Below are 57,159 nucleotides of genomic sequence, written 5' to 3'. Positions count from 1 at the left end.
AGCATTGAACTTGTCACCATCCGCGAGGGCCTGGACCGGATACTGACCCTTGGATGCCGTACAAACCCAAAGGGTTTCTTCGCCTCCTCCGGGCACTGATGATTGCGCTTGATACGTGAGAACAATTCCCTTACCAAGGGCCTCAGCTAGTGCGTCAAGATCCGCGAGGAACGTCGCGCTGACATCACTTCTTGCTTGCTGCTCGGAGACGTCGGAATGAGAGGACAGAGCTAACGCATATGCTCCGTATTCAGCAAACTGGCCACGGATCGCGGCGACGACTTCGGCGGGAAGCGGTACCTTCGGGTCGATGCTCACAACGGTGCCGTCTGGAAGCGCATAATCGCGTGGTGCATTTTGAGCTGCGACTTGTTTTTCGAATTCGGAAAGAGTGCCGTCGCCGTCAGTATCGCCAGGAATAGCGGTCGGAGTTGGTGTTGGTACCGCTGAGGCGCTGCGGGCCGATGGGGCGAGCACGTTGGTCGAGCTCGCCGAAGCGCTGCATCCAGTGAGCGTGAGAGCCAGCAGCATCGCTGCGGCGTAGGTATATCGGCTGGTGATCGTCAAATTTCCCCCTGAGAACGCTTCTCCGGTCAGAGTATCGGCTGGGTGCTACTACTGAGTCCGTTAGGCGGCGCTTGACCACCAGAGCGAGCCCGGGGCGAGCATTCCGTTGACAGCCCAGTAACGCGCCATACGGTGATCGCCCCGGCCGTCGCGGTCGCGGGGGTAGAGCGGCCAGTTGCGCTCACCTGGTCGGCTGTCGGTGAATTCGAGAGTTCGGCTGGTGACGTGGAGTCGACGTGTGCGGGCTCTCGGTGCTGTGGTCATCCGGTCAATTTCGGCGTGCCACCATGCCCACACTTCGCGTTCGGCTCGATATCGTTCGGCTCGATCGGCCAGGGTGCCGGCTACGCCTTCGGTGCGAGCTGCGTGGTCCCGGAGGTCCCTCTTGGAGCTTGCCCAGCCATCAGCATGTTTGACGATGAGCTTGTGGCGGCGCAGTCGACTGAAGATGGTGGCGGTGTGCCTGGTCGAGACCCCTAGTAGGCGTGCAGCGCTTTCAACGGTGAGTGCGGGGATCTGACGTAGGAGCGCGTAGATCTTCCCGGCGAGGTGTCCGAGGCCGGCGCGGGTGAACAGGTCGTGGCGCTGGTCTGTGAGTTGGTTCTCGAGGGTGGTCACCAACGCGGCTCTGAGGTTAAAGAGTTCGAGAGCCAGACGAATGCCCTGACCTCGACTGCCCGATGTGGTCACTTCTCCCTGAGCGTCGGGGAATGGAGAATCCGTGCAGGCGACGAGCTGATTCCCGCAGTCGGCTCCACGGTCGTGGGGTCAAGCATCCACCACGGGGTGTCGTTTGCGTCTGCACGTGGCCGCCGCCGCATCGGTGGGGCGCGGATGCTGGTTGGAGTGGGGCCGTTTGTGTTCTGCGGGGTAGGCGCCGCTATGCCCCGGGCGCGCCACCCGCATAGCGGCGCCTTGCCCGCGTAGCTCAAAACGGCCCTGGCGCGTGGCCCGCATAACGGCGTTTGACCCGCGTAGCTCGGGCGGATGGCTGGGGGCGCGTCCCTGAGGGCGGGTCACCAGGTCTGACAAGCTCGACCAGCGGAAGGGGTTCGACCAGCGGAAGGGGTTCGACCAGCGGAGGGGGTTCGACCAGCGGAGGGGGATCGACCGGCTCGAGCGGATGGCTGGGGGTGCGTCCGAGAGGGCGGGTCACCGGGTCTCGACGGGCTCGACCAGCGGAGGGGGATCGACCGGCTCGGGCGGATGGCCGTGGTGCGTCCCTGAGGGCGGGTCACCGGGTCTCGACGGGCTCGACCAGCGGGACAAGCTCGACCAGCGGGACAGGCTCAACCGGCGGGAGGGACTCGACCAGCGGGAGGGGTGCGACCGGCGGAGGACCAGCGTCGGGGGCTCAACCGGACGAGACCTTAGACCGGCACCCGCACGTTGTGCCGCCCGATCGGGAGCATCATCGGGCGGCCGGACGTGGGATCGAGGAGCACCCGGCTGGAGAGCCCGAAGACCGCCTGCACCGTGTCCTCGGTGAGCACCTCGTGCGGGTCGCCGACGGCGCGCACCCGGCCATCCGCGAGGGCGATCAGGTGGTCGGCGTAGCGGGCGGCGAGGTTGAGGTCGTGCAGGACCATCACGATGGTGGTGCCGCGGGAGCGGTTGAGGTCGGTGAGCAGGTCGAGCACCTCCACCTGGTGGCTCACGTCGAGGAACGTCGTCGGCTCGTCGAGCAGCAGCAGGTCGGTCTGCTGGGCCAGGGCCATCGCGATCCAGACCCGTTGCCGCTGCCCGCCCGAGAGCTCATCCACCGACCGGTCAGCCAACGAGGCGGTGTCGGTGGCGTCCAGCGCCGCTGCGACGGCTTCGTCGTCGGTAGCGCTCCAGCGGGAGAACATCCGCTGGTGCGGGTTGCGGCCGCGGCCGACCAGGTCGGCCACCGTGATGCCCTCGGGCGCGATCGGTGACTGGGGGAGCAGGCCCAGCGTGCGGGCCAGCTCCTTGGCGGGCATCCGGTGCACCTGCTTGCCGTCGAGCAGCACCTGGCCGGCCCGCGGCACGAGCAGCCGCGACATCGAGCGCAACAGGGTGGACTTGCCGCAGGCGTTCGCGCCCACGATCGCGGTGATGCGGCCGGCCGGCAGCACCAGGTCGAGGCCGTCGATCACGGTGCGGTCGCCGTAGCCGAGGGTGAGGTTCTGCACTGCGAGGGTATGGGCGTGGGTCACAGTGAGCCTCCGGCGCGGTTGGTGCGGATGATGAGGTAGATCAGGTACGGCGCGCCGAGCACGCCGGTGATGACGCCCACCGGCAGACGGGTGCCGAGCGCGTACTGGCCGGCGAAATCGCCCACCAGCACGAGCAGCGCGCCCACCAGCGCGGCGGGCACGAGCAGCGAGACGCCGGGCCCCACGATGCGCGCCGCGATCGGTCCGGCCAAAAAGGCCACGAACGCGATCGGCCCGGCCGCCGCGGTGGCGAACGCGATCAGGCCCACCGCGGCGATGATCATGATCACCCGGGAGCGTTCCACCCGCACACCCAGGGCGGATGCGGTGTCGTCGCCGAGCTGGCTCATCGACAGGTTGCGGCCCTGCCCGAGCAGCACCGGCGCGAGCAGCACCAGCGCCACCAGCACCGGCACGGTTTGCGCCCAGGTGCTGCCGTTCAGGCTGCCGGTGAGCCAGCGCATGGCCACCTGCAGGTCCCACTCGGCGGCCTGGGAGAGCACGTACGCGGTCATACTGTCGAGCATCGCGGCCACGCCGATGCCGATCAGGATCAGCCGCGTGCCGGCCACGCCGCCCTTGTACGCGAGGGCGTAAACGGCCAGCGCCACCGCCAGGCCGGAGACGATGGCGACCACCGACACTGCGGTGGTGCCCAGGCCCAGCACGATGATCGCAAATGCGGCGGCGGCGCTGGCGCCGGAGCTGATGCCGATGATGTCGGGGCTGGCCAGGGGGTTGCGCAGCATGGTCTGGAAAGTCACCCCGCCAAGCCCGAAGCACAGCCCGGCCAGCACGGCCAACGTCGCCCGCGGCAGCCGCAGTCGGCCCACGGTGAAGCCGGCGCCCGGCACGTCCTGGCCGAGCACCACGCCGAGCACCTCGGCGGGGGAGTAGAAGGTCTGGCCGACCATGAGGCTCACGAGATACCCCGCCACGATGAGCAGCGCGAGCACGGTGATCACGGTGCGGCGGCGGCTGACGCGGCGCGCGCGGCTGCGGGCCACGGCAGCCGCGGTCGAAGACGGCCGCACACCAATGGTGGCGCTCACAGTTCACGCACCTTGCGGCGGCGCACGATGTAGATGAAGAACGGGGCGCCGATCAGGGCGGTGATGATGCCCACGTCGATCTCGCTGGGGCGGGCGATGATGCGGCCGAGCACGTCGGCGCCGGTGAGCAGGGCCGCGCCGAGCACCGCGGCGAACGGCAGCAGCCAGCGGTGGTCGACGCCCACGAGCAGCCGGCAGGCATGCGGCACAACGAGGCCGACGAAGCCGATCGGTCCGGCCACGGCGGTGATCGCGCCGCACAACACGACGGCGCCGATCGCAGCGGCGGCGCGGGCCACGGCCACCCGTTCGCCCAGGCCCGCAGCCAGGTCGTCGCCGAGGGCGAGGGAATTCAGGGAGCGGGCGGAGAGGAAGCAGACGAGGAAACCCAGCACGAGAAACGGCACCACCACCCAGATGTTCTCCATGGTGGCGCCGCCCACGCCGCCGATCTGCCAGGACCGCACCCCGCCGGCGATGTCATTGCGCGGCAGTACCACGGCGGTGACGAACGAGGCCAGTGCCGCCGAGGTGGCCGCGCCGGCCAGGGCGAGTTTGAGCGGGGTGGAGCCGCCGCGGCCGAGTGAGCCGATCGTGTAGACGAATAGGGCGGTGACGCCGGCGCCGAGGATGGCGACCCAGATCATCGACGACGCCGAGGTGAGCCCGAAGTAGGCCATGCCGCTCACCACGGCGAGAGCCGCGCCCACGTTCACGCCGAGGACGCCCGGGTCGGCCAGCGGGTTGCGCGTGACGCCCTGCATCACGGCGCCCGACATGCCCAGAGCAGCCCCGGCCACCACGGCCAGCAGGGTGCGCGGGATGCGGGTGGCCACGGCGGCCTCACCGAACCCGTCAACCGAGCCGCCCAGGGCGGCGACGATCTCGGCCCAGCTCACCTCGCGGGAGCCGATCATCACCGACGCCAGCATCAGAGCGGCCAGCACGCCGAATGCGGCCAGCAACCACAACGACCGCAGCCGCTTCGGGCGTCGCACAACGGCGACGCTCGAAGCGGCTGATGAAGCAGTGGTGGTAAGAGTCACTGAGCGTTGTCGGCCGCCGCGGCGAGCAGGGCGGCGTAGTCGTCGAGGATGTAGGAGATCGACAGCGGGGTGGGGTTCGCAGCGGTGCCCATGGGGCCGTCGCCGGAGAGGTTCACGATGGACTTGTTGGCCACCGCGGGGATCTGCGAGAGCAACGGGTCGCCCTCGAGGGTGGCGACCAGGTCGGCGCCGCCGTAGGTGACGATGATGTCCACGTCGCTGAACGCATCCGACTGCTCGGCGCTGACCGTGAGGGAGTACAGGTCGGTGGCGTCGGAGGCTTCGATGATGCTCGGTGCGCTCAGCAGCCCCAAGTCGTCGAAGAACATGGTGCGGGTGTCGTGCGTAGTGTAGAAGCTGACCTCGCTGAGGTCGGCCTCGTCCACGTGGGTGAGGAACATCGCGGTCTTGCCCTCGAGCGACGGGTACTTCGCGGCGGTGGCGGCGATCTCGGTTTCGAGCTCGGCGATGAGGTCGTCGCCCTCGGCGGCCATGCCCATGCCGGCGGCGTTCTGCGAGATCATGTCGCGCCAGGAGGTGCCCCAGGCTGTTTCCGGGTAGGCCACGACCGGCGCGATGGCGCTGAGGGTGTCGTAGTCCTCCTCGGTGAGGCCGGAATAGGCGGCGAGGATCACGTCGGGCTTGGTGTCGGCGACGGCTTCGAAGTCGATGCCGTCGGTCTCGTCGAACAGCACCGGGGCCTCGCCGCCGAGCTCGTCGAGCGTCTCCTTCACCCAGGGCAGCATGCCGTCGGTGTTGTCGTCGCCCCAGGTGGCGGCGGCCATGCCCACCGGCACCACGCCAAGGGCCAGCGGCACCTCTTGGTTGGCCCAGTTGACGGTGGCGACGCGCTCGGGCTTGGCCTCGATCACGGTCTCGCCGAAGGCGTGCTCAATGGTGACCGGCGTGAAGTCACCGGATGCGGCCGCGGCGGTGTCAGCGGCGGGGGAGGTGGTGCAGCCGGCCAGGCCGAGGGTGAGCACGGCGGCGGCCGAGAAAGCAATGAGAGTGGATGCGCGGGGCATGGTTTTCCTCGTGATTGTGATGCAGGGGTCGGGGACGGACCGGCGGCCGCTGTGATGCCGCAGCCCTCGTCCGCGCGCAGAGGTCCAGGCCGGCGTGGTCGTAAGGGTTGCCTAACCTTACCAGTGTGGTTGCGCCCGAATGCAAGTCCCGATTCCACCGGCGTCACCTGCCCGAACGTGCGGTACCACCGAGAAGAAGCTGCGTCCCCGGCTGGTCGATACGGTAGCCCGATGACCAGCGACGGTGGTGCCCCGAGAGATCGACGGCCCACGGATGCCCGATTCTCGTTGCGCGAGCTGGGCGCCGCTTTCGCGGGTTGCGCGGGTCAGGGCGGGTTACGCGGGTCAGGCGCCGCTATGCGCCTGGCGCGCCACCCGCATGGCGGCGCCTGGCCCGCATAGCTCCGGAATAACGCCGGCACCGAGTGCCGGGCTCTAGACGAAGAGTGCGACGACGCCGCTAACCATCACCAATGCCAGCAGAATCGCGCCGATGAGACCACGCGCGGGCGGCGGCGGCGGGCGGTACCACCGCGGGCTGCCACCAGATTCGCGACGCATCCACTAGACGTAGCTCACGGAGCCGAATCGACAGGTCTCTGCTCGCGGTGGGGGCGGGACTTGACCAGCAGCACCACGCCGAGTCCAATCCACCAGAGCATTGATAGCGGGATCAGTGCCATCGAGCCAAGCCAGAAAACCTCGGGCACGTCGATGCTTGCTGCCATCAGGATTGGACCAGCGATCACCACCCCGAGCCGGAGGCCGGTGACGACTCCCAGAACGCAAATCCAGATCGGCAGGGCGCGGGAACGTGCCCCAGCGATACTGATGCCCACGGTCCAGACACAGAGCGTGAGGAGGCCGGCTTGGGCGAAACCGTGGATTCCCACCGTCTGAATGGTGAGGTAGGCGGACTCACCCCAGCTGCTATTCATATCGTCGATATAGAGCAACGGCCCCACCGACATGCGCAAGACCCCGTGCATGAAGAGGAACGCGGCCGACATGATTCCGAGTGCGCTCAGGCTTCGGCGGGTGAGACTGCTTGTGCGTGGTGCCAGCGCATCTGAGACGGCGAAACTCGCCACAACGCATGCGATTGCCATAGCGAAAAGTACGACCCCGGCAAGGGCATAAAACTGCGGGTACTGGCGCAGATAGTCGAGGCTCACTGCGGGGTTGTCGGTGTCATCGAACCCGAGAACCGGTGGCAGGAGCTCGAGCGTGAACCAGGTGATGCCGCCGAGCCCGGCAAGAACCGCCGCCATTCCACCGGCGCGCAAGACTGCCCGATTGGTGTTCCCGGCCGCGGCCCCCGCCGACGCGGTCCCGCTGTAATCTTCGCTGGTTGCACGCATGGTGCACTCCTCTGGGCGGCTCCGCGCCGGCAGTGATGGCGAGCCGGTCACGGTGCCGCGATACCGGAATGGTACTCGCACACCGGGCGTCTCGCAGGCTCGCACACGAGCAACAAATAACAAAGAAGCTACCCGCGGTGACGATCCACCGAGGGCAGCCGCTGGACCAATCGAACTCGATCCGCGTGCAGAGGAGCTCCGCGAGTTGTAGGGCGACCTCGGCGCATCCAGCCACACGAGGTGCAGCGAAGCGGATGGTGCCCTACTTCGGCGCCGCCCCGATCGACCAGATCCGGGTGGGAGGCGTTCCGTTCACGGCGTAGTCGCCCACGATGCGCGCCTTGAACACCCACGGGTTGTGGCTGGCGGCGGTTCGGGCGTTGCGCCAGTGCCGGTCGAGGTTCTTCGTTGTGGAGACCCCGGATGCGGCCAGGGCGTCGAAGATGTCGGAAGTGGCGCGGGTTGCCAGCGACACCAGCACCACCTGAGCCTGGGCCGTTGCCAGCTCGGCGAGGTCATTGAGCCGTTCTTCCTCCGCCAGATCTCCGAGGAACGCCCCCTCGTACGCCCCCTGCAACGCCCAGGCCGCCTTCTCCACGATCGCCTCGGCGGCGAATGCCTGCGCCGACACCTCGCCCACCACCTGCAGAATCTGCGGGTCGGTGGCGAAGGACTGCGTGTTACCGTGCGAGAAGATGCGGGTGCGGGCCTTCACCTCGGCGGCGATCTCCTCTTCGGCGGCCTTGACCGTGCCGGCCAGCACCGCCAGCAGCACCGCCTGGTAGAAGGCGGTCTGGTACTTGAACCGGGTGTCGAAATCGATCACGTCTGCTTCGGCCACGACGGCATCCACGAAGGTGCTGGTGCCGCTGCCGGTGGTGCGTTGGCCGAAACCGTCCCAGTCGTCGCTGTGCGTGACCCCGGGCTGGTGGGCGTTGACGACGGCGATCACGTTCTTGCCGGTATCGCCCACCTGGGCGAACGTGTCGATCCAATCCGCGAAGATGCTGCCCGTGGAGTAGTACTTGGTGCCGTTCACGACCAGGTCCCCGGGCGCGCCGTTCGGCGCCGGACGCACCCGGGTGATGACGTCGCCCACGGTGACGCTGCCCACCTCGGTCCACGAGTTGCCCACGATCTCGCCCCGCACGAACCGGGCCAGCCACACGTCGCGCTGGTCGCCGGATGCCACGAGGCGGTCTTCGACGAAGGCGAAATGCCCGCGCAGCGCCTGCGCGATGTTCGAGTCCGCCGCGGCCAGCTCGGTGAGCAGCCGAAACAACTGCGGCAGGCTGGCGCCCAGCCCACCATCGGCGACGGGCACCCGCAGGGCGCCGAAGCCGGCGGCAGTGAGCTCGGCGATCTGCTCGTGGGGCAGCCGATGGTCCTGCTCACGCACGGATGCGCCGGCGGCGATCCGAGCGAAGATGGGCCGGAATCGCGCGGCCAGGCTGGCGTAGTCGACGGTGGTCACGGGGGAGGAAGCGAGGGTGGTCATGCACAGGACACTAGGTCAGTCGCTCCGCTTCTCGCATGGAGATGACGGTTCGTGTCTGGCATTGCCCGCCGAGTCCCGGCGAACCGGCCACCCGCCACCAGCCGGCGTCGCCAGCTCGCCTCCCGGCGACGCGGCTCACTTTTCCCAGGCGTCGACCAGCGGCAAGCCGCGCGAGGCTCGCTCCTCGTTGAGAAGCTCTTGAATGAGGTGGAGCTTGGCGGCGGTGTAGTCCATGCCGCTCATCCCGGATGCCGCCAGACTGATCTTCAGCTCTCCGTACCGACGACGAGCGGTCGCATCATGATGGAGCTTGTCTCGAAAGACCCGCTGGTGGCTGGTCGACCAAGCAGTTGCGGTGAACACATGCAGAATCTCCGTCCGACCGATGCTGTCTCCCCGGGTGTAGACGGCATGGGTTTTCGGGCCCGATCGGTGCAGCCGGTAGCCGAGACTCTCGATGAACGGTTCAAGCGAGAACGGGTCAACCCCCGCAGCTACTCGGGCGGCGAGATCGATCACCGGCTTGGCGGCGAGACCCGGGATGGCGGTGCTCCCGACGTGCTCGATCGCCGTGATGCGGAGGGTCAGAGCACGCTCGAGCAGCTCTGCCTGCTGTCGGAAACGATGCGGCCACTCGGGGCTGTACGGTTCGACGGTGACCACAATCCCAGCCTAGTCAGGCGCCCACGGACGACACCGCATGCTTGCAGTGCAGCCGATGAGGCCACCCTTTCCCCGCCCGACTACTCGGCCACCGCATACGTGTAGGTGCCGTCGGCGCCGTTCAGCTCCACCCAGACCGAGCGCTCCACTCCGCCGGCATCCGTCATGCTGCACGCGAAACTCAGCGACTCCACCTCAGCCGGGCAGGCCACTTGCACGATTCCGTACGTCGGCTCGAGCGCCGTGACCAGGTCGTCCTCAATGGCCGCGTGGAAGCCGGCCAGGTTGACTATCACCGTTCCGACGAGCCAAACCGTGGCGCCGCACACCAGTACCGTGTTCGCCACCCCGACCCAGAGCGGCGCTGAGCCCAACCCGGCGTTCCGACGCAGCACCACCGTGCGCGCGATCAGGTAGCCCAGCGAACCCAGCAGCGACCAGGCCCAGTGCGCCACTGCTTGGTGCCGCCACGACCGAAGGCGCTTCACATCCCGTTGCGCCGCCGCCAGCGTGAGCAGAAAAGGCAGGGCAAGCGCGCCCAATTGCAACCACCAACCGGATCCCCACCACGCCAACACCAGCGCAGCCACCACCGAGACTCCGGCGATCCAGGGCATGAACACGATCGTCCACACGGATGCGGTACTCCACCGATTCGGAATGTCCCGGTACAGCGTCACCTCCTCCGGCGCCATAGAGGGCACGCTCGCCGGCGGCAGCTTCTCCGACCGGTCGGACTCGCGGTCCCAGGCGTAGCTGGTGATGGGCGCGATGCGCGTCACCGGCGGCGGCAACGCCCGGGTTGCCGCGGCCTCCTCCTCCAGCGCTCGTCGATCCCGGCGTGACAGCGCCGGAGCCGGCTGGTCGGCGTCGGCGCTCGTCTCGGCCGACCCGGCCCCTGCCCCGGCACCTGCCCCGGCCCCTGCGCCGGCAGCCGGCCGGGCCCCGACGGGGTCGCCGTCCGGCCGGGCGGTCGGTTCCGGTTTGTGCTCGGTCAGGGGAGCGAGGTGTTCCGTCCACTCCAGTCCGCTCCACCAGCGCAGACGCGTGCCGCCACCTGGATCCACATACCAGCCGGCCGGTGTCACATAGCCTGGTTGATCGCCCACAGAACTCCCCCGTTTGATTGCTTTACCTGCACTTTTCGACGATGGTGCAGTGCCCCTTGTGACCCCAGACCCGACGCCCGCCCGATCAACACGTCATCGACACGATCCCGGCGTATTGCTCCGCCGCCGTTGCGGCGTGTTCCACGACCAGGAACGGCACCTCAGCCACGACTGCGGCCTGTGTCGTGGCGGTGCGCAGGTTGGCACCGTCCGCGGCGTCCGAGAAGCCGGCGTTGATGGTCGCGACCGGGCAGTCGACCCGGGCCGTCACCGACCAGATCCAGCAGCCCAGATCGCCCTGACAGTTGCCCTGATAGGTCGCGGCATCATCCACGGGCACCACGGATGCGCCGACCAACAGATCGGTCGCCGCAGATTCCAGCAGCGGCGCGGGCGCCACGCTGGGGAGGTTCGTGCCGGTAAGCAGGTTGCTCAGCAGCACCGCCAGATAGACGCCCACGCTGACAACCCCGAGCACACCGAGGAGCACGCCGAACGGCGAGCGACCGCGCCGGTACCGCGGTGCCGCGGGCTGCCAGCTGCCCGGTTGGGCCGCCCGCGCGGACGCCCTGCGGGCCCGGGCCAGTTTGCGATCCGACCGCGGCCGACCCGTCGAGGGGCTCGTCGGGCCGGCCTGCACCCACGCTGCGGCGTCGCGGGCCGCCACGAACTCGGCGAAGCTCATGGTTTTCGACGGCGTAGGAGTGGCTCGGTGTGGCGGCGACGGGGGAGCTGATCGGCGATCCTGCCCGGACGAGCGGGTCTGGCTCGGCGGTCGCGGTGGGGCCGACGAGGAGGACCGTGGAGCTGACGAGGGTGTCGGTGGGGCCGACGAGGAGGACCGGGGGGCCGACGAGGATGACCGAGGTGCCGACGACGATCCGGCCGAGGAGGCCGCCGGGTGTGGCGCGGACCTCAGCCGGGCGTGCAGCACGTCCCGGGCGTCGCACACCCGGGTGAACTGGGCATTCGCGGCCGCGAGTTCGGCGGTGGTCGCTCCGATCAGGCGGTCGGGGTGGCACAGTCGTGCTCGCTGCCGAAAGGCTCTGTCGATCTCGGTCTTGGTGGCGAAAAGTCCAACATCAAGCACGACCGAGGCTGTGGTGACGCTCATCGCTGCGGGCTTCATCAGTGGCCACCGCTCGAGCGCAGGTACCGCTCGTAATGGGCGCGGTCGGACTGCAGCTTGAGCTGCGCTGCCGTGTCCACCACTGCCGTGAGTAGGGCCGCTTCGATCCGCCGCATGTCGGCTCGGGCCTGCGCCACTTTGAACCAGACCGTGCTGAGAAGCAGCGCCCCGAGGATCATCCGAATGACATCCACACCGTCAACCAGGCCGAAGATGAGGAGTCCGACTGCGAGCAGCATCAGCACGGTGCCGGCCCGTACGTTCCGTCGCCCGGCTCGCAGGTGCGGACGGGCCATTCGGGCCCAGCCCGAGTCGTTGCGGCTCCAGAACTGCCACCGGGGCGGCGAGTGCGGGCATCCGGGGAGCGGCACCCACCCCGGCGGTGGTTGCCAGCCCAAGTGCGTGGTCACCCACTCCAAGGTGGGTGTCGGCCATCCGGGTGCCGGGTGGAACGCGAGCGGAAGGTGCTCGGCGGGGATCGGCGTGGAGGGGGTGGACACCCCCTGAGAGTAGTGGGTGTTTCGCGTCACGATCCTCGCCCCGCCCGGACTGCTGTCATTCGGCAGCGAACGCAGTGCTTTTGCAGGTCAGACAGCAAAAAATGACACCCGAACGGGGCTGCCGGTCCGCCATTTTGCGCTGCCAGTTTGTGGATGCTGCGCGCCAGCCAGCCCGCCCGCCGCGCGCCCGCCTGGATCCGACAGTGCACCCCCTCTGGCTGGATGCGCCCGCTAAAGCGGGCGCATCCAGCCACACGAGGTGCAACGAAGCCCGAGGGACGAACGAAGCCCCGACGGATGTGCGAAGCCCCGACGGATGTGCGAAGCCCCGACGGATGTGCGAAGCCCCGAGGGATGTGCGCCGCCCGGCGGGGCGGCCGGACCATACGACTTCAGTCGGTTCGTGCAGCCGCCGACTGAATGGCCTCGGCGAGGTCGCCGGGACGGCTCCACATCGGCCAGTGGCCCGTCGGGAGGTCGATGACGTCGAGGTGCTCGAGCTTCGCGACCTCGGCGAACATGGCATGGCCTGCCCGGGCCAGCTCCAGCACCTGCGCGCTCGGGAGCGAGCAGCAAATCAGGGTGGTCGGAACCGTGCGCCGGGCATCGTTCGTGAGCTCGACGCTCTGACGAAGCACGGGGCCGGGCTCAGGCACCGCCCGGGCCCGAAAACGCTCGAGGACCTCTGCGCTCAGCCCGTCGAGGCTCGCCTGCTGGGCGAGAACGTCGAAGGGTGGCAGCGGAAGCTCCTGCACCCCCTCCGGGAGGTCGGGGGCGTAGACGCTTCCCGGCGCCACCGGGCCGGAGTCGACCCACACCACCCGATGGACACGCTCGGGGTGCCGGTCCAGCACCAGGCTGACGGGGGCGTTTGCCCCACTGTGAGCGACGATGATCGAGGGCTGATCCCCGGACTCCCCGAGGCGAGCGATGACGTCCAGGATCGCTGCGGCTTGATCGTCCAGAGTCTTCGCGGCACGCTCAGGATCGTCCCCGTCGAGACCGGGCAGAGTCATCGCGATTGCCCGAGAGGGGTTCAGGTGGTCAAGGACCTCAGCCCACGCCCAGGCGCCCAGCCAGTGGCCGGCGATGAGAATGAGGGTGGGACTGCTCGGTGTAGTTGTCATGTCACTACCTTCGTAGGCGCTACGGGCAGGTGTGTGTCACTATTTGTGTCATGAATTTGCTGAGAGCTGAACGGTGAAGCGCACAGAACGACTCCATGCGTTGTCCGAGATGCTACGCCGCAACGGCTCAAGGGGTGCTCCGCCGAGCGGCTGGCGAGAGAGTTAGAAGTGTCGGTGCGCACCGTCAAGAGAGACCTCGCTGCGCTCGAGAGCAGCGGCGCGCCGCTCTGGTCCCGCCCAGGTCCGGGCGGTGGCTACGGGATGGCCGTGGGCGCGTCGCTGCCGCCAGTCAGTCTGTCCCCGGCGCAGGCCGTGGCGCTCCTGGCAGCCGTCTCCGCTGCGTCCGATGCCCCCTACGCCGATCTGGCCGCCGCCGGTGTGCAGAAGATCCTGGACGTCCTGGATCCACGAACCCGAGCACGAGCAGACGCTTTGGCCCGCCGCGTCTGGGTCAACGCGCCGCCCTCCTCGTCCAGAGCAACCAGATCTGCGTTGGAGGAGGCGATGGCCGAGCAGCGGGTCCTCCGTCTGCGCTACACATCGGGAGACGGGACCACGACCACGCGCGACGTCGAACCCGTGCTGTTCGCCTCCACGAGCGGCCAGTGGTACCTGGTCGGGTGGTGCCGACTGCGCGATGCCATGCGGTGGTTCACCGTGTCGCGCATCGAGCGCGCCAGCGTAACCAAGGCGGCCTGCACCGGCCACACCATCCAGGAGGTCGGAGAGCCCCCGGCGAACGCCAGACCGGTGCACAAGCGGGGCTGAGCGAAGGAGGAGCCGCCGGGGTGCCTCCAAGCCGTCACGCTGCCGGGCCAGCGCCTCAGGTTCGGGAGTAGTCGGAGAGCTCCGGCCCGGGGCGCAGCACGGCGTTGACGATCGCCCGGATGGCGAACTCGCTGGCCTCGGCGAGTTCGATCTCCTGCGGGTGCAGGAGCCATTGCAGCTGCAAGCCGTCCATCACCGCGAGGATGCTCGCCGAGGCGGCGGCGATCGTCGCGGGCTCGGTGACGCCCTCCTGTTTGCACAGCACGCGGAAGGCATCCGTGACCACGGCCCGCAGAGTGGAGTACCGGTTCTCGAAGAACGGGCGTGCCGGGTGGTCGTCCGTGACGGACTCGGCCGAGAGTACGGTGTAGGTCTGCACGACACCGGCGCGGCGCGAGTTCACGAGGGCCGTCCGCACCAGGTGCAGGAACAGTTCCGGCCCATCCGGGATGTGCTGCTTGTCGAGATCGGCGACGTCGGTCTCGTCGCGGTAGCTGAGCATTTCGAGCAGGAGGTTCTGCTTCGACCCGAAGTGGTGAAGCACCCCGGCGTGGGTGATGTCCACCTGCTCGGCGATGTCGGCGAGGGTGCCGTTCGCGTAGCCCTTGTTGCCGAAGATGCCGATGGCGGCGTCGAGGATCTCTCGGCGCTTGCGCTGCGTCGCGGGCCTGGTGCGGGGCGCCGGGCTCGGGGCTTCCTGTGTCACGGTGCCCCCTTCAGCGGCGACGATGAGGTCTGAATCGTTACTTGTCATATTACCAACCAATTGGTAACGTGCCATCAAGTTACTTACCAGCCAGTAAGATAACTCGTAGGGCGCACCAAAGACGGTGCTGCATCACAAAAGGAGAAGCAATGAGGCTTAGATCAACCTTTATCGGCGCTGGACTGGTGGCGGCTCTCGCACTCACCGGTTGCACCGGAGGCGCCGCACCCACCTCGCAGCCTGAGGGCGGGGCGTCCATCACCATCGCCAAGCCTGACGGAGCGATCACCACGGAGTCGAACAACCCCTGGGTCGGGGATTCGTCCGCGAACAAGCTCGGCTACAAGAACGTCGTCTTCGAACCCCTCGCCATGGTCAACGCCGTCGGCAAGAACGAGACCACCCCCTGGCTGGCCGAGAAAGTCGAATGGAACGCCGACTACACCCAGCTCACCGTCACCCCGCGCACCGGCGTGACCTGGAACGACGGTGAGGACTTCACCGCGGACGACATCGTGTTCTCCTTCAACCTGATCAAAAACACTCCCGCGCTCGACACGGGCAACCTGCAGCTGACCGACGTGGTCAAGGACGGCGAGAACGTCGTCCTCACCTTCGCCGAATCCAAGTTCGTCAAGCAGGCGCAGGTGCTGCACATCCCGATGGTCCCGGAGCACGTCTGGGCCGACATCGCCGACCCGAGCACGGAAGTCAACCCCGAGCCCGTCGGCACCGGCCCGTACACGCTGGACAGCTTCAGCAGCCAGTCGGTCACGATGCAGGCCCGTGACGACTACTGGGGCGGCGACCTCGCCGTGCCGACCCTGTACTACGTCTCGTACAACGACAACACGGCGCTGACCACGGCCCTCGCCAACGGCGACGCCGACTGGGCGCAGGCCTTCATCCCCAACGTGCAGAGCGCATTCGTGGACAAGGACCCCGACCACAACGTGTTCTGGGCGGCCAACGTGATGGCGCCGGACGTCTTGTTCGTCAACCACCAGAAGAAGCCGTTCAACAACGTCGCCTTCCGCCAGGCGGTCAACACCGTCATCGACCGTACGGCACACACCGAGATCGCCCGTGAGAAGGCCGGCCCCGAGCTGTCCTCGGTGACCGGTCTGCCGACCCCGGTGGGCGAGCAGTACATCGCTCCCCAGTACGAGGGCGAGGAGCTCTCGACCGACGTTGACGCCGCTCGCGCGATCCTCGAAGACGCCGGCTACACCTGGGCGGATGACGCCCTGGTCGACCCCGACGGCGAGCCGGTCTCGTTCACCCTCGAGGTTCCGCAGGGCTGGAACGACTACGTCACCGGCATCAGCCTCATCGCCGACCAGGTCACGAAGACCCTCGGCGCCGACGCGAAGGTGAACACGCCGGACGTCGACACCTGGTGGGCCAACAAGCGCACCGGCAACTTCGACGCCATCATGCACTGGACCGACAGCGGCACCACGCCGTACGACCTCTACTCCGACACGATGGACGGTCGCTGGTTGCTGACGGGCGAAGAGGTGGACTACAACTTCGGTCGCTACGAGAACCCGCGTGCCACCGAGCTGCTGAACACCTACGCCACCGCGGCCACCGATGAGGAGCGCACCGCGGCCCTCGAAGAAGTGCAGAGCATCTTCGTCGATGACGTTCCGGTGATCCCGGTCGGCACCCACCCGGTGCTGGGCGAGTACAACACCCGCAACTACGTGGGCTGGCCCAACGAGGACGACCAGTACGCCACGGCTGACCCCCTGCAGGTCACCGTCCCGCTGATCCTCACCAAGCTGACACCGGCCGAGTAGCTCGAATCGAAGGAGGGGCGGACGCTATCGCATCCGCCCCTCCTTCGCCGACCTTCACGAAAGCGACGAAACCCATGTCAGAGCCCCTCCTCACCGTGCACGACTTCTCCATCGTGTACGACGTCGATCCGCCCGTCGAGGCGGTCAAGAACGTCACCCTCCAACTGCAACGCGGCGAGATCCTCGGGCTCGCCGGCGAGAGCGGATGCGGCAAGACCACGCTCGCCTACGGCCTGCAGCGCCTGCTCCGTGCACCCGCGGTGATCACCGGCGGCAGTGTTACCTTCCACGATGCCTCCGGTGTCGACATCGACGTCAACGCCCTCGACATCGAAGAGATGCGACGCTTCCGCTGGGACAAGATCTCGATGGTGTTCCAGGGGGCCATGAACGCTCTCAACCCCGTCACCACGATCGGCGCCCAACTCGACGACGTGTTCCGGGTGCACCGTCCCGACCTGAGCCGGCGCGAGCGCCGCGCCGCCTGCGAGGAGCTCCTCGAGCTCGTCGCCGTCGGTAAGGACCGCATCCGCTCCTACCCGCACGAACTCTCCGGCGGCATGCGGCAGCGCGTGATGATCGCCATGGCGCTGGCGCTGCGCCCACAGCTGATGGTGATGGACGAACCGACCACGGCCCTGGACGTGCTGGTGCAGCGCGAGATCCTGCGCCAGATCTCCCAGCTGCGCCACGAATTCGGCTTCTCAGTGATCTTCATCACCCACGACCTGCCGCTGCTGCTGGAAATCAGCGACCGGATCGCGGTGATGCGTGACGGCGAAATCATCGAACTCGCCCCGGCGCGCGAGCTCTGGGAGCACCCGCAACACGAGTACACCAAGACGCTGCTGGCGTCGTTTCCCCGCCTCACCGGCGAGAGGGGAGTGCTGGTCCGATGACCACGCTCGAGTTTGTCAACGTGTCCAAACGGTACCGGGTGCGCGGCGCCTCGTCGATGCTCGCCCTCGACGACGTGAGCTTCACCCTGCACGACCGCGAGACCATCGCCCTGGTCGGCCAGTCCGGCAGCGGCAAGTCCACCATCGCCAAGATCCTCACCCAGCTGGAGACCCCCACCAGCGGGCAGGTGCTGCTGAACGGCCAGCCCATTCCACGCCACGGCAAGGGCCTGCGCCGCTACCGCCAGACTCTGCGGATGATCTTCCAGGACCCGTTCGCCTCGCTCAACCCGTACCACTCCATTCGGTACCACCTCGAGCGACCGCTGCGGCTGGACAACGTCGTGCCCCCGGCCGACACCGAGGCCGAAGTGCGGCGTCTGCTGGAGAGGGTGCGTTTGGACCCGGGCGCGGTCATCGACCGGCGACCGCACGAGCTCTCCGGCGGACAACGCCAACGCGTCGCCATCGCCCGGGCGCTGGCCTCCCGGCCGGCGCTCCTCGTCGCCGATGAGCCGGTGTCGATGCTCGACGTGTCGATTCGCCTCGGTGTGCTGAACCTGCTCGCCGATCTGCAGCGTGAGGAAGGCCTTGGCGTGCTGTACATCACCCACGACCTCGCCACCGCGCGGCACTTCAGCGACCAGATCATGGTGCTGCACCACGGCCGCGTGGTCGAACACGGCCCCGCCGACGACGTCATTCTCAACCCCCAGCATGAATACACCCGGGAACTCCGCGCGGCCTCACCCGACCCGGAGAAGCACTTCGCGGCCGCAGCGACCCGACCCGAGGGAGGTGTCGCATGAAGATCCCGGTGCGTTTCATCGCCAGCCGTTCCGCGTTCTACCTGTTCACGGCGTTCGCGGCGATCACCATCAACTTCTTCCTGCCCCGCATGATGGCCGGAGACCCCGTCACCGCCTACATGCAGCGAAACGCCGGCCAGATCACCCCCGAGGCCGAACGCTCCCTGCGCATCCTCTTCGGTCTCGACCAGGACAGCACGGTCTGGGAGCAGTACACCGATTACTGGCAGCTCCTGTTCAGCGGTGACCTCGGCCGCTCCTTCTCCAACGGGCTCGCCCCGGTGGGCGAGGTCATCTCCTCGGCGCTGCCGTGGACCCTCGGCCTGGTCGGCATCGCCACCATCGTGTCGTTCCTGCTCGGCACCGCCACCGGCGCCCTGATCGGCTGGCGTCGCGGCAGCAAGGCCGACGTGATTGTGCCGATCTCCACCTTCTTCAGCACCGTGCCGTACTTCTGGCTCGGACTGATCGCCATCGCCGTCTTCTCCTCCACCCTGGGCTGGTTCCCCGCCTCCCACGCCTACGACAAGGGCTCCTCGCCCGCGTTCACCGCCGACTTCATCGGTCAGGTGATCGCCCACGGCGCCCTCCCCGCGATCACGATCGTGATCGCCTCGCTCGGCGGCTGGATCCTCGGCATGCGCAACATGATGCTCACCGTGCTCGACGAGGACTACATCACCGTGGCGCAGGCCAAGGGCCTGCCCAACCGTCGGGTGCTCTGGAACTACGCCGCCCGCAACGCGATGCTGCCGCAGCTCTCCAGCTTCGCGCTGTCGATCGGCTTCATCGTGGGCGGCACCATCGTGATGGAGATGGTGTTCTCCTATCCCGGCATCGGCAAGCTGCTGCTGGACGCGACCACCGCGAAGGACTACCCGCTGATGCAGGGCGTGTTCCTCATCATCACGATGGCGGTGCTGTGCGCGAACATCCTCGCCGACGCCGCGTACGCCATCCTCGATCCCCGCACACGTCAGACGGAGGCCTGAGATGACAATCCCACTTAACCTCACCGGACCGGCCAGCCCCGGCAGCCCCGAGACCGCCCTCCTGATCGCTCCCGGACGGAGCGACCCGCCCAGGGAGAAGACGTTCCTGTCGCAGCTGGCGTCGTCGTTCGCGATGTTCCGCAACCCGAAGTCGCTGACCGGACTCGTCATCCTGGGCGTTTTCGTCGCGGTCGCGCTCCTCGGCGACGTCCTCGCCCCCTACGGCGCGCTCGAGAAGGACTTCACGGCGCTGCGGCAGGCGCCGTCGTGGACCCACCTGCTCGGCACGACGCACATGGGAGAGGACATCCTCAGCCAGATCATCTACGGCACCCGCGGCGTGCTCATCGTCGGATTCCTGGCCGGGATCATCGGCACGGCGATCGCCGTGCTGATGGGTGTCGTCGCCGGGTACACCCGGGGCTGGCGCAGCGAGTCGCTGTCCGCGATCACGAACGTGTTCCTCGTCATCCCGGGACTGCCGTTGATCATCATCGTCGCGTCCCAGTTCGAGAACCCGCCGCTGATCCTCGTCGCCGCCGTGCTGGCCGCGACCGGCTGGGCCTGGGGCGCACGGGTGCTGCGCGCGCAGACCATGTCACTGCGCAACCGCGACTTCATCCAGGCCGCCCGGGCCAACGGCGAGCCGCTGCACCGCATCATCCTGGTGGAGATGCTGCCGAACCTGATGGCGATCATCGCGTCCAGCTTCGTCGGCACCGTCACCGCGGCGGTGCTGGGCCTGACCACCCTGGCCTTCATCGGGGTGATCCCCATCACCAACCTCAACTGGGGCACGATCCTGTTCTGGGCTCAGCAGAACGGCGCCTTCCCGGACTTCTGGTGGTGGTACATCCCGGCCGGGCTCTGCATCGCCATCCTCGGCGTGGCGCTGTCGCTGATCAACTTCGGCATCGACGAGTACGTCAATCCGCGCCTGCGGTCGGCCGGGGAGCGCGCCCGGGCCATGAAGAAGAAGGGTCTGGACATCAACGAGACGATGACCGTCGTACGCACCAGTGAGACCACCACGCACCGCAAGGCAAAGAAAACGACATGACCCTCTCCATCAGCGTCACCGATTCCCTCCCGTACCAGGACTCCGCGCTCACGATCCCCGACCGCGTCGCCGACCTCCTCGCGCGGATGTCGCTGGAGGAGAAGGTCGGGCAGATGCTCCAGCTCGATGCTCAGGAGGACCTCGACGACCACGTCCTGCACAAGCAGGCCGGATCGATCCTGCACTCCTCCCCGGCGTCGATACTGCGGGCCAACGAACTGACCGCTTTGACGCGACTGCGGATCCCGCTCCTCGTCGCCGAGGACTGCATCCACGGCCACTCCTTCTGGGAGGGCGCGACGATCTACCCGACCCAGCTGGCGATGGCGGCGTCCTGGGACGCCGACCTGCTCGAGCGGGTCGCCCGGGCAACGGCGGTCGAGGTGGCGGCCACGGGTGTGCACTGGACCTTCTCACCCGTGCTGTGCATCTCTCGTGACCTGCGCTGGGGGCGGGTGGGCGAGACCTTCGGCGAAGACCCCTTCCTCATCGGCGAGCTCGCCGCGGCGATGGTGCGGGGCTACCAGGGCGAGGGCCTGGCCGATCCGACGGCAATCCTCGCGACCGCCAAGCACTTCGCCGGGTACTCGGAGACGCAGGGCGGGCGGGACGCCAGCGAGGCGGACCTCTCCCGGCGGAAGCTCCGCTCCTGGTTCCTGCCGCCGTTCGAGCGGGTGGCCCGCGCGGGCTGCCGGTCCTTCATGCTCGGCTACCAGAGCATGGACGGCCTGCCGATCACGATCAACGACTGGCTGCTCAGCGACGTTCTGCGCGGCGAGTGGGGCTACACCGGCACCCTGATCACCGACTGGGACAACGTGGGCCGGATGGTCTGGGAGCAGAAGGTGCAACCCGACTACACGCACGCCGCCGCCGCCGCCGTGCGGGCCGGCAACGACATGATCATGACGACCCCGAGGTTCTACCAGGGGGCGCTGGACGCCGTCGACCGGGGTCTGCTCGACGCGAGCGCGTTCGACCCGGCCGTGGCGCGCATCCTCACCCTCAAGTTCGAGCTCGGACTGTTCGAGAACCCCCGGCTGCCGTGCGCCGACCTGAGCGTGATCGTGGGGGATGCCGCGCACGCCCGGCTGAACCTGGAGGCGGCCCGTCGCTCGATCGTGCTGCTGGAGAACGACGGGGTGCTGCCGCTGAACGCAGCCCGCCCGGCCCGGGTCGCCGTGGTCGGTCCCCTGGCCGACGACGCCCAGTCCCAACTGGGCGACTGGGCCGGCGGGTCGGGTCAGGTCGCCTGGCTCGACGGGCAGCCGCGCGAGATGATCACGACCGTGCTCGACGGCATCCGCCAGATCGCGCCGGCGGGCTGGACCGTCAGCCATGCCCGCGGGGCCGACATCCTCACCCTGGAGCCCTATCCCGCCGGAGTGACCTACCCGGACGGGCAGCCCCGCCACCCGCACATGGTGCCGTGCGCGCCCGATCCGGCCCTCATCGCCGAGGCCGTCGCCCTGGCCCAGGACGCGGATGTCGTGGTCGCCGTTGTCGGCGACCGGATCGAACTCATCGGCGAGGCCCGGTCTACGGCCACGCTCGAGCTCATCGGCGGGCAGATCGCCCTGCTCGACGCGTTGATCGCGACGGGCACACCGGTGGTCGTGGTGCTGCTCGCCTCCAAACCGCTGGTGCTGCCGCCGTCGGTGCAGCGGGCCGCGGCCGTGCTGTGGACGGCGAACCCGGGAATGCAGGGTGGCCTGGCCCTGGCCGAGATCCTCCTCGGCGAGGTAGAGCCGTCCGGCCGCCTGCCGATCTCCTTCGTGCGGCACGTCGGCCAGCAGCCGGCGTACTACAACCAGATCCGCGGCCAGCACGGCGACCGCTACGCCGACCTCACCCAGTCGCCCGCCTGGGCGTTCGGGGAGGGGCGCAGCTACAGTGCGGTTCACTACGCCGACCTCGAGCTCGAGCAGACGGCGCTCACGACGGGCGGCACGATCGTCGCTCACGTGACGGTGCGGAACACCGGCGCCCGTGCGGTGCTGGAGACGGTGCAGGTGTACGTGCGCGACGTTGTCACCTCGGTGAGCTGGGCCGACAAGGAGCTCAAGGCCTACCGGCAGGTGCAGGTGGCGCCGGGGGAGTCCGTGCGGGTGCGGCTCGAACTGCCCGTGACCGACTGCAGCATCGTGGATGTCGCGGGGCGCCGGGTGGTGGAACCGGGGGAGTTCCAGCTGCTGGTCGGTCCGTCGTCACGAGAGAGTGCGCTGCTCGGGGCCTCGTTCACTGTCGGGGTGTGACGCCCGCCAGGCGTCGCCGATGAGCCGCTCGAGATCGACGTCGTCGAGCCGCTTGACGTACACACACGACGCGCCGGTGGTGTGCGGACCGCCGAGCTCGGTGTGGATCCACCCGTACCGCCACTGAGGCGGCGACTGAGGCGGCGACTCAGGCGGCGGTGCTGAAGTCCGTGAGCAGACGGAACCCCTGCCGGTCGACGGACCCGTGCCGCGCGGACAGCACGACGACGCCGACGCCGGCGGCTCGGTCCAGGCCGATCCAGCTGCTGAACCCCCCGGTGCTGCCGTTGTGCCAGGTGATCGCCCGGCCGCGGACCTGGAGGGTGATCCACCCCGCGCCGATACCGATCCGCGGACTGTACTCCGCGACCGGTTCCAGGGCGCCCAGACCCCGAGCCGTCCCGGCGAGAACCGACCGGAGGAAGTCGCGCATGGTGCCGATGGTGGCGCGGACGCCCCCGGCCGGCGCGAGACCTTCACCGACCCAGGCAGGCAGCGGGCGTCCGAATCGACTCCGTCCCGTCAGATCCATCGGTCCGAGGTCCTGTTGCCGCGCGGGTGTGGAGAACCCGTCGCCCAGAACGTTCTGGAGGAGCCGGCCGTACCCGCTGCCGGCGGCTTCCGCCACGGCGTGCCCGAGCAACTGAAACCCGAGGTTCGAGTACCGAGATCGCGCGGTGCCCAGCCGCACGGTGCGCGTCTGGTCGAGAAGCTCGGACAGCGACTCCCCGTACGGGTTCACGCCCCGAACGTAGAAATCGAGGGTTCGTCGAATCGGATGCATCCCCGGCGGCAGTCCAGGCAGGCCGGAGCGGTGAATCGCCAGGGAACCGAGACTCACCGAGCCGACCTCGCCGGGACCGTTGAGCGGAAGCACCTCGCGCAGGACCGTCGTCGGCGAGACGAGGCCGCGTTCGGTCGCGTCGCGATACAGCATGCCCGTGAGTGCCTTGGTGATCGACCCGATCTCGAAGGTGGAGTGACGGTCGGCACCCGCCGTGGCGGTCAGGTCACGCTCGGGGGTGATCACCGCCACTGCGGCCACCCCGGATGGGCGGAACGCGCGATCCACAGCGCGAACGAGGTCCGAGTCCCCGGTCCATTCCTTCTCCATGTCGGCCTTCCTCTGCTCACGAAACCAGCGCCGTTTCCCACGCTACGTCAACAGTTGTTGACGACCTCACCTGGTTCACCGTAGAGGGCTCCGCGTTAAAAGTCAACAAATGTTGACAGATTCGGCGACCGCTCGCTATTGCTTGCCGTACTTGCGGTGCACGGCCTGCTTGGTTACACCGAGGCACTGGGCAATGGCTTCCCAGGACAGCCCGGCCTGGCGGGCACTGCGAACGAGGCCGGCCTCGCTGCGCGCGACCTCCCGATGAAGCTCCGCCACGATGTGCAGAGCTTCGGCCGGTCCCTTCCCGCCTATCGATCCGACGAGTGCCTTCAACCGCTCCGCTTCCATTCGTCAATACTAGTTGACGTGCGCTGCTGATTGGCCGCGCGCCCGCCGACCAGCTAAATCGATTCAGCAGGTCTAGTGTGGAAGCCATAGCCGGCAGAGATCAGCCGCCGATCATCGCCCACGAATCACCGAAGAGGCAACCCATGGCAGAGAAGCGGGTCACGCTGGCCGACGTTGCCCGGCGCGCCGGGCTTTCGTCGGCCGCGGCATCCATGATCCTCAACGGCCGCCCGGGCACCCGGCTCTCCGAAGATGCGCACCGGCGGGTGCGAGACGCGGCGCTGCAGCTGGGGTACCGCCCGAATGTCGCCGCGAGGTCGCTCCGCACCGACCAAACGGCCACCATCGGTTTCATCTCAGATGTGGTCGCCACCACCCGCTTCGCCAGCGGGCTCATCCGCGGTGCGCTCGCCGCCGCCGAGGAGGCCGGCCAGGTGGTCTTCGTGCTGGAAACCGGCGGCGATGCCGGCCGTGAGACTCAGGCCGTGCGGGCGATGCTGGACCGGCAGGTTGAGGGACTCATTTTCGCCTCCATGCGCGCCCGGGAGGTCTCGGTGCCGGAGGTGCCGAGCGGGATCCCCGTCGTCATGCTCAACGCCACCAATGCGCTCCACGGTAACTCGGTGCTTCCCGACGAAGAGACCGGCGGCGCCGCCGCGGTTCGGCTGCTCATCGAGCAGGGTCTGGGCGACGCCATCGTGCTCCTCGGACGAAACGACGAGATCGAACAACACACCTCAGCCACGATCGCCCAGCGGATGCGCGGCATCCGCACCGGGATGAGCGCCCACGGTCACGCGTTTCTGGACGAGGTCGCCTGCCTGGACTGGGAGCCCGCCGACGGCTACGCCGCCACGACGGCCCTGCTCGAGCGCCGCGACGATGTGCGAGCGCTGCTCTGCATGAACGACCGGCTCGCGTTCGGCGCGTACCAGGCGATCGCCGAGACGTCGCTGACCATCCCGGAGAGCATCTCGATCGCCTCGTTCGATGACGACGAGATCGCCGGCTACCTCCGGCCGGCGCTGAGCACCGTGGCCCTGCCGCACGAGGCGATGGGCCGCGCCGCCGTCGACATGCTGCTCGCCGCCCAGCCGGGCGGCCCGCTGCTGGTGCCCATGCCCGTCCTGGCCCGGGGCTCGATCCGACGCCACCAGACCTCCCCGAAACCAACCCCCTCGCTACACACAACGGAGTGAAATCATGCGCAACCACGTGCAACTCATTGCCTACGCCGACCGCCTCGGCGGCTCCCTGGCCGGCCTGCAGGGCCTGCTCGACACCGACCTGAAGGGCGTCTTCAACGGTGTGCACATCCTGCCGTTCTTCACCCCGTTCGACGGCGTGGATGCCGGGTTCGATCCCGTCGACCACACCGAGGTCGACGCCCGGCTGGGCTCGTGGGACGACGTGCGCGCCCTCGCCAACACCCACGACGTCGTCGTCGACGTCATCGTCAACCACGTCTCCGCCGACTCGGCGCAATTCCGCGACGTGGTCGCCCACGGGCGGGACTCCCGCTGGTTCGAGATGTTCCTCACCATGGACAAGGTCTTCCCCGACGGCGCCCGGGAAAGCGACCTCCTCGGCGTGTACCGCCCGCGCCCGGGCCTGCCGCTGATCCAGATGACGCTCGGCGATGAACCGCACCTGGTGTGGACCACGTTCACCCCGCAGCAGATCGACGTGGATGTGCGCTCCGAGCTCACCCGGGACTACCTGCGCTCCATCCTCGACGCCCTCGCCGCCGCCGGGGTCACCATGATCCGCATGGATGCCGTCGGCTACGCCGTGAAGACCCCGGGCACCACGAGCTTCATGACGCCCGAGACCTTCGCCTTCATCGAGGAGCTGCGGGTCGAGGCCGCCGAGCGGGGGATGCAGACCCTCGTGGAGGTGCACTCCTACTACAAGCGCCAGGTGGAGATCGCGGCCCTCGTGGACTGCGTCTACGACTTCGCCCTGCCGCCCTTGGTGCTGCACGCCGCACATTCCGGCGATCACGAGCCGCTGCTGCGCTGGCTCGAGGTGCGCCCGACCAACGCCGTCACGGTGCTCGACACTCACGACGGCATCGGCATCGTGGACGTTGGCTCCGACCCCGACACCGGCGAGGCGGGCCTGCTCGACGACCAGCAGCTGGATGCGCTCGTCGAGTCGATTCACGACGCCACCGGTGGAACCAGCCGGCTCGCGACCGGGGCCGCAGCGTCGAACCTGGACCTGTACCAGGTGAACTCCACCTTCTTCGACGCCCTGGGCAGTGACGACCGCCGCTACCTGGCCGCCCGCGCCGTGCAGTACTTCACCCCCGGAGTTCCCCAGGTGTACTACGTGGGCGCCTTCGCCGGCGGCAACGACACCGACCTGCTCGAGCAGTCGGGCGTGGGGCGGGACATCAACCGCCACCGGTACACACCGGAGGATCTGCAGGCCAACCTCACGCGCCCGGTCGTGGCGGCCGGCTTCGAACTCGCCCGGTTCCGCAACACCTTCGACGTGTTCAACGGGTCCTTCACGGCAGCCCGCAACGCAGAGACCAACGGCCTCATCCTGTCTTGGACCGACGGGCCCCGGTCGGCGGCGCTGACGGTGGACCTGCAGTCGGGCGACGTCACGCTGGCTTGGTCCGACGGCGAACAGACCGGCCGGGTCGACGATCTGCTCACGGCGGGCGCCTGGTCGCTGCGCGGGGCGGGCGCCGCTGCGCGCGTGGCGCGCCACCCGCGCAGCGGCGTCTGACCCGCATGCCTCGCGCGGGCCGCACCGCGGGGGCTTTGCGCGCCTCGCGTGCCCTGGCGCGAGACCCGCGGGGCGTCGCCTCGCGCAGCCGTAGCCGTAGCCGTAGCCGCCCGAATTGGCTCCTGGTCGGTCCGTCGTCACGGGACAGCGTGTTGCTCGAAAGCGCCTTCACGGTGATCGAGGGGTAGCAGGCGGGGCGGACGCGCCGAGAGGTGCATCCGCCCCGCGCGGAGCGATGGCCCACACGTTTAGCGGGAAATAGTGACTTTGATAGGACGCAATCGCCGATCGCATCCTATTAAACTCACTATCTCCTCAGCAGCGCTCTGTCCTCGCTCGGCGTACTCCACCGCACGACGACTATCGGCGGCGCGCGGTGGGATTCTCGCCGAGCACGGTCGCCGCCGCGATGAGAATTCTGTCGCGAGTGCCGGGAGCGCTGCTATGGTCGGGTGCCATGGGTGCGTCCGCCACCACGATACTAGCACACTGTGCTAGCGTGGCATCCGTTCACACACACAGTGTGCTAGAACGGCGGGAGGGGAGCAGGATGAAGCAGGGATGGCGTCAACGTCTAGCGGAGCGGCGCATCCGGCCGGGCGACGGTCGGCCGTTGCCCCGGTTCCGCTGGTGGCAGCTGTTCAGCCGCTCGCTGTTCCTCCTCAACACCCCGGCTGCCGACTACGCCGTCGATGTGCGGCACGGGGGTGACGGTCGCGACGGTGAGGTGCGCGCCCGGTTGTACCGCGACGGGCTGCAGCAGGCCCTCTCCAAGATGCCGGCACACTTCCCGGTGGAGGGGGGAGTTATCGAGGTGGAGGCCGGCGGGTTCGGCATGAAGCGCTGCCATTTCGTCACCACCGACGGCGCGGAACGCCTGCTCACGCCGCACCCCGCCTCGGCCCAAGGCCGGAGAGCACGCCTCGAGCAGACGCGCCCTGGCCTCAGCCGGAGTATCGCGGTCGTCTCGACGGCCCTGGTGCTCATCGGTGTCACGTGTGCGCTCCTGCAGCTGATCGATCCGATCTCCCAGATCCCGCCCATCCGGGAGGCGTTCGGTTCGTTCGAGTCCCCGCTGCGGCTGCCGCTCTGGGCAAACATCTCCCTCGGCGTCGTCACCGTACTCGGCAGCACCGAACGCGCCCTCCGGCTGCGCAGCAGCTGGTTGGACAGCATCGCCAACTGACCGGGTCTCCGCTACAGCCCGTGGGACCTGGCACAGATGTCCGCGACCAGTAGCTTGGGCCGCTCGAGCAGCGCGAAGGGCTCGCCCGGGCCACTTCGCTGAACTACGCGATTAGATGACCGACGGCATTGAGACTGAGCAGGGCTGTCAGGGCATGCAGTACTTCGTGAGCATGTTCAACGCCCAGGCCCAGCTGCACCACGTCGACAACGACGGCGACGGCGACCACACTTGGACCGCGGTGCGGGACGTGCGCGCCGCGCATTCGGACAGCTGGGCCTTCGCGCATGTCAATCGATACTCGCGCGAACTCCCAAAGCACAGATGACGCCACCCACACTTACGTCAGCGGAGCCACTTTTTGGCCCGTCTTACGGAGCGCGTCTTGTAGTGCGGGTGGCAGCCGTATACAGTCGAACTTAATCTTCGGGATGTCATCCCGATAATCGGAACTTGCGCATGAGGCGCTCCCAAAAGGAATGGTGGAATGTGACTGAGAACGATGATGTTCGAGGCCGGTCGGTGGTCCTTGGTGGCCCGACCCCTGAACGGACAGCACTGGGGTCGAATGACGGCGCGGCTGATAAGAGACCCGTTCGCCGGGCGGCCTGGGCCGGCCTGATCGGCACCGCCCTGGAACAGTACGACTTCGTGATCTACGGCACTGCAACGGCGATCATCTTTAACCGGATCTTCTTTCCCAACGTGGATCCGGCCATTGGCATCATCGCCGCTTTCGGCGCCTATGCCGTCGGATTTGGCGCGCGCCCCCTGGGTGGGCTGTTTTTCTCCAAGTACGGTGACCGGCTTGGGCGTAAGTGGGTCCTGGTGGCAACCCTCTTCTTGATGGGCATCGCTACCTTCGCCATCGGACTGCTGCCTACCTTCGACCAGGTCGGCATCTGGGCCCCCGTGCTGCTGGTTGCATGCCGCTTCCTTCAAGGCTTCGGAGCCGGCGCCGAGCAGGCTGGCGGTGTGGTGCTGATTGCCGAGACGGCGCCCAAGGGTGCCCGTGGACGCTACACCTCTCTTGTCTTCGTTGGCGCGGCGGCCGGTACAGCGCTGGGAGCGATTGTCTGGATCCTTGCACAAATGATGCCCGAGGAGGCCCTTGAAGCCTACGGCTGGCGGCTGGTGTTTTTCTCGTCGATCTTTGTGACGATCGCTGCCTATGTCATCCGGCGCAAGCTCAAGGAATCGCCTGTCTTCGAGGAAAAGAAGGAGGAAATCGCAGGATCTGCCCGGACGACTCCGGTAGCCGATGTCGTCAAGAACGGACGCAAGAGCCTGTTCCGCGTCTTCTTCATGAACGTGGGTGCTAACGCCCATTCCTACATCTTCCAGGTATTCCTAGGCTCCTACCTCATCTCGCAGCTCAAAATCGACGCGACGTTCATTCCCAAGGTGCTGCTCGTGGGCGCACTGTTCGCATGCGTCTCTGCCTATGCGTTCGGCACTATGTCTGACCGCTTCGGACGCCGCCGGATGTACCTCGTAGTCACCGCGTTCCTGTTTGTCTTCCCGATCCCCGCCTTCCTGTTGCTGAATACGGGAAACCTGTTCCTGATTTCACTAGTGATAGTGCTCGGGTTCATCTTCGCGGCCCAGGGGGCCGTGGGAGTGCAGGCAGCATACTTCCCTGAGCTCTTTGGATCCCGCTACAGGTATGCAGGCGTCGCCCTGGGTCGGGAGTTCTCATCCGTCTTTGGCGGTGGCATCGCCCCGCTGATCTCCTCGGCGCTGGTCACCGCCTTCAGCGGTTCCTGGATCCCTGTGGCCATCTACATGATGGCCATGATGGGCATCAGCCTCTTCGCCACAATCAAGGCCCCCGAAACCGTTGATCGTGACCTGTTCACCGAAGAGGATGCCAAGTGATGCCAGGTACACCCACCCGTATCGTCATCACCGACTGCGACCACACCAGTGCCCTGGCTGTCAGCCGCAGTACTACAGCCCTGGTGAAAACCACCAAGCCGGCAGTACCGACGATCGAGAGCGGGGGGATGGCACGATGATCGAAATCCAGCGCCCACCCGTCTCCGCCATCCTGCAGGCCACCCCGGTTGTGGCAGTCCTCCGCGCCCGCCATGCGCGCGAGTACGCTCCTGTCATCGAAGCCCTGGTCAGGGGCGGAGTCCGCTCCATAGAACTGACCCTGAGTACTGACGGAGTGTTTGCCTTCCTGCCCGAACTGAAACAGGAATTCGGTCCCGACGTGGAAATCGGGGTTGGCACCGTCACTTCCCGCGAGGAGGCCGCACGCGCCCTCGACGACGGTGCTGACTACCTGGTGACGCCCGCCATGGTGGTGGACGTGGTGCACATGGCGGTTCAAGCCGGCGTTCCGGTGTATCCCGGCGGCCTGACGCCCACGGAACTCCTGACCGGGATGCAGGCGGGTGCAACAGCCGTGAAGCTGTTCCCGGCCTCAGCGGTCGGGCCGGGCTACCTGGGGCAGCTGCGCGGGCCCTTCCCGGACATGAGGGTCATTCCGTCCGGCGGAATCGGAATCGATGATGCCGCGGACTGGATCGCGGCCGGAGCCCTTGCAGTCAGCCTGGGCGGCCCGCTGCTCCGTGACGCATTCGCCGGTGGCAGCCTCGCCGCGCTCACCGCCCGGGCCGAACGGCTCAGTTCCCTGGTTGCAGACGCAGTCCGGTCGAGGGGCACCAGATGATCTTCACGGATGTCGTCACTATTGGCGAAACCATGGGACTGATGAAGGCGGAGACGCCAGGCCCGCTGGCCCTGGTGTCCTCACTCAGCCTTGGCATGGGCGGTTCCGAGAGCAACTTCGCGATCGCACTTCGCCGCCTTAACACAACGGTGACCTGGGTTGGCCGGGTCGGCAACGACAGCCTCGGCGAACTCGTCCTTCGTGAGCTCGCCGCCGAGGGGATCGTAGTTGACCCGCTGCACGACCCCACGGCGCCCACCGGCATCATGATTAAGGAACGGCGCACAATGGACCAGCTCAAGGTCTGGTACTACCGGGCCGGAAGCGCAGGGTCTCGGCTGTCAAAGGAGGACATCCCCATCGAACGGATTGCTCATTCACGGCTGCTGCACCTCACCGGCATCACACCCGCCCTGTCACCATCCGCGGCCCAGGCAGCACAATACGCGCTGGACGTCGCGCGCGAGGCCGGTGTAATGGTCTCGTTCGACCTCAACTATCGTTCCTCACTGTGGTCCGAGGAGGATGCCGGAAGGGCATTCCGGAACTATATCGCCCAGGCCGACATCGTCTTCGCAGGCGATGACGAAGCCGTCATAGCGGTTGGCAAGTCGGGGGATTCCCTGGAGCTTGCCCGCAGGATCACCTCCATGGGACCAAGCCAGACCATCATCAAGCGAGGGGCGGAAGGCTGTGCGGCCGTGATCGAAGGAATCGAATACGAGCAGGATGCTGTCAGAGTGAACGCAATCGACACCGTGGGTGCCGGTGACGCCTTCGTGGCCGGCTACATCGCGGACCTGCTGGCAGGCTGCACCGTGCAGGAGCGGCTGCTAACGGCAGTCCGCGTCGGAGCCTTTGCCTGCCTGGTGCCCGGCGACTGGGAAGGTATGCCGCGCAGGCACGAACTTTCCCTGCTGGACGCCACCGAACCCGTGGCACGCTGAACCCGGGCAGAATGCAAGCGGTTTTCGACCTGTCCGCAAACAGACCGCGGATGGAGCGGCCAACCGGTCACAGAAACGAGGAGCACTGTGACCCACCGGTTGCGAGAGTCAGGCCATGGCCGCCGTCGAGGCGCGCGGCACGGCAGGTTCTCGCCTCAGATCCAGGCCCTCTCGAATCCTGGCGGCAGGCACCGGCTCAGCTCAGGCTGCACATCCCGAAGCAGCGCCACGAGAGATTGGATCCGTTCCGGGTTCATGTAGACGCTGGGGGATGAGATGGACACAGCCGCCGCGACCTCACCCAGCAGATCGGGGATGGCGATGCCCACGCACGTGATGCCGAGCTCATTCTCCTGATCGTCCAATGCATAACCGGAGGCCCGCACCTGGTCCAGTGCTTCCTGGAAGGCACCAACATCTCGGATTGACCGGGGCGTCGCCACTGCGGCAGCATCGAAGGTGCTGATGGCCTCGTCATTGCTACGTTGAGCCAGCAGGACCTTGCCCATGGCCGTATTCTGTGCCCGCAGCCTCGCCCCGGGCCGGGACGCCATCTCAATGCCCCGGTGCCCGCGCGCCTTGGCCAAATAGAGTACATCGTTACCACTGAGGATGCCCAGATGCGTAGTGTCCTGAGTTGTCTTGGCAACATCGGCAAGAACAGTCTGCACGGCGTCGGGGAGGCTGATCATCGCCTCCGCCTTGGCGCCGAGCTCAAGCAGCTTGATGCCCAAATGATACCTGTGGTCAGGCCCCTGGCGGAGATACCTGGCTCCCACCAATGAGGTCAGCATCCGATGGGTTGCGGAGCGGCTCAGGCCTGACGCCTGAGTGATCTCTTCCAGACGATTTGCGCCCGCAGCGACGTGATCGAGCAGGCTGAGTCCACGTTCCAGCGTTCGGGCACCAGCAGGATTGGCTTCCATCCAACCATCATGCCACGTATCGGAACCCATCCCACGTATAGGAAGGCTAGGTGACGTTCATGACCATCCATGGGTCAAAGGGTGCCGAGGCGGACTACATCGTGATCCCGGGCATGGTTTCGGGCAAGTGGGGATTCCCGAGCACCATCCCAAACGACCCGGTGCTGCGCATGGCGATGCCCGCCGCCGAGGATTTCAGGCAGGCCGAGGAACGACGGCTCTTCTATGTGGCGATGACCCGCGCTCGCCGGGCGGTCCTGCTGTTCACTGTCAATAAGCGGGAGTCACCGTTCCTGATGGAACTGATTGGCGACCACGGCGTACCGCGGACGAACGCTATTGGCGAAGCCCTCGGGTCGTCCGTGTGCCCCAAATGCGGCCATGGATTCATGGTCAACCGCACCAGCAAGCGCGGCCCTTTCCTGGGTTGCGGACGTTGCCCGCGGTGCAAGACCACCCTGCTCGTCGTCGGGCCAACGGCGTAGAACTGTCTACAACCACTTGCGCCGCTTGAAGATCCCCCACAGCCCCAACCCCATCAGCCCCATCGCCGCCACCGCCACCGGGTAGCCGAACTCCCAGTGCAGCTCCGGCATGCTGTCGAAGTTCATCCCGTAGATCGTGCCCACCAGCGTTGGCGCGAACAGGATCGCTGCCCAGGAGGAGATCTTCTTCACCTCTTCGTTCTGCGCCAGGCCCACCTCCGACAGTCGCCGGGTTTCCTCGTTCTGCGCCAGGCCGGCCTCCGAGAGGCGGCGCATCTCGTCGTTCTGCTGCTGGGTCACCAGGGTGGCGTGCACGGTGAGCGCGTTCTCCAACAGCGCCCGGAACGAGTCGGCCTGCTCGGTGACCCGCAGCACGTGGTCGAGCACGTCCCGTCCCGGAAGGAGCGCTGCAGCTCCACGTCCACCTGGTACTTCTCCGAGCCGCGCAGCAGCGCCTCGAGCATGCCGCGCAGCGGCCCGGTGGCACGCTGGAAGTCGATCACCTCGCTGAGCAGCTCGTAGATACGCCGGGACACCGACGGGTCGCCGCCGAAGAGTTGGTTCTCGATCTCGTCGATGTCGTTCTCCAGGCCGGCGACCACCGGGGCGTACGCATCCACCACCTCGTCGAGCACGGCGTGCAGCACCGCCTCGGGCCCAAGGGCGAGCAGGGCCGGGTTCGACTCCATCCGCCGGCGCACGTTGGCCAGGTCGGGGTTCTCGGCGTGCCGCACCGTCACGACGAAGCCCGGCCCGATGAACACGTTCACCTCGCCGAACTCCACCCGCTCCTCGGCGTCCAGGTACCAGGCCGGCCGCAGCACCACGAAGAGGGTGTCGCCGAACCGCTCGAGCTTGGCCCGCTGGTGACCCTTGAGTGCGTCTTCGACGGCGAGCGGATGCAGCGAGAACTCGTCGGCGACGCTGCGGATCTCGTCCGCATCGGGCCGGTACAGCCCGATCCAGGCCATCCCCTCGCATTCGCGTAACTGCTGGTAGGTCTCGACGAGGCTCTGCGGGCTGGAGGTGCGCTGCCCAGTCACGTAGATGCCGTTGTCGATGAGTGCCATGGTCCTACTCCGTCGTTCGGTCGACGAGAGAGCGCAAGGTAACGGCCTCCCAACGACCGGGCCCGGACTGGTCGTCGGGAGTGCCCCGTTGCTGGGCAGTACGCGCATCCGCCCCCGTGCCGTGAGCCGTCGCCCTACTTGCTGTCGACCTGGCCGATCGACTCGGTGCCGTCACGGAAGGCGGCGCGGGCGGCGGGCCAGCTGTTCTCGTCGACGTGAAGAGCGGTTCGAAGGTAGGCGGTGCTCAGACGCTGGATGATGGCGACGCGCTCGGGGTTCTCGTCGGTGGTCTCGGCCACCTCGTATCCGACGATCCCGCCGAGGCCGTGCTCGGCACCGTGCAGGGTGAGGAGGTCGGTGGCTCCGGGGCTGTGGGTGTACGCGTCGGTGAACCAGTCGGGTCCGCGGCTGGACATCTTGGACTGATCGTGGTCGCCGGCGATGACGAGGGTCGATGTGGTCAGCTCCTGGAAGGAGGGGCGCATGAACGGGAAGTTCGCCTGGGCGAACGGGTGCAGGTCGTCACCGCCGAGCCCCGTTGCAGCAAAGAGAATACCCGCGCTCACGCGGCTGTCGGACCCGTCCTGACCGACATGGCCTTCCTCGTCGACGATCCGCGCGCCGAGGAGCGACTGTGCGGTTTGGCTTCCCCAGGAGTGACCGGTGGCGGCGACGCGGCTGCGGTCCAGTCGCCCCTTGAGGCCCGGGACGGCGGCTTCGATGGTGTCGAGCTGGTCCAGCGCGCGCGTGAGATCCGCGATCCGCTCGGTCCAGATCGTCGGGAACACCGGGTGGTCGAAACCGAACCCATAACGACGCGAATCCAGGTGCGTGGGCTGGATGACCACGAACCCGCGAGATGCCCAGAACGCGGTGAGAGGCGCGTATCCGTCGAGGTTCCACCCGTTGCCGTGCGAGAACAACACCACGGGCAGGTTGCTGCCGGTTACCGGGGCGGAGATGCGTACCTGCAGCGCAACCGCGCGGCCCGGAGCCGACAGGGTCACGGGAGCCACGGACGCGACCGGGGTGCCGCCGCCGACGATACGGTCGAGGGCGCTAAGGATGGATGAGGTCACAGTAATTTCCTTTCGGTGGTGCGCTCTGAAAGACTAGTTATCGGAGCGCCGCTCCGTAACAATACGGAACAACGCTCCGTAATGCAAGAGCGGGCAGAACGATGGCGAGGGGAACATGATCGACACGCAGGACTCGCCGGGGCCCCCCGCCGAACCCCGGCAGGTGGGCCGCCCGCGCCGAAGCCCTCAGGCCTTGCTCGATGCGGCCGCGGAAGTGTTCGTGGAGTCCGGCGTGGACGCGCCCGTGCGCCAAATAGCGGCGAAAGCGGGTGTCGGGATGGGCACCATCTACCGGCACTTTCCCACCCGGTCGGAGTTGGTCGTGGCGGTGTACCGGCACCAGGTCGAGGCGTGCGCGGAAGCCGGGCCGAGGCTGCTCGCCGAGCAGACCGCTGAAGTGGCCCTCCGCGAATGGGTGGCACTGTTCGTGGATTTCCTGGTGACCAAGCACGGGCTCGCCGGCGCACTTCACGGCGACAACGCCGGATCAGACGCGCTTCACGCGTACTTCGTCGATCGGCTCGTACCGGTCTGCGGCACGCTCCTCGAGGCGGCCCGTGCTGGCCGGGGCATCCCAGAGCACGAGATGGCCCTGAACGGGTACAGCCTCCTGAAGGGCATCGGGAACCTGTGCATCGGAGCGACCCACGATTCGGACTACAACGCTGACGAGCTCGTTCAGACCCTCGTGTCCGGCGCCCTCAGTGGTGGGCGCTACCCTTCAGTCGGTGTCCAGTAGTCCATCGCCTGCGGTGACGCTTCCCCGACACGGCGGAGCTGCGCCACCCCGTGCCCAGGCCGAGCGCAGCTGGATAGGTGCGCGCAGGCTGGGGTCAGCTCGACTATCGAGGGACGACGGCATCCTCTGGGGCGCAAACTCGAGCCAGGATCGCGCCGTGTGGCCGATGCCCGGGCCCGGTGCGCGTGTGGGTCTCGATGATGTCGAAGTGAGCGGCGCGCAGCTCGTCGTTCAGAGCGTCGACGGGCCAGAAATACGCGGTCGCGACGGCATGGTCAAACTGCGCGACCGCCGGGCCTTCGAAGAAGCCGAGCAGGAGCTCTCCACCCGGGCGCAGCACCCGGGCGAACTCGGCATGAGCGCCCCGGAGGGAGCCGGGCTTGTGGTGAATGAGCGAGTACCAGGCAAGAACGCCCGCCACCGTGCCGGCCGTCTCCGGTAACGCGCCGAGGTCGCCGACCGCGAAAAACCCTTTGGGATAGGCACGCCGGGCGTGGTCGATGAAGCTCGGCACCAGGTCGACGCCCCGCACGTTCACTCCTCGCTCGGCGAGATACCCCGTCCAGTGCCCCGGCCCGCAGCCGGCATCGATCACCGGGCCGTCGAGCCGTTCGGCCCACCCGGTGACCAGCTGCAGATCCGCTGGATGCACCGATGTCATCGAGCCGAGTTGCTCGGCGTACTCCACCGCACGCCGGGCATACGCAGCAGTGATGTCGAGGGCCATACGTGTGAGCCTAGGATGCTGCGCGCCCGTGACCGTCGGTCGGCCGCAGCGCGACTGCAGCGATCAGTCGAGCGTGACAGAACCCAGTGCAGGGAAATCGGGCGGCGTGTAGTCCATGACGGTGAGCGACTGGATCGCCGGCATGTCCCAGGCCCCGGGGACCTCGATCTCTTGGGTGGAGGCGCCCGGGTCGATCACCGCGATCTCGTAACCGCCCTCGGCGGAGCCCCAGAAGCCGTCCGCATCCTGAAGCAGGGCATCCTCCTTCAGATAGAGACGCAGATCTGCGGCGTCCCCGGTGTGGAAGTCCTCGAGCAGGACCCAGACTGACCCATCATTGCGGCGCTCAATGTCGACGGTGCCCTCAGTGGCTGTTGCTTGGGAGACGAACTGCCCGCTGAGCGGCAGTTGCTGTTCGAACTTACTGAGATCGGATGCCTGGGCGTCCCCGGTCGGAGGCGCGGTGGCGGCCGTGGGTGGCGGCTCCGGATCTGAGGTCGCTGTGCACCCGCCCATCAACACCGCGACCGGAATCCCGACCATGCCCATCCATCGACGTGCCCGTGTTCGCCCCATGATGCTCACCCTAGATGCTGCGAAGCCCCGCTCCCGTGTTGATGCCCGCGGAACGTGTGGCGGATGTCGCCCCGACTTTGACGCCGCGATCTTCGTCGTGTTCGCGGCCCAGACCTACGAGATCTTGGCCGGATACGAAGTGCCAGCTAATGCAGTGCGGGAGAAAGCCAGCGTTTCCGCGTCGGTCGGTGGGCAGCGACTCACGCCTTCCCTCGCGGGTCTCGCGGCGCTGCCCGGCTGCGTCGACGCGACCTCCACCCTGCAGGCTGCGCTCGAGAACTTGGATGCCCGATGATGACGGCGCGGTTGCCGCCAGGCACTCAGCGGGCGAACGACCGATAGAAAATCGCGGCCGCAACGAATGGGACCAACACTGGCACCAGCCGCTTCGCTAGGCCAACCCAGTAGGCGCGGCGGCGGATGTGCGCGTCCATCACGGCGACACCGTCATGCAGCGCTTCGAATGCGGTGTTGATCGCGACTCCGTCCTGATGCTGCTCAGGCTTCTTGTGCCAAGTCGTGAGGGTTTGGAGAAGTCGGCGCTCTGTCACGATGTGCAATTCGACGGCGCCGCCATCCGGTGGGCTCTTCGTGACGACGTTCGACACATCCACGAGCGTGATTATGGACGTCACCGGTACAGTCATTCCGCTCGCTGCCGAAAGCAGGGTAGCCGCGCGCTCGGCTTCGTGGATGGCGTTGCGGATGTATGGCACCCGGTGACCACCGACCAGCATTCCCTTTCCACCGATCCAGACAGACTTGCCCGGGTGGTGTTTCGTATTGATCGTGAATACGCCCGGCTGGCCGATCACGACATGATCGATATCGCTTGTACCGCTGCCAACCGGCACGGAGTGCAGCACAGTCCAGTCGGGCCCGAGCTCAGCCAGTAGTCTCCCCACCCGGCGTTCGCCGATCGCACCCGTGTACCAAGGCCGAGCTTCTTCGTTGAGGCGAATCATTCCAGGCCGTGGCGACGGCGCCAGATCGCCGCTGGTCTGAGAGTTGAGCACCATGGCCATGAGTCCTTGAGCGGGCACACGGCTGCGTAGATCTGTCCATGGAATTCCCCCTAGGCGGCGCACCCGCGCTCTTTCATCCTTCAGGAGCGAGTGGCTTGGCACCAACCCCCAACCGGGGCCGGCGCCGGGGAAGTCAACCCGGACGATCTACCTGTTCGTGGATCTGGGAAGAGTGATCGACCGCACGGCGCACGCTCAGCGAGAAGCCCTTCGCACCCACCACCACTGGGGAGTGGACAGAGCACCAACTCCCTGGAAAGCTGAGCCGACGCCGCCATCATCCCCGATGCCTCAGGCGCACGGGGGAACGGACGCACTATGTCGCACAGCCTTGATTCGAGCGCCAGGGGCTACGCGGTCATCGACTTCGAAACCACCGGCCTCTTCGCCAAGTCGAGCCACCGGGTTATCGAGGTGGCCGTTGTCCACGTCGATCCAAGTGGTCGCATCACCGGCAGCTGGGACACGCTGATCAATCCGGGCCGAGATCTGGGCAGGCAGGACATCCACCGCATCCGCGCCGCCGACATCATGCAGGCACCGGACTTCGCGCACGTCGCGCCGCAACTGATCGAACTTCTCTCCGGGCGCGTGCTGGTGGCGCACAACGCTCGCTTCGACACGAGCTTCCTGTTGGCAGAACTGAGTCGGCTCGCTTACGGCGGCGACCTGGAACCCCTTGGGCTGTGCACGATGCAGCTCGCCCGCGACTTCCTCCCGGGCTCTGGCCGCAAGTTGTCCGACTGTTGCGCGGCGTACGACATCCCTCTGGTCGACGCCCACCGCGCTCTCGCCGATGCCGTTGCCACCGTGCACCTGCTGGGCGCGTACATTGCCGACGACCCGGATGCGCCGGTCTGGGCGCTGCATTTGGACGCAGCGGCAGCGTCCCCATGGCCACCCTTCCCGGGCGACCCTGCGGTGTGGGTGTCCCGCGACGACGTCCTGCCGGCCGGCCCCATCACCCCTGCATCCTGGCTGGACCGCATCACCCTGAAGATGCCAGAATTCGCTGGCCCGGACGAGCAACTGGACTATCTTGCGCTCCTCGACCTGTGCCTGTTGGACAAGGGAGCTCTCGTCCCATGAAGCGCTGGCGCTCGTGCAGCTCGCTGAAGACCTTGGCATCAACCGCGGCACCTGCGTGGCTCTGCACGAGCGCTACTTCGCCGACCTCGTAGCCCTCGCCTGGGCTGACGCAGTGTTGACCGAAGGAGAAATCGCTGACCTGATCACGGTTGCGCAGCTCCTGGGACTTCCTGCCTCGGCCGTCGCCACGGCGATGCACCCGCCCCAGCTGGTCGCCGTGGTCGCGGTCTCCGACGACGCGCTGGCACGCTTCATGCTGACGGCAGGGGACATCGTGGTCTTGACGGGCGAAATGCAGCGTCCGCGCGCCGATTGGCACGCCGAGCTCACCCACCCGGGATTCGGGCCGGGCGCCGGAGTGACCAAGAAATCCCGGCTGCTCGTGGCCGCTGACCCCGACTCCCTGTCGGGTAAGGCGCGGAAGGCCCGGGACTATGGCATCCCGGTCGTGAGCGAAGCGGGACTGAGCTCCCTGCTCGAGCGCGCCTGAATCGCTGGTGATGTCGCCAGCAAGAACTCACATCGTGCCTGGCTTCGAATGGCTCCCCAGGAAGGCTTACTCCAGCGCCCGACCGTTCTTCTCGACACTGTCATCGATCGATCGCCCAGCCTTGCGGTTGGCAAACGGACGAACGCCGTAGTGCGCCACGAAGTCACCAATCAGCGCGGATTCCAGGTTCTCGGCCTCAGCATCCGGAGTCTTCTTCCAGGCGACGAGCAGGTGGTCGCTGTCCTCGAGCTGCCAGAGGTATCGGCCGCCCCAGTGGCCCACACGCTCTCCTGCTCCGTGCCGACGATATTCGTCCAGTCGCTTGCGCAGTCCGCGTCGGCCGGTCGCGCCGGCGCTCGCCTTCCCGATGTAGAGCACGACGGCATCCGGTACCCACGCTGCTTGCAGAAGTTCGACGAGAACGGATGGTTCCTTGCCCTTGAACCAGCCAGCGGTGCTTTCAACGTTGAACGCAGGCAGCGACATCGACGAGCGAATCACCACGTAGACGCCCGGGTCGGCGGGCACAGAGGTCCCGGGCAGCTCGGCGAACGGCACGAACCCGTCGAAACCCTCGGTCTCGAGCCCTGCGCGGGTCCAAATCACAAGCCGCTTACCAGCATTCCTGAGCTCGTGCGTTTGAGACGCCCGGTCTCGATTCCGGCGGCCAGCGCAAGGTCGAGGCGCGCGTTGATTCCGTCCGTCAAACGACGGCTGCCGAACAAAGAGAGCGCTTCTCTCTTCAACTCCGTTTCTTCGATACCGGCGGCAGCCTCCGCCACGATCCTCATCGCGTTCGCGATCTCGATCAGCGGCACATGGTCGAGCTGGCGTGAATCGCCCAGGGGCGCCCGACGGACGAAGTGCCACGCGGCTGGGTCGACATCCGCCGGCCACAGGAATGGTCCGCCCGCAGACGGGCGCAGCTCTGCCGGGGCCCACCGCAGAATAGCCTCCGCGCGCGTTTGATTCACCCGGTCCAGACCGAACGCGCCGGCGACGAGCTTCGCTAGCCGGGCGCTATGAATGGGGCCTTCCGCCGCCACTGCGGAGCGGATCGCGGACTGCACTTTGCCCGCCGCGTTCTGCCTGGGCAGATCGTCAAGCACACTCACGGTACCGAGGGCACGCGGCGCCCACGCACTGAACTGGTGGATGAGCGGGTTCTCGCGGGTGGGCGCACGTCGTGTCGACGGCGCTGACCGAATGCTGAGGTCCGGCTGCCGAGCTGACGCGCTGGAGACCGGGGACGCCGACGCAACTGTGGCAGCCAACTGACCGGTCCGAACAGCCGTCGGCACCTCCTCGGTGTGTTGCTGTGCTTTCTCCGATGCTGTAGCTACGGCTGCGCCGAGCCGAGATAGCGTCGCCTCACGATTGTGCAGCCACTCGGGCAACCACACGCGTTCGATTCCGGGCCAGCGCATGATTCCCTGCAGGACGTCGATGGGCAGGCCGTCCCGGTCCGCCACGGTCTGCCGCGCTCGCCAACTCGGGCCGTCAAGGAGTACCGCGACAAGAGGCCGCTCCGGCTCTGCGGGATCGGCAATGCTGATGTCGACGCGGAAGTCGGAGAGCCCGACATCCGTGCGCACCGGAAAACCGAGGGTTCGCAGCTCGGCGGCGATGTCATCACGGTGGTGGTCGACGATCGACTGGCGGCGAACGTCGTCTGTCATTACGTCAGTGCCGCTGTCGGCCATCTCGAGATATGCCTTCAAGTGTTTGATACCGACCGAACTCGTGTCCTGCGCGCGCAGCACGCTCGGGTCGAAGCTGGCGTACAGCACCACCTGTCGACGGGCGCGAGTGATGGCCACGTTGAGCCGTCGCTCACCGCCCGCGCGAGAAAGCGGCCCGAAGTTGAGTGGCACCACGCCGCTCGCGTTGGCACTGAACGCGATCGAGAACAGGATGCTGTCCCGCTCGTCACCCTGCACGTTCTCCAGGTTCTTGACGAACAGGCCATCCGGCTCATCGAGTGCGGCAGCGATACGTTGGTCGTCGCAGTCGCGCAACATGTTCTCAATGAGGTTGCGCTGCTGCATGTTGAACGTGATGACGCCCACCGACGGCGACTCGTGAGGGGACGCCCAGAATCGGCGTTGAATGTCGTCGACGATAGCGGTTGCCTCCGCGAGGTTCGTTCGCAGCGTCTTGCCGCGGCCCGACCGCTCAAACTGACCGTCAATTCGCACCAGGGAGACGCCGTGCCCGTCTGTTGCGGTGTGCGAGGCGCCCTGCAGCGGGGCGGGAAAGGAAGACAACCGGCTCTCGTAGTAGTTGTGGTTACTGAACGCGATCAGCGACTCGTCCTGGCTGCGGTAATGCCACGACAGCCACTTACTCGGCACCCGAGCCTGCACGCACTCGGTCAGAATTGATTCCTCGTCGACCACGACGTCGGGGGCGGACTCCGATTCCTCGTCGATGCTGCTGCCTGCTTCAGCGAAGCTGGTCGGTGGCATCTGCTTGCTGTCGCCCACCACTACAACGGATGCGGCGCGTCCCATCGCACCGATGGCATCCGCCACTCGAATCTGTGACGCCTCATCGAACACGACGATGTCGAACAGGTCAGATTGCGCCGGGAAGAACCGGGCCACGGACTCGGGGCTCATGAGCGTGCACGGCATCACTTGGGTGATGAGGGAGCCATAGTTCTCCAAGAGCGCCCGCACGCTCATCCCGCCGCGCTGACGGTCGAGCTGCCGGCGAAGGCCGCCGACCTGACCGGAGGCCAGATTCGTGTCGAACCGGCGCAGCGCCAGCACCTCGGCCGGTATTCCGCGGGGGAGTTCGGCGCGCACGGCCTGGGTGCTCGTGGTGAAGCGGCCAATGGTCTTGTTGTGCGCGGCGATATCGAAGTCGTTCAGCGCGGTTGCGTCTTCTCGTTCGGAGATCGACGCAATGGCCACACCCTTGTCGAAGGCGAGTGCCGCATCGTCGGCAGGGATGCTTCCGGCCAGAATGGCGGAACGGGCGTCGTCGAGGCCGTGACGGCGGAGCGGTTCGATGTGGCGCACCAGATCGAGCCAGCGCTCCAACACGACGGGCTGGCTGGTGTCGAGGTTGCGGGGCGCACGAGTCGCCCACCAGGCGGCGATGAAGCCGTCTGTGCTCGACCAACGTTGAACATCGTCCGGCCGGAGGGACGCCACCGTGGTGAGCTGGTTCCACGCGGCGGCCAGGCGAGCGAGTTGATCGGCGTCAGCTCCTGTGGCGGTCGACGAGTAGTACTCCCGCAGATCGGTCATCTGCGGGTCGCCGGCAGGGCTCAGCGTGTCGCCGAGCCAACCGAACCACGTAAGGGTGACGGAGACGTCGTCCGCCTGTTCGGCGATGAACGGATTCCACTGTGGCGACACGAGCGGGAGGGGGAGTTTGAGCGCGGCTTCACGAATGCTCACGGCTTCGGCATGAGAGGCGGCTATCGCGGCAGTGAGCGTGGAGAGCGTCTTGAGCGGCACGCTGGCCGTGTCGACGATGAGGTCGTCACCGAGCTGCGCCAGCACTGCTCGACGCTTCTTCTTGCGACCGAAGAAACCAGCCTGATCGGCCGCAAGGGCCGCTGCATGGATGGCCGGAATGTCCCGCGCGAGCACGGTTGGCTTCACGCTCTCCCGCCACTCCGGAGTCGACGCCACAATCGAGGCGAGGTGGCTCTCGAGCGCGGCCAGGTAGGCCTGCCAGGCGTCGCTGTGAAGCGTGTCAACCACGGGCAAGGGATGCCGCGGCGCACGCGCCAGATCCCGCCATCCGCTGACCGCGTCAGCAGTCGCCAACCGGCTCAGTGCCTGCAGGCTGAACCCGGCCTCCTGCGCGTCGACCAGTGCAGCGTCGAATTCGCGTGCGGCGGCATGAATCGCGACCGGGTCCAGCGTTGAGCCAGGCCGCTCGTCGAGGAACGCCCACGGGTGCGCGGCACTCGGGCGGGCCAGATCGGAGAACTCGGGGAGCTGGCGGAGGACGTTGCGGAGGGTCGTGAAGATCTCCGGTGTACTTCCGGCCACGAGAGCAGCCGGAATCGCCAGCGCGGTGATGCCCGGGTCCGCGGTGAGTTCGTGCGTGCGGGCACTGTAGAGGGAGAGCCCGGCGGCGTTGGATTCGTGCAGGCGGTCGGCGTACCGGGCGAGGCTGCGCCGACTCGACTGGGCAGCCTCGAGGTTGGCCTGCAACGCAGCTTCATCGGCCCGCACGCGCAGGTCGAGCGCCGCCTTGATCTGCGCGCGAGCGGCAGCCGGTCGGGCGCCCTTGTCGTGCAGATCCAGGGAGAAGTCACCGAGCCCGACGCTTTCCAGGCGTTTCTTCACCACATCCAGGGCGGCACGTTTTTCAGCGACGAACAGCACTCGTTTGCCGGCCGCGAGCGAGCGGGCGAGCAGATTGGTGATCGTCTGCGACTTGCCGGTGCCCGGAGGGCCCTCGAGCACGAAGGTGCGTCCGCCTACAGCTTCGGCGACGGCCTCCAGCTGGGAGGAGTCCGCCGGTACCGGTACGGACCCGCCCAGCTCATCAAGATCCACGCTCGGTGCCGTCAGCACGGGATCGGCGTAGGCCTCCAGCGGGGAGTTGATCAGGTGGGAGACGAGGCTGTTCTGCGACAGGATCTCCCAGTTTTCGTCCAGGTCTTTCCAGAGCCGGAATTTGGCGAATTGCAGAATCGACAGGTCCACGGACTCCTCAACCCGGAACGGAAGCCCAGCCTTGGCGATGGCCTCGCGCACGGCCGTGAACGCCGCCGGCAGATCGATGCCCGAGGAGTCCTGGGTCGGGTCGGAAAGGCCCGGAATCTCGAGGTTGAAGCTCAGGCGCAGCTTCTCGAGCAGACAGTAATTGGGGGTGGAGGCCCCGGTTTCGTCCACGGTAAGCCGGTAGGAGTTTCCGCGGCTCGCGGTCACCATCGTGACGGGAACCAGCACGAGGGGAGAACGGAGCTCACGGTCGTTGAAGCTCCAGTGCAGCATCCCGAACGCAAGGTACAGGTTGTTCGCGCCGGTTTCTTCCATGATCGTCTTCGCCTTGTTGGCGAGGTAGCGCAGCTTGGTCGTGTACGCGGCTTCAGTGATGTCAATGAAGGCGCTCTTCTTGTCGGCGAGCATGAGCTCCCGGGCGGTCTCGGAGAGATCCCGTCCATAGCGCACGCCGCGAGCCCGGTCGATGGTGGGCACGGCGTCGGAGGGCACCAGGGTGATCGGGGTTCCGGCGCTAATTGCGTCTTCCATCCGAGCAACAGCCGGTGCCGGTACGGCGAGCGGGTATCCGGAGCGATCGGTGTAGTTGATCAGCTTGTTGCGCAGGCTCAGGTCGAGCAGGGCGTTCTTCCACTGGGCCACGCGGGCGGGCACGGCCGTGCCCTCGGCGGTGGCGCCCGAAGGTGCCGCGTAGTACGGCGCAATGGTCGGCCCGGCACCGGGCTGGTAAACGGTGACTATGGTTTCACCGTCGGCGCCCGAGGAACGGCTGGGAAGCGGGAAGATCCCGGACTCGCGGGCCTGGCGGATGTCGGTGACCCCGAGGAACCTCTCCAGTCCGGCGTCGAGGTGCTTGGTGTGCGGGTATCGCCGAGCATCGGCGAAGGTACGCGAGTCGGTGCCGCCGGTAACAAAAGTCGTTTCAAGAAGTCCGATAGCGCCGAGGTCGACCAGATTAACGATGTCGGCCACGTCAGTCAGCGCTGGTGCACCCAGCGATGAGTCGATGCGCCAATAGCCGATGAAGATGTGGTCGTTCAGAGTCCACAGCGTCGAGTTGATGCCGGCCTGCTCCAGCGCGGCCGCAAGGGTGACCGTGGTGTCCAGGCAGGTGCCGAGTCTTCCTTCCAGTACCTCGGCGGGCGTGCGAACCTTTTGACCCTTGGAGCCCCAACTTGCAGGCGGTTCCGCATAGCGGATGTCGCGGGCTCGCATCGCGTCGTAGATTGCGGCGACGGTGTTATCGACACGTTCCTCGCTCTCCGATTGGTGGCCAGAGAGCGAGGAGTTGCCAGTGCGCTCTTTGAGCAGGTCGGAGGCTTCGGTCAGAAGCGGTGCGATCACGGCAGCATTCGGTTGTACATGCGCAGCCAGTAGTTCGAGACCGAGGTTGAGCGGATTTGCCACCCACTGGTTGAAGGCGAGTATCTCCACGTTGACCGAAGTCTCGGCGAGAAGCACGCCTGCACTGTTCCGCAACGTTGCGCGGATGAGTCCGGGGCGCTGCTCATCAACGCTGAGCATGCGGGCCGGATCGAGAACGAGATCAACGGTGCGGAGGACCGTCGTCTGCTTGTCTCCAAGGTCCACGAGGAGCACCTTCGGCCCGCCGAGTGAGCCTTCGGCACTCACGACGTCTACCTCGAGGGAGGCTCCGCGGGTTTCGCCGGCCAGATTCTCCACGACGATTTCATCAACGACTGGAATTCGGCAGTGTGCCATCGCGCAGCTCAGGAAGGGCAACGAACGGATGGTGATCGTGGCCGATGCTGGGGTTGTGGCCGAGGCCTCAGGGGGGAATTCGGTGATGAGCACTTCTGGTGCCACAACCGGAGCGGTTAGCGGACCCGATTCTTGCGGTTCAGCGGGCGCGGCCGGGCGCACGGGAAGTACTCGTTGCTTCAACGTTGCGAGTTCCGCGGCCGGGGCATCGGCATCGATCATACGGAGCAGAAGCTCGGCCGAGTCGAGGGCGCGGTATGCCGTCTGGGCGGTGAATTCCTGGTTGTGCGCCCACTGGTTGCGCACTTCTCGCAGTTCACTCGCGTAGGTCTGGCCCTGTCGGGGAAGCTCGCGGTCGAACGGAAACCCGAGCTCGCCCAGCCGCTCGGTAAGGGCGCGCAGCAGGAGCGAGAGATCCCGCTTCGAATAGACCCCGCCGCGGCGGCCGGCCAGATTGTCCTTGCGCTCGAGTATCGACGTCCACTCCACTTCGGGTGGGAGGGCCGCTGCGAATATCTTGTCTACGAACGGCGACAAACCGTCGATCAGTAGGGCAAGCCCATCTCCAACAACGGAGTGGTGTTCAGCCTGGTTCACAGAAATCCCCCTTGAAATGCGGCATAAGGCATCGCGGCGTCTTCCCCCGAAGTGTATTGGCTCGATCGGACAGTCGAGAGACATTGCTGACCGGCCCGCTGTTTAACCAGTGATCTGGAAGCTGGCCGTAAATGTTCGAACCGGGAGGTTCAGCAATTCGCGAGCGGATCCATGGGTGAATGCTTCCACTCCAGTAGCTTGGCAAGATGATCAAACGTCGTGCACCCCGAGAACCCGCGCCGCGTACCGTCGACAATATCGAGGACTGGTATGCAGAATTCCTCGAGAACAACGAAACGACCACTGAGGAGTTGGACAGCTTCGCAAGACTCGCGGACGTTGACTCCGAATTTACAGACATGCTCGCGATGGACTATCTCGCAATGACTACAATGCTCGTCGAACATGAAAACACCTCAGTGGTGACGCTCTCCTATGTCATGGAAGTGGTCAGCGAGGATTGGAAAAAAGCGGCTTACGTCCTACAGGCAATCGCCGCTAAACCAGAGATAACGGTCGAGATCCTTGCCTCACTTTTCCAGCATGGTGACAGGTATGTGCGCGAAATGGTCGTCGGCCACACCAACGTTCCCATTGACATTCTTATCGATGCTGCACGCGACAAGAAGGAATTCGTTAGAGCACGGCTCACCTACGATAACCCGAAAGTGCCGGATGAGGCTCTGCAGTACCTCGCGGATAACGACCCAGAGACCTACATCCGGTTTTCAGCAATCGAGGAATTGAATCGGAGAGGTCAGCTGCACTAGTCAAATCGCCAAGGTGCTGATCCGCGAACCGAGAATCGTTCCCGCATCAGCGGGTCCCATCACGGACGTTCGTACGAGAACCACGGGGGAGCGAGTGGGTTGCCCAATCCTTGGCGTGCTTTTTCGAAGGCAACTGGTGAGCATCCTCCAGCACGTCGCTAGCTAAGCTGACACTACGCATCGACGGCCAAGCAACGGAGTGCACTTGTGAAGAAGAGAATCAATGTCGTCGGTGCTGTTCTTACCAGGGGTCAGACAATTCTTGCGGCGCGTCGTAGCTCTACAATGTCGCTGCCCGGCATGTGGGAATTCCCGGGGGGCAAGATTGAGCAGAACGAGTCGCCCGAGCAAGCTTTGCTCCGCGAGCTGGACGAAGAGCTGCTTTGCTCGGCAGAGATCGGCGAGCACGTCGAAACCACGGAGCACGAGTATGACTTTGGGATCGTGATTCTCACGACGTACTACTGCTCGCTGGTCGGGGCTGAACCCCGCCTGACCGAGCACTCAGAAATTCGCTGGGTACAGGCCACCGAGCTAGACCAGCTTGATTGGGCTCCCGCTGACGTACCTGCTGTGGAACGGGTCATGAAGGACTTTCGGGTTTGAGTTCGACAAGCACGCAGCTAACCCGCGACAACACGTTTGGATTCCTGGATTCACAGGTCGAGGCCGATCAGTTATTCAATCCCACCCTTGTCTCGAACACCGACGGCAATACGATGCTTCGGGCCATTCGCGATGAGCTGAAGCGCTCAGAACGATTCGTGTTCTCCGTCGCATTCATCACGCCGAGCGCTATCGCCATGCTCAAACAGGCCCTCCTCGATTTTCGCGGTACCGGCACGATCATCACCTCCACCTACCTCGGATTCAACTCACCAGCCGCGTTCCATGAGCTGCTGAACCTAGAGGGCATCGACGTCTACGTGCACCCAGATTCGGCTGCAGGCTTCCACGCCAAGGGCTACATCTTCGAGCAGAAATCCAGCACCACAGCCATAGTGGGCAGTTCAAACCTGACCGAACGCGCGCTGCTTCAGAACCACGAGTGGAACCTGCGCTTCTCCGCTCTTCCCGACGGTGACATCGTGCAGCAGCTGAAGCGAGCGGCTCAAGCACATATTGACGCTTCAGCTGCTCTCACCCGGGCCTGGGTTGACGTGTATGCGTTGACCTGGGCGGCACCACCTCAGGGTTCTCGCGCCGTTCCCGGCGGGACTGAACCGTCGGGTGGTCTTCCACCGAGCGGAATGATTTTCCCGAATGCAATGCAGGTTGAAGCACTTGCTGACATTGCTGCGCTGCGGGATGCGGGCGAGCACAAAGCTGTCGTCATTTCTGCGACAGGGACTGGAAAGACGATCCTCTCCGCCCTGGATGTACGTGCTTATTCACCGGAGCGGATGTTGTTCGTTGTGCACCGTGAACAGATCCTCGACCGTGCAATCAGTGAGTTCAAGCGAGTACTAGGAGCCCCGGATAGCGACTTTGGCAAGTTCGTCGGGTCAAAGAAAGAACTTGACCGCCGCTACGTCTTTGCTTCGATCCAATCGCTGACGCGGGCAGAGAATCTCGAAGCGATCTCGCCCGAAGCCTTTGACTATGTCCTGATCGACGAAGTCCACCGTGCCGGTGCCGCCAGTTACCGACGTCTGATCGAGTACCTCAAGCCGGACTTCCTCCTCGGAATGACCGCGACGCCCGAGCGCACCGACGATTTCAACGTGTTCGAGCTTTTTGACTACAACGTGCCATATGAGATTCGTCTCCAGAAGGCCCTTGAGGCAGACATGTTGACGCCGTTCCATTACTACGGGGTGACCGACTTTGTTCAGGCGGACGGCGAGGTCATCGATGAAGTGGCAGAGCTCCGTCGGCTTGTGGCCTCCGAGAGGGTGGATCATCTCGTGTCGACGATCGAACGCTACGGCCACGCTGGCGTTCCAGTTCGAGGGCTGATTTTCTGCAGCAAGAACGCTGAGGCTGCCGAGCTCGTCATTCTTCTGAACCAACGGGACGTTCATGGACACCGGCTGCGCACCCGCGCACTAAACGGCACAGACTCGGTTGAAGAACGCGAGCTGGTTGTGCAAATGTTGGAGCGGGGTGAGCTTGACTACATCGCGACTGTAGACATCTTCAACGAGGGCATCGACATCCCGTCGGTGAATCAAGTGCTCATGCTCCGGCAGACTCTCTCCAGCATCGTGTTCACCCAGCAACTGGGACGCGGACTTCGAAAGGCTGCAGGAAAAGATCACCTCGTGGTCATCGACTTCATCGGCAATTACGACAACAACTACCTGATCCCCATTGCGCTGTTCGGCGACAGCACGCTGAACAAGGACTCAATTCGTAAGAAGATCATCGACGCCCAGGAAGCGGGCGCGATTGCAGGGCTGTCAAGCGTCAACTTCGATGAGATATCGAGGGAGAGGGTTTTTGCGTCCCTTGCGACCACGACCCTCGACAGCATGACCAATCTGAAGAAGTCCTTCCTCGAGCTGAAGAACCGACTGGGTCGTCCGCCGGCGCTACTCGACTTCGCTCGTTTCGACCTGGTTGACCCGGTTGTCATCGCGACAAAGCAGAAAAACTACTGGCGGTTCCTGTGCAAAGTTGGGGCGGCCAACGTCGAGGCCGGCGCTTACGAGAACGCTATTCTGACCTTTCTCTCGGGGGAGCTCTTGAACGGCAAGCGCCCACACGAGCTTCTGCTCCTCGATGAACTACTGTTCACCCCGAACGGAGTGATGGTTGAAGAATTCAAGGCATTGCTGGGGGAGAACGATCTGTCCAGCGAACCGGCGACGCTCGATTCAGTGCACGCTCTGCTGAGCCTGTCATTCTTCACGGAGGCGGATGTCGCAAAGTACGGTTCCTCCCCAATCGTCACCCTCCGGGACGGATTCTATCGCCTGGGCGAAGGCTTTTCCGAAGCATGGGACAAAGAATCGATGTTCCGCGATCAGGTGCGGGATGTCGTGGACACCGGGCTATATCTGGCCCGGCACCGATACCAGTGGACGGGACTGCTCGAAGTCGGCCAACGATACTCACGCAAGGACGTGTGCCGGCTCCTCAACTGGAAATCGAACCAGCAGAGCACGATCTATGGCTATAAGGTCGACACTTTCTCGAACAGTTGCCCCATTTTCGTCACCTACCACAAAGGCGATGAGGTGTCAGAGAGCACGAATTACGGAGACGCGTTCCTCAATCCATCGACCTTGACCTGGTATACGCGCAGCCGCCGCACTCTCGCGAGCTCCGAAGTGAAGTCGATTGTGGAAAATCGGCTTCCGCTTCACGTGTTCGCAAAGAAAGACGATGCAGAAGGCACCGATTTCTATTACCTCGGTAAAGCGATGTCACAGGACGCTCGACAGACGACCATGTCTAGAAGTGGCGGCCACGACCTTGACGTTGTCTCGATGACTCTTGCCCTTGCCAGCCCCATCGAGTCAAGTCTCTACGAGTACTTTGCGACTCGGGCTTCTGGGACGTAGACATACGCCAGGGAAAAGTGACAGCCGTGCCAGGCTCGGACTCGATCCTCGAGTGTTGACTACCTCGCGGAAGGCGACCGACGTATTTCGAGGTGGCACTCGAACGTGGGCTGGTGGCTCCCGCGACTCCCCATGAGACTTCAAGTATCAATCCTTGGAGCAAAACATGCAGCATTACCGTCCCTTTATCCTGGCCCGCCGTGGAGAGTTGAGTGCTATTTCCAAGCTGTCGCCGGCGGCGCGATCCGCATTTACTCCGGTCCTAGTTGTCCCGGGCCGTTCCTGGGATTTCGAGAGTGACGAGTATGCCAAATCGCTAAGTGAACATTTCGAATCGTTTCCGAAGAAATACCGTGATTCCCTAGGCTCGGCTGTGGCGTTCGTTGATGTTAGTCTTCTCGATTCCGACGAGTCGATTTTTGGTGGTGTAGACCCTCTAACTTGGATCGTTGAGGAGTCGAATGTGCTCGGGCTCGAGCTTGTGCCGCTGGTGACTCCCTTTAGCGCCTCTTCCGCACTTGGCGCTGTGCGAAAGCTGCACCAAAAATACGGGCGCGGTGTCGGCATCCGGATTGCCCCTGAGGAATGGGTGTCGCTTGACGACACTCACCTGGAACGTCTACTTGCCGCGACTGGCCTCTCGCCCCAGGACGTCGACCTTTTCATCGACTGTGGTTCGACTTTTGGCCCTCTCGTGCAGCGGAGCCTACTCACGGAACTAGCGGAGTTGGATTCTCGATATTTGTTCAGGTCCGCGCGATGTCAAGCTGTGTGGAGTCACTTGGGTTAGATTTTGACGGTTTCTTTGCGAATGTTGATGCCGACGGTGTTTGTTGGTGTCGGGGTTGTCGGTCTGGCGTGGAATCGTTCGGGGTGCTTGTGGTGGTAGCGCTGGAGGGCGCGGTCCCGGATGCGGTGCACGTGTCGCCAGGTGCCGTCGTGGACTTGCTGGGGCGAGAACAACGCGATCCCGGAGTGCCGGTGGTTCGTGTTGTACCAGGGCACGTAGTTGGCCACGTGGTCGCGTGCGGATTGGAGATCGTCGAACGTGCCGGGGTAGTTGGGTCGGTACTTCATGGTGCGGAACTCGGACTCGGAGAACGGGTTGTCGTTGGAGACGTAGGGCCGGTTGTGGGTCTTCGTGACGCCGTGCGTGACCAGGAGCACGGCCAGAGCATCTGAGCGCATTGCAGGGCCGTTGTCGGCGTGGACGAAATCTGGGGTGCCGTGTAATGCAAACGCGGCCTCGAACATCTCCACGGCGAGCTGGTCGCTCTCGCGTTCCTCGACGCGCCAGCCCATGATCTTTCGCGAGTAGATGTCGATGATCGAATAGGCCTTGAACGCTTTGCCCCGCCACGGGCAGCGCAGATCGGTAATGTCCCACGACTTATGCCGACGTCGGCATAAGTCGTGTTATGCCGACATTGTGATTATGCCGATGTTCGCCTCCGATCTCAGGTTCCCGGCGGTGAGTGGGCGAAAAAGGTCGGCATAATCACTGCCGGGTGATCGGCTTGTCTTCTCAACGATTGAGCAGGCAGGGAGAATCTGATGGCGGTTACAGGTGCGGCGGCGCGAGTGCAGGTCCAGGGCCAATTGGTAGAACATCGGGAGGGATTCGAGGTCGAGCTGCGGCGGCTGGGGTTTACGCCGGTGTCGATTGTGAACCAGTTCTATTTGCTGGCACATTTCAGCCACTGGCTCCAGGATGAGGGGATTGTCCTCGCGGATCTGAGCGTGGGGCAAGTTGATGCGTTTCTCGTCGAGCGCAAAGCGACCCACACGGCGTTATTCACCCGCAGAGCCCTACGAACTTTGCTGAGATGGCTTGCGCTGTCCGGATCGATCCCTGCGGAGGCGGCAGAAGCTGCGGCGCTGCCGGAGGATCCGGTGGTACTGGTGCGGTTCGAGCGTTACCTGTTGCGGGAGCGTCGGATCGGGGCGCGAACCACGTCGGCGTATGTCGTGCGGATCCGGCGTTTTTTGGCCGCGTATGTTCCGCCTGACGGGTTCACCGCGCTTGGTGGCGCCGAGGTGACGAGGGCGTTGCTGGACGAGGGCGTGGGGCGGGCGCCGGCGTCGGTGAAGAAGTTCGGTTACGCGCTGCGGTCGTTTTTGCGCTTCTGTTTCGTCACCGGGGAACTGGACCGTGATCTGACTGGCGCGACGCTGGTGATCCGGAACCCGTTGCCGTCCTTGCTGCCGGTGGGCGCCAGCGCGGCAGAAATCGCGATCCTCCTGAACAGTTGCGACCGGAGCACCGCAGCGGGGCGGCGAGAATACGCGATCATCATGTTGCTAAGCAGGCTGGGCCTTCGCGCCGGGGAAGTCGCCGGGATGCAACTGGACGACATTCGCTGGCACGTCGGTGAAGTCCTCATCCGCGGCAAGGGAGCCAAAGACGAATACCTTCCATTGCCGGCGGAAGTCGGCGCTGCGGTGGTCGATTATCTGATGCACGCCCGCTCGGCGGACGCGTCCGTCCGGGAAGTGTTCTGCGGCCTGCGCGCGCCGAGAAACCGGCTGGGTTCTCCGGCAATTTGGGTGATCGTGACCCGCGCATGCACCCGCGCGCATTTGGAGCCGTTTGGGCCCCACCAGTTGCGGCATGGCCTGGCCGAAGCGATGGTCGCTGCTGAAGTGCCGTTGGCCGGCATCGGACAGGTGCTGCGCCATGAGGATCCGGCGACGACAGCAAACTACGCCCGGGTCGATGTGGTGCGGTTGCGACAACTAGCCCAGCCCTGGCCGGCCGGCGGTGAACTCGCATGACCTGGGCGGAGAACGTCGACGACTACATCCGCCTGCGCCGCCAGTTCGGAGCCCGCCTGCACTGGCCCGAGCACCTGCTCCACCAGTTCGCCGCTCACCTTGTGAACGACGACATCACGGTGATCACGATCGTCGACGCGATCGCCTTCTCCAGTGTCCTGCCTGCCGGGGTGACGACGCCGCCGGCGACGCGAGCATCCACGCGGATGACGGCGGTCCGCGGCTTCGCTGATTACATGCACGCGCTCGATTCGATCCACGAGGTCCCGCCCCGCGGGATCTTCTCCGATCCCCTCCATCGCAAAAACCCCTACATCTACTCTCCCGCGGAGATCACGGCGGTGATCCATGCCGCGACCGCTCTGGAGGGCGGCAGCCGAGCCCAGACCTACTCGGTGCTATTCGCCGCGCTGGCCGCGACTGGATTGCGCGTCGGGGAGGCGATCGATCTGGATCGCAGAAACGTGGATCTGGACGCTGGGGTGTTGCTGATCAGCCGGGGCAAGGGACGAGACCCGCGCCTGGTCCCGCTGCATCCGACCACGACCGCGGCCCTGGAACGCTACGGGCACTGGCGCAACGACCAGCAGCACGACCACACTGGGGTGCGCTCGGCCGCGTTCTTCACCGATCAGGCCGGTCAGCGGCTGAAATACGCGGCCGTTCGCGACAACTGGGTCCAGGCATCCACGGCGTCGGGGCTGCGCACCGCGGAACGACAACCACGGATGCACGACCTGAGACACACGTTCGCGGTCAACACGCTCCTGGGCTGGTATCGCAACGGCGCCGATGTCGCCGCGAAGATGCCGGCCCTGTCCATCTATTTGGGCCACTCCAGGCCCGCGGACACCTATTGGTATATCAGCGCCGTTCCCGAGCTGCTTGGCCTTGCCGCCGACCGGCTTCAGAGCGCGACCCTCCGGCTGCAGGTGCAGTCGTGACCACTCTCGCGCCACTGCTGCAGGCCTTCTTCACCGACCGGCTAATCACGCAACGCCGCTCCAGCAGCAACACCATCGCCTCCTACCGTGACACCATCACCCTGCTACTTGGCTATATCTGCGCCCAGACAGGCAAAAGGCCGTCGGACATCGACATCAGCGACCTAGACGCCGATGCCATCACCGGGTTCCTCCATTACCTGGAGGAAAGCCGCGGCAACAGCGTCCGCACCCGCAACACCCGCCTGGCCGCGATCCACTCCCTGTTCGCCTTCGCGGCGCTACGCCACCACGAGCATGCCGAGGTCATCCAACGCGTCCTCGCGATCCCCGCGGCACGGACGCACCGCACTACCGTCACCTGGCTGGAACTCGCTGAAGCCGACGCGCTACTGGGCGCCTGCAACCAGGACACCCGCACCGGCCGCCGTGACCATGCGATATTCACCCTCGCCATCCAGACGGGACTGCGCATCAGCGAGTTGCTCAACCTCACCATCGCCGACATTCACACCGGCACGGGTGCGCACGTCTATTGCCTCGGTAAAGGCCGCAAAGAACGCCGCACCCCACTGCTGACGGCAACCGTCACGGCTCTGACACGTTGGATCACCGAGAACGCAGGCCCGCCGAACGCCCCGCTGTTCACCAGCAGCACCGGACATTCCCTCAGCCGCGACGCGATCGAACACCGCATCCACCACAACATCACCATCGCGGCCTCGACATGCCCCTCGCTGGTTGGCAAACACGTCAGCATGCACACCCTTCGGCACACCGCCGCGATGCGACTGCTCAACGCCGGCGTTGACACTACCGTCATCGCCCTCTGGCTCGGCCACGAACAGATCGTCACCACGAACATCTACCTCCACGCCGACATGACTTTGAAGGAAGCCGCGATCGCGAAAGTCACCCCATCCAGCGTCACGATGTCGGGTCGTTACCAGCCCACGGACGCCGTTCTGACATTCCTCGCGGCACTGTGATTATGCCGACCTTTTTCGCCCGCTCACCGCCAGGAACCTGAGATCGGAGGCGAACATCGGCATAATCACAATGTCGGCATAACACGACCACACTTGCAAGGGCCCGGTCGCGATCAGGACCGGAGTCTCCCGCGGTGTCTTTGACCCGCGCTTGGTGGGCACCACGGGGCGGGCGCTCTGGTCTTCGATATCGGCGGCAATCCGCCACCACGACCGGCGCCCGGCAAGCATGACGCCCTCGTCCCAGGTGGTCGCGAACGTGTGATCGACCGAATGCCCGACCTTCCAGCCGGCCGTGATCTTCGCGGCGATCGTTACCCGATCGGGCGCGGGAATTCGAGACAAGTACGCGCGGTCCTGTTGCAATACCGGCTCAGGAACCCGGGCGCGGGGTTTGAGCCGGTACTGCCAGGTCGAACGGGCGACGCCGGTCATCGCCAACGCGCTGCGTTGCGAGCCTGTCGTGCGCGTCAGCTCGGCCACGAGCTCGTTCTCCCGGGTCAGGAAGTCGAGGGATCGGTCGTCGTCAGGGTAGCTGCGGGCTCTTCCTCGTTCAACGAGTGCAAGAGCCCGATAGCTTTTCCCAACGCGTTGTTGCTGCCCTCCAACTCGCGCACCCGCGCGGTCAGCTCGGCAACTTCAGCCTCGTGTCTGGCCTGCTCAGCCGCACGCGCTTTCTCCAGCGCACTGCGCTTACCCGGTGGAATAGTCATGTAACTACCCTCTCGCGGAATCAGCCCGCGTTCGAGGTCACCCTCATAGACCGCGTCACGCCACCGGGCCAGCCGGTGCCTGGATAGCTTGCGCTCCGCTAACCACGGGCTCTTTTGCCCATACGCCAACCCGTCATACTCGTGAACGAACCTGCGGATCTCTACCGCGGTGAACCCTGGGGTTATCGACATGCTCTTGCCTCCTACTGATCGTGAACTGACTCACGAACAGCCTGACGCAGAGGGGTCTCGGACTGTTGGCGGTGCCGGATTCCCGGACACGACGGGCCTGGCAAGGGGGGTAAGCGAGCACCTCAGGGAAGACTGGACGCTCTTTCAGGCAGTGTTCGCTAAGCGCAAGCTTGCAGGCCTGTCCCCAATGGACTTTTTCGACAATGCGATACAGAACCCCAGTTTCATCGATGTTGGTGTCGATCCCCGATTCTTGAGCATAAGCGCGCTCATGCGATACACCACCAGCGACCGATGGCTCATCGCCAAGGGCGAGCTCTTCAAGGGGCCGGCAGGTAAGAGCCGTGGGGGAGCCGCGCTTATTCCGGCTTTGGATCTCCTAGTCGCGCACCCAAGCTTCGGAGATCCCATTCTTACGGCTATGGACACATGGGTTGGGGACGTGCTTTCGGGCAGGGCAACTCCGGGCGGACCGGA

The 57,159-nt window shown here is 65.8% G+C and carries 52 protein-coding genes and 2 pseudogenes (2 of these 54 only partly in view); 27 read left to right on the top strand and 27 right to left on the bottom strand.

The window, feature by feature from the left end:
• The 13 genes from BJQ95_RS13925 to BJQ95_RS13865 form a co-directional block, all read right to left on the bottom strand.
• Window positions 1-567: the 5' portion of a hypothetical protein gene (locus BJQ95_RS13925; protein WP_130176901.1), read on the bottom strand. It extends 54 nt beyond the left edge of the window; the window shows 567 of its 621 coding nt (coding positions 1-567); the start codon lies at window positions 565-567; its stop codon lies beyond the left edge, outside the window.
• Between the two features lie 60 nt (window positions 568-627).
• Entirely contained in the window at window positions 628-1,185 is a 558-nt protein-coding gene (locus tag BJQ95_RS13920; protein ID WP_130176900.1) for a hypothetical protein, read from the bottom strand.
• 752 nt (window positions 1,186-1,937) lie between these two features.
• Window positions 1,938-2,747 carry an ABC transporter ATP-binding protein gene (locus BJQ95_RS13915; RefSeq protein ID WP_130178297.1) on the bottom strand — a complete coding sequence of 270 codons (810 nt, stop codon included), beginning with the start codon at window positions 2,745-2,747 and terminating at the stop codon, window positions 1,938-1,940.
• Window positions 2,744-3,799, bottom strand: coding sequence for an iron chelate uptake ABC transporter family permease subunit (locus BJQ95_RS13910; RefSeq protein WP_130178298.1), 1,056 nt, complete (start codon window positions 3,797-3,799; stop codon window positions 2,744-2,746). The genes BJQ95_RS13915 and BJQ95_RS13910 overlap by 4 nt, the downstream gene beginning before the upstream one ends.
• Window positions 3,796-4,797 carry an iron ABC transporter permease gene (locus tag BJQ95_RS13905; RefSeq protein ID WP_240694816.1) on the bottom strand — a complete coding sequence of 334 codons (1,002 nt, stop codon included), beginning with the start codon at window positions 4,795-4,797 and terminating at the stop codon, window positions 3,796-3,798. The genes BJQ95_RS13910 and BJQ95_RS13905 overlap by 4 nt, the downstream gene beginning before the upstream one ends.
• Before the next feature lie 44 nt (window positions 4,798-4,841).
• A complete protein-coding gene (locus tag BJQ95_RS13900) occupies window positions 4,842-5,870 on the bottom strand; it encodes an iron-siderophore ABC transporter substrate-binding protein (RefSeq protein ID WP_130178299.1) in 1,029 nt (342 codons plus the stop codon).
• A 575-nt stretch (window positions 5,871-6,445) separates the two neighbouring features.
• Window positions 6,446-7,231, bottom strand: coding sequence for a DUF4386 family protein (locus tag BJQ95_RS13895; protein ID WP_130178300.1), 786 nt, complete (start codon window positions 7,229-7,231; stop codon window positions 6,446-6,448).
• A gap of 262 nt (window positions 7,232-7,493) precedes the next feature.
• Complete coding sequence (locus BJQ95_RS13890) at window positions 7,494-8,729, bottom strand: acyl-CoA dehydrogenase family protein (RefSeq protein ID WP_130178301.1); 1,236 nt, start codon at window positions 8,727-8,729, stop codon at window positions 7,494-7,496.
• A gap of 135 nt (window positions 8,730-8,864) precedes the next feature.
• Window positions 8,865-9,392, bottom strand: a complete 528-nt coding sequence (locus tag BJQ95_RS13885) for a GrpB family protein (protein WP_165384966.1) — start codon at window positions 9,390-9,392, stop codon at window positions 8,865-8,867.
• An 80-nt stretch (window positions 9,393-9,472) separates the two neighbouring features.
• Window positions 9,473-10,501, bottom strand: a complete 1,029-nt coding sequence (locus BJQ95_RS13880; RefSeq protein WP_256041388.1) for a DUF2510 domain-containing protein — start codon at window positions 10,499-10,501, stop codon at window positions 9,473-9,475.
• A gap of 85 nt (window positions 10,502-10,586) precedes the next feature.
• Entirely contained in the window at window positions 10,587-11,186 is a 600-nt protein-coding gene (locus BJQ95_RS13875) for a hypothetical protein (RefSeq protein ID WP_130175909.1), read from the bottom strand.
• A gap of 443 nt (window positions 11,187-11,629) precedes the next feature.
• Complete coding sequence (locus tag BJQ95_RS13870) at window positions 11,630-12,130, bottom strand: hypothetical protein (RefSeq protein WP_130175910.1); 501 nt, start codon at window positions 12,128-12,130, stop codon at window positions 11,630-11,632.
• A 392-nt stretch (window positions 12,131-12,522) separates the two neighbouring features.
• Window positions 12,523-13,257, bottom strand: a complete 735-nt coding sequence (locus BJQ95_RS13865) for an alpha/beta fold hydrolase (RefSeq protein WP_130175911.1) — start codon at window positions 13,255-13,257, stop codon at window positions 12,523-12,525.
• 109 nt (window positions 13,258-13,366) lie between these two features.
• On the opposite strand from BJQ95_RS13865, the pseudogene BJQ95_RS13860 reads away from it, so the two are divergent.
• Window positions 13,367-14,025: pseudogene (locus tag BJQ95_RS13860) on the top strand (helix-turn-helix transcriptional regulator).
• A 55-nt stretch (window positions 14,026-14,080) separates the two neighbouring features.
• Here BJQ95_RS13860 and BJQ95_RS13855 read toward each other — a convergent pair.
• Window positions 14,081-14,779: a TetR/AcrR family transcriptional regulator gene (locus BJQ95_RS13855; protein WP_130175913.1), complete on the bottom strand. Its 699-nt coding sequence runs from the start codon at window positions 14,777-14,779 to the stop codon at window positions 14,081-14,083.
• Between the two features lie 101 nt (window positions 14,780-14,880).
• Between BJQ95_RS13855 and BJQ95_RS13850 the strand changes: the two genes are divergently transcribed.
• The 6 genes from BJQ95_RS13850 to BJQ95_RS13825 all read left to right on the top strand — a co-directional run bounded on the left by BJQ95_RS13850 (window position 14,881) and on the right by BJQ95_RS13825 (window position 22,551).
• Window positions 14,881-16,536, top strand: coding sequence for an ABC transporter substrate-binding protein (locus BJQ95_RS13850; protein WP_130175914.1), 1,656 nt, complete (start codon window positions 14,881-14,883; stop codon window positions 16,534-16,536).
• A 74-nt stretch (window positions 16,537-16,610) separates the two neighbouring features.
• Window positions 16,611-17,435, top strand: a complete 825-nt coding sequence (locus tag BJQ95_RS13845) for an ABC transporter ATP-binding protein (RefSeq protein WP_130175915.1) — start codon at window positions 16,611-16,613, stop codon at window positions 17,433-17,435.
• A complete protein-coding gene (locus tag BJQ95_RS13840) occupies window positions 17,432-18,244 on the top strand; it encodes an ABC transporter ATP-binding protein (RefSeq protein WP_130175916.1) in 813 nt (270 codons plus the stop codon). Before BJQ95_RS13845 ends, BJQ95_RS13840 begins: the two co-directional genes overlap by 4 nt.
• Entirely contained in the window at window positions 18,241-19,236 is a 996-nt protein-coding gene (locus tag BJQ95_RS13835; RefSeq protein ID WP_130175917.1) for an ABC transporter permease, read from the top strand. The genes BJQ95_RS13840 and BJQ95_RS13835 overlap by 4 nt, the downstream gene beginning before the upstream one ends.
• A gap of 1 nt (window position 19,237) precedes the next feature.
• Window positions 19,238-20,296, top strand: a complete 1,059-nt coding sequence (locus BJQ95_RS13830) for an ABC transporter permease (protein ID WP_130175918.1) — start codon at window positions 19,238-19,240, stop codon at window positions 20,294-20,296.
• Window positions 20,293-22,551, top strand: a complete 2,259-nt coding sequence (locus BJQ95_RS13825) for a glycoside hydrolase family 3 N-terminal domain-containing protein (RefSeq protein ID WP_130175919.1) — start codon at window positions 20,293-20,295, stop codon at window positions 22,549-22,551. Before BJQ95_RS13830 ends, BJQ95_RS13825 begins: the two co-directional genes overlap by 4 nt.
• 148 nt (window positions 22,552-22,699) lie before the next feature.
• Here BJQ95_RS13825 and BJQ95_RS13820 read toward each other — a convergent pair whose 3' ends face one another.
• Together BJQ95_RS13820 and BJQ95_RS13815 are read right to left on the bottom strand one after the other, a co-directional pair.
• On the bottom strand, window positions 22,700-23,665 hold the full coding sequence (locus BJQ95_RS13820) for a serine hydrolase (RefSeq protein ID WP_130175920.1): 966 nt from the start codon (window positions 23,663-23,665) through the stop codon (window positions 22,700-22,702).
• Window positions 23,666-23,800: 135 nt separating this feature from the next.
• Window positions 23,801-24,016: an AsnC family protein gene (locus BJQ95_RS13815; protein WP_130175921.1), complete on the bottom strand. Its 216-nt coding sequence runs from the start codon at window positions 24,014-24,016 to the stop codon at window positions 23,801-23,803.
• A gap of 143 nt (window positions 24,017-24,159) precedes the next feature.
• Between BJQ95_RS13815 and BJQ95_RS13810 the strand changes: the two genes are divergently transcribed.
• From BJQ95_RS13810 to BJQ95_RS13780, 7 genes are all read left to right on the top strand, one after another.
• Complete coding sequence (locus BJQ95_RS13810; protein WP_130175922.1) at window positions 24,160-25,215, top strand: LacI family DNA-binding transcriptional regulator; 1,056 nt, start codon at window positions 24,160-24,162, stop codon at window positions 25,213-25,215.
• 4 nt (window positions 25,216-25,219) lie between these two features.
• Entirely contained in the window at window positions 25,220-26,758 is a 1,539-nt protein-coding gene (gene gtfA / locus BJQ95_RS13805; RefSeq protein WP_130175923.1) for a sucrose phosphorylase, read from the top strand.
• 550 nt (window positions 26,759-27,308) lie between these two features.
• Window positions 27,309-27,944 (top strand): hypothetical protein, encoded by a 636-nt coding sequence (locus BJQ95_RS13800; RefSeq protein ID WP_130175924.1) that lies wholly within the window; start codon window positions 27,309-27,311, stop codon window positions 27,942-27,944.
• A 115-nt stretch (window positions 27,945-28,059) separates the two neighbouring features.
• On the top strand, window positions 28,060-28,272 hold the full coding sequence (locus BJQ95_RS13795) for a hypothetical protein (RefSeq protein WP_205750002.1): 213 nt from the start codon (window positions 28,060-28,062) through the stop codon (window positions 28,270-28,272).
• Between the two features lie 161 nt (window positions 28,273-28,433).
• Window positions 28,434-29,822, top strand: a complete 1,389-nt coding sequence (locus BJQ95_RS13790; RefSeq protein ID WP_240694541.1) for an MFS transporter — start codon at window positions 28,434-28,436, stop codon at window positions 29,820-29,822.
• A gap of 136 nt (window positions 29,823-29,958) precedes the next feature.
• Window positions 29,959-30,624 carry a bifunctional 4-hydroxy-2-oxoglutarate aldolase/2-dehydro-3-deoxy-phosphogluconate aldolase gene (locus tag BJQ95_RS13785; protein WP_130175926.1) on the top strand — a complete coding sequence of 222 codons (666 nt, stop codon included), beginning with the start codon at window positions 29,959-29,961 and terminating at the stop codon, window positions 30,622-30,624.
• A complete protein-coding gene (locus tag BJQ95_RS13780) occupies window positions 30,621-31,571 on the top strand; it encodes a sugar kinase (RefSeq protein ID WP_130175927.1) in 951 nt (316 codons plus the stop codon). Before BJQ95_RS13785 ends, BJQ95_RS13780 begins: the two co-directional genes overlap by 4 nt.
• 155 nt (window positions 31,572-31,726) lie before the next feature.
• Here BJQ95_RS13780 and BJQ95_RS13775 read toward each other — a convergent pair whose 3' ends face one another.
• Entirely contained in the window at window positions 31,727-32,497 is a 771-nt protein-coding gene (locus BJQ95_RS13775; protein ID WP_165384821.1) for an IclR family transcriptional regulator, read from the bottom strand.
• A 59-nt stretch (window positions 32,498-32,556) separates the two neighbouring features.
• On the opposite strand from BJQ95_RS13775, the gene BJQ95_RS13770 reads away from it, so the two are divergent.
• Entirely contained in the window at window positions 32,557-32,982 is a 426-nt protein-coding gene (locus BJQ95_RS13770) for a 3'-5' exonuclease (RefSeq protein WP_240694545.1), read from the top strand.
• A gap of 6 nt (window positions 32,983-32,988) precedes the next feature.
• Here BJQ95_RS13770 and BJQ95_RS13765 read toward each other — a convergent pair.
• Together BJQ95_RS13765 and BJQ95_RS13760 are read right to left on the bottom strand one after the other, a co-directional pair.
• A pseudogene (locus tag BJQ95_RS13765) lies at window positions 32,989-34,052 on the bottom strand (magnesium and cobalt transport protein CorA).
• 134 nt (window positions 34,053-34,186) lie between these two features.
• Window positions 34,187-35,131, bottom strand: a complete 945-nt coding sequence (locus BJQ95_RS13760) for a chlorophyllase (RefSeq protein WP_130178434.1) — start codon at window positions 35,129-35,131, stop codon at window positions 34,187-34,189.
• A gap of 115 nt (window positions 35,132-35,246) precedes the next feature.
• Here BJQ95_RS13760 and BJQ95_RS13755 point away from each other — a divergent pair, with 115 nt between their 5' ends.
• On the top strand, window positions 35,247-35,870 hold the full coding sequence (locus BJQ95_RS13755) for a TetR/AcrR family transcriptional regulator (protein WP_130178433.1): 624 nt from the start codon (window positions 35,247-35,249) through the stop codon (window positions 35,868-35,870).
• A gap of 103 nt (window positions 35,871-35,973) precedes the next feature.
• Here BJQ95_RS13755 and BJQ95_RS13750 read toward each other — a convergent pair whose 3' ends face one another.
• Both BJQ95_RS13750 and BJQ95_RS13745 read right to left on the bottom strand, forming a co-directional pair.
• Window positions 35,974-36,597 (bottom strand): class I SAM-dependent methyltransferase, encoded by a 624-nt coding sequence (locus BJQ95_RS13750; protein ID WP_130178432.1) that lies wholly within the window; start codon window positions 36,595-36,597, stop codon window positions 35,974-35,976.
• Between the two features lie 63 nt (window positions 36,598-36,660).
• Window positions 36,661-37,173 carry a hypothetical protein gene (locus BJQ95_RS13745; protein ID WP_256041387.1) on the bottom strand — a complete coding sequence of 171 codons (513 nt, stop codon included), beginning with the start codon at window positions 37,171-37,173 and terminating at the stop codon, window positions 36,661-36,663.
• On the opposite strand from BJQ95_RS13745, the gene BJQ95_RS13740 reads away from it, so the two are divergent.
• The gene (locus tag BJQ95_RS13740) at window positions 37,172-37,468 is read left to right on the top strand and encodes a hypothetical protein (RefSeq protein WP_130178430.1); all 297 of its coding nucleotides are present in this window, start codon (window positions 37,172-37,174) and stop codon (window positions 37,466-37,468) included. The two genes, BJQ95_RS13745 and BJQ95_RS13740, sit on opposite strands and share 2 nt — an antisense overlap.
• Window positions 37,469-37,493: 25 nt before the next feature.
• Here BJQ95_RS13740 and BJQ95_RS13735 read toward each other — a convergent pair whose 3' ends face one another.
• A complete protein-coding gene (locus BJQ95_RS13735; protein WP_165384977.1) occupies window positions 37,494-38,192 on the bottom strand; it encodes a nuclease-related domain-containing protein in 699 nt (232 codons plus the stop codon).
• A gap of 324 nt (window positions 38,193-38,516) precedes the next feature.
• Between BJQ95_RS13735 and BJQ95_RS13730 the strand changes: the two genes are divergently transcribed.
• Window positions 38,517-39,287 carry a PolC-type DNA polymerase III gene (locus tag BJQ95_RS13730; RefSeq protein WP_240694837.1) on the top strand — a complete coding sequence of 257 codons (771 nt, stop codon included), beginning with the start codon at window positions 38,517-38,519 and terminating at the stop codon, window positions 39,285-39,287.
• 13 nt (window positions 39,288-39,300) lie between these two features.
• A complete protein-coding gene (locus BJQ95_RS13725; RefSeq protein ID WP_240694836.1) occupies window positions 39,301-39,777 on the top strand; it encodes a hypothetical protein in 477 nt (158 codons plus the stop codon).
• A 66-nt stretch (window positions 39,778-39,843) separates the two neighbouring features.
• Here the strand turns inward: BJQ95_RS13725 and BJQ95_RS13720 are convergent, their stop codons facing one another.
• On the bottom strand, window positions 39,844-40,383 hold the full coding sequence (locus tag BJQ95_RS13720) for a hypothetical protein (RefSeq protein ID WP_130178428.1): 540 nt from the start codon (window positions 40,381-40,383) through the stop codon (window positions 39,844-39,846).
• Entirely contained in the window at window positions 40,380-46,874 is a 6,495-nt protein-coding gene (locus BJQ95_RS13715) for a DUF3320 domain-containing protein (protein WP_130178427.1), read from the bottom strand. The genes BJQ95_RS13720 and BJQ95_RS13715 overlap by 4 nt, the downstream gene beginning before the upstream one ends.
• A 122-nt stretch (window positions 46,875-46,996) precedes the next feature.
• Between BJQ95_RS13715 and BJQ95_RS13710 the strand changes: the two genes are divergently transcribed.
• The 4 genes from BJQ95_RS13710 to BJQ95_RS13695 all read left to right on the top strand — a co-directional run bounded on the left by BJQ95_RS13710 (window position 46,997) and on the right by BJQ95_RS13695 (window position 51,859).
• Complete coding sequence (locus tag BJQ95_RS13710; RefSeq protein WP_130178426.1) at window positions 46,997-47,560, top strand: hypothetical protein; 564 nt, start codon at window positions 46,997-46,999, stop codon at window positions 47,558-47,560.
• Between the two features lie 207 nt (window positions 47,561-47,767).
• Window positions 47,768-48,166, top strand: coding sequence for a (deoxy)nucleoside triphosphate pyrophosphohydrolase (locus tag BJQ95_RS13705; protein ID WP_130178425.1), 399 nt, complete (start codon window positions 47,768-47,770; stop codon window positions 48,164-48,166).
• Entirely contained in the window at window positions 48,163-51,069 is a 2,907-nt protein-coding gene (locus tag BJQ95_RS13700; protein ID WP_130178424.1) for a DUF3427 domain-containing protein, read from the top strand. The genes BJQ95_RS13705 and BJQ95_RS13700 overlap by 4 nt, the downstream gene beginning before the upstream one ends.
• Before the next feature lie 166 nt (window positions 51,070-51,235).
• Window positions 51,236-51,859, top strand: a complete 624-nt coding sequence (locus BJQ95_RS13695; RefSeq protein WP_130178423.1) for a hypothetical protein — start codon at window positions 51,236-51,238, stop codon at window positions 51,857-51,859.
• Here BJQ95_RS13695 and BJQ95_RS13690 read toward each other — a convergent pair.
• Window positions 51,856-52,440, bottom strand: coding sequence for a transposase (locus tag BJQ95_RS13690; protein WP_370688393.1), 585 nt, complete (start codon window positions 52,438-52,440; stop codon window positions 51,856-51,858). The genes BJQ95_RS13695 and BJQ95_RS13690 overlap by 4 nt on opposite strands.
• A 183-nt stretch (window positions 52,441-52,623) precedes the next feature.
• Here BJQ95_RS13690 and BJQ95_RS13685 point away from each other — a divergent pair, with 183 nt between their 5' ends.
• The 3 genes from BJQ95_RS13685 to BJQ95_RS13675 are packed head-to-tail and all read left to right on the top strand — an operon-like array spanning window position 52,624 to window position 55,777.
• A complete protein-coding gene (locus BJQ95_RS13685; RefSeq protein WP_130178294.1) occupies window positions 52,624-53,844 on the top strand; it encodes a tyrosine-type recombinase/integrase in 1,221 nt (406 codons plus the stop codon).
• Window positions 53,841-54,788, top strand: coding sequence for a tyrosine-type recombinase/integrase (locus BJQ95_RS13680; RefSeq protein ID WP_130178295.1), 948 nt, complete (start codon window positions 53,841-53,843; stop codon window positions 54,786-54,788). Before BJQ95_RS13685 ends, BJQ95_RS13680 begins: the two co-directional genes overlap by 4 nt.
• Entirely contained in the window at window positions 54,785-55,777 is a 993-nt protein-coding gene (locus BJQ95_RS13675; RefSeq protein ID WP_130178296.1) for a tyrosine-type recombinase/integrase, read from the top strand. Before BJQ95_RS13680 ends, BJQ95_RS13675 begins: the two co-directional genes overlap by 4 nt.
• Here BJQ95_RS13675 and BJQ95_RS13670 read toward each other — a convergent pair whose 3' ends face one another.
• Window positions 55,778-56,260, bottom strand: a complete 483-nt coding sequence (locus tag BJQ95_RS13670; RefSeq protein ID WP_256041386.1) for a hypothetical protein — start codon at window positions 56,258-56,260, stop codon at window positions 55,778-55,780. It abuts the gene before it with no gap.
• A 17-nt stretch (window positions 56,261-56,277) separates the two neighbouring features.
• Window positions 56,278-56,682: a hypothetical protein gene (locus tag BJQ95_RS13665; RefSeq protein ID WP_256041385.1), complete on the bottom strand. Its 405-nt coding sequence runs from the start codon at window positions 56,680-56,682 to the stop codon at window positions 56,278-56,280.
• Here BJQ95_RS13665 and BJQ95_RS19570 point away from each other — a divergent pair.
• On the top strand, window positions 56,681-57,159 hold the 5' portion of the coding sequence (locus BJQ95_RS19570) for a hypothetical protein (RefSeq protein ID WP_130178684.1). 70 nt of this gene lie beyond the right edge of the window; 479 of the gene's 549 nt are visible here — the first part of the coding sequence; it begins with the start codon at window positions 56,681-56,683; its stop codon lies beyond the right edge, outside the window. The two genes, BJQ95_RS13665 and BJQ95_RS19570, sit on opposite strands and share 2 nt — an antisense overlap.

Origin of the sequence: Cryobacterium sp. SO1 (assembly GCF_004210215.2) — a bacterium.
Taxonomy (GTDB): Bacteria; Actinomycetota; Actinomycetes; order Actinomycetales; family Microbacteriaceae; genus Cryobacterium.
Note: the sequence above shows the minus strand (reverse complement) of the source record. Positions and strands in the feature narration are given on the sequence as shown.

What these genes read in the sequence shown, in the direction of transcription:
- BJQ95_RS13900 (WP_130178299.1), bottom strand. Translation starts at nt 5,870, where the DNA reads ATGCCCCGCGCATCCACTCTCATTGCTTTCTCGGCCGCCGCCGTGCTC.
- BJQ95_RS13895 (WP_130178300.1), bottom strand. Translation starts at nt 7,231, where the DNA reads ATGCGTGCAACCAGCGAAGATTACAGCGGGACCGCGTCGGCGGGGGCC.
- BJQ95_RS13890 (WP_130178301.1), bottom strand. Translation starts at nt 8,729, where the DNA reads ATGACCACCCTCGCTTCCTCCCCCGTGACCACCGTCGACTACGCCAGC.
- BJQ95_RS13875 (WP_130175909.1), bottom strand. Translation starts at nt 11,186, where the DNA reads ATGAGCTTCGCCGAGTTCGTGGCGGCCCGCGACGCCGCAGCGTGGGTG.
- BJQ95_RS13865 (WP_130175911.1), bottom strand. Translation starts at nt 13,257, where the DNA reads ATGACAACTACACCGAGCAGTCCCACCCTCATTCTCATCGCCGGCCAC.
- BJQ95_RS13855 (WP_130175913.1), bottom strand. Translation starts at nt 14,779, where the DNA reads ATGACAAGTAACGATTCAGACCTCATCGTCGCCGCTGAAGGGGGCACC.
- BJQ95_RS13850 (WP_130175914.1), top strand. Translation starts at nt 14,881, where the DNA reads ATGAGGCTTAGATCAACCTTTATCGGCGCTGGACTGGTGGCGGCTCTC.
- BJQ95_RS13845 (WP_130175915.1), top strand. Translation starts at nt 16,611, where the DNA reads ATGTCAGAGCCCCTCCTCACCGTGCACGACTTCTCCATCGTGTACGAC.
- BJQ95_RS13840 (WP_130175916.1), top strand. Translation starts at nt 17,432, where the DNA reads ATGACCACGCTCGAGTTTGTCAACGTGTCCAAACGGTACCGGGTGCGC.
- BJQ95_RS13835 (WP_130175917.1), top strand. Translation starts at nt 18,241, where the DNA reads ATGAAGATCCCGGTGCGTTTCATCGCCAGCCGTTCCGCGTTCTACCTG.
- BJQ95_RS13830 (WP_130175918.1), top strand. Translation starts at nt 19,238, where the DNA reads ATGACAATCCCACTTAACCTCACCGGACCGGCCAGCCCCGGCAGCCCC.
- BJQ95_RS13825 (WP_130175919.1), top strand. Translation starts at nt 20,293, where the DNA reads ATGACCCTCTCCATCAGCGTCACCGATTCCCTCCCGTACCAGGACTCC.
- BJQ95_RS13820 (WP_130175920.1), bottom strand. Translation starts at nt 23,665, where the DNA reads ATGGAGAAGGAATGGACCGGGGACTCGGACCTCGTTCGCGCTGTGGAT.
- BJQ95_RS13815 (WP_130175921.1), bottom strand. Translation starts at nt 24,016, where the DNA reads ATGGAAGCGGAGCGGTTGAAGGCACTCGTCGGATCGATAGGCGGGAAG.
- BJQ95_RS13810 (WP_130175922.1), top strand. Translation starts at nt 24,160, where the DNA reads ATGGCAGAGAAGCGGGTCACGCTGGCCGACGTTGCCCGGCGCGCCGGG.
- gtfA (WP_130175923.1), top strand. Translation starts at nt 25,220, where the DNA reads ATGCGCAACCACGTGCAACTCATTGCCTACGCCGACCGCCTCGGCGGC.
- BJQ95_RS13800 (WP_130175924.1), top strand. Translation starts at nt 27,309, where the DNA reads ATGAAGCAGGGATGGCGTCAACGTCTAGCGGAGCGGCGCATCCGGCCG.
- BJQ95_RS13795 (WP_205750002.1), top strand. Translation starts at nt 28,060, where the DNA reads ATGACCGACGGCATTGAGACTGAGCAGGGCTGTCAGGGCATGCAGTAC.
- BJQ95_RS13785 (WP_130175926.1), top strand. Translation starts at nt 29,959, where the DNA reads ATGATCGAAATCCAGCGCCCACCCGTCTCCGCCATCCTGCAGGCCACC.
- BJQ95_RS13780 (WP_130175927.1), top strand. Translation starts at nt 30,621, where the DNA reads ATGATCTTCACGGATGTCGTCACTATTGGCGAAACCATGGGACTGATG.
- BJQ95_RS13775 (WP_165384821.1), bottom strand. Translation starts at nt 32,497, where the DNA reads ATGGAAGCCAATCCTGCTGGTGCCCGAACGCTGGAACGTGGACTCAGC.
- BJQ95_RS13770 (WP_240694545.1), top strand. Translation starts at nt 32,557, where the DNA reads ATGACCATCCATGGGTCAAAGGGTGCCGAGGCGGACTACATCGTGATC.
- BJQ95_RS13755 (WP_130178433.1), top strand. Translation starts at nt 35,247, where the DNA reads ATGATCGACACGCAGGACTCGCCGGGGCCCCCCGCCGAACCCCGGCAG.
- BJQ95_RS13750 (WP_130178432.1), bottom strand. Translation starts at nt 36,597, where the DNA reads ATGGCCCTCGACATCACTGCTGCGTATGCCCGGCGTGCGGTGGAGTAC.
- BJQ95_RS13740 (WP_130178430.1), top strand. Translation starts at nt 37,172, where the DNA reads ATGATGCTCACCCTAGATGCTGCGAAGCCCCGCTCCCGTGTTGATGCC.
- BJQ95_RS13745 (WP_256041387.1), bottom strand. Translation starts at nt 37,173, where the DNA reads ATGGGGCGAACACGGGCACGTCGATGGATGGGCATGGTCGGGATTCCG.
- BJQ95_RS13735 (WP_165384977.1), bottom strand. Translation starts at nt 38,192, where the DNA reads ATGGTGCTCAACTCTCAGACCAGCGGCGATCTGGCGCCGTCGCCACGG.
- BJQ95_RS13730 (WP_240694837.1), top strand. Translation starts at nt 38,517, where the DNA reads ATGTCGCACAGCCTTGATTCGAGCGCCAGGGGCTACGCGGTCATCGAC.
- BJQ95_RS13715 (WP_130178427.1), bottom strand. Translation starts at nt 46,874, where the DNA reads ATGTCTCTCGACTGTCCGATCGAGCCAATACACTTCGGGGGAAGACGC.
- BJQ95_RS13710 (WP_130178426.1), top strand. Translation starts at nt 46,997, where the DNA reads ATGATCAAACGTCGTGCACCCCGAGAACCCGCGCCGCGTACCGTCGAC.
- BJQ95_RS13695 (WP_130178423.1), top strand. Translation starts at nt 51,236, where the DNA reads ATGCAGCATTACCGTCCCTTTATCCTGGCCCGCCGTGGAGAGTTGAGT.
- BJQ95_RS13685 (WP_130178294.1), top strand. Translation starts at nt 52,624, where the DNA reads ATGGCGGTTACAGGTGCGGCGGCGCGAGTGCAGGTCCAGGGCCAATTG.
- BJQ95_RS13680 (WP_130178295.1), top strand. Translation starts at nt 53,841, where the DNA reads ATGACCTGGGCGGAGAACGTCGACGACTACATCCGCCTGCGCCGCCAG.
- BJQ95_RS13665 (WP_256041385.1), bottom strand. Translation starts at nt 56,682, where the DNA reads ATGTCGATAACCCCAGGGTTCACCGCGGTAGAGATCCGCAGGTTCGTT.